Annotated in this window: 55 protein-coding genes and 1 tRNA gene (2 of these 56 running past the window's edge); 23 read left to right on the top strand and 33 right to left on the bottom strand. The window is 72.8% G+C overall.

The features are described 5' to 3' along the window. The 4 genes from cydD to ACH4SL_RS19615 all read left to right on the top strand — a co-directional run. Positions 1-3,082 carry the 3' portion of a thiol reductant ABC exporter subunit CydD gene (cydD, locus tag ACH4SL_RS19630; RefSeq protein ID WP_398447115.1) on the top strand. The gene continues 671 nt to the left of window position 1, outside the view, so the window shows 3,082 of its 3,753 coding nt (coding positions 672-3,753); its start codon lies beyond the left edge, outside the window; it ends in the stop codon at positions 3,080-3,082. A gap of 161 nt (positions 3,083-3,243) precedes the next feature. Continuing rightward, positions 3,244-3,534, top strand: coding sequence for a DUF3303 family protein (locus ACH4SL_RS19625; protein WP_398447113.1), 291 nt, complete (start codon positions 3,244-3,246; stop codon positions 3,532-3,534). Positions 3,535-3,723: 189 nt separating this feature from the next. After that, entirely contained in the window at positions 3,724-4,347 is a 624-nt protein-coding gene (locus tag ACH4SL_RS19620; protein ID WP_398447111.1) for a DUF6344 domain-containing protein, read from the top strand. 360 nt (positions 4,348-4,707) lie between these two features. Further along, positions 4,708-5,610, top strand: coding sequence for an HAD family hydrolase (locus ACH4SL_RS19615; protein ID WP_398447109.1), 903 nt, complete (start codon positions 4,708-4,710; stop codon positions 5,608-5,610). Positions 5,611-5,679: 69 nt separating this feature from the next. Here ACH4SL_RS19615 and ACH4SL_RS19610 read toward each other — a convergent pair whose 3' ends face one another. From ACH4SL_RS19610 to ACH4SL_RS19600, 3 genes are all read right to left on the bottom strand, one after another. Continuing rightward, positions 5,680-6,462: a VOC family protein gene (locus ACH4SL_RS19610; protein ID WP_398447107.1), complete on the bottom strand. Its 783-nt coding sequence runs from the start codon at positions 6,460-6,462 to the stop codon at positions 5,680-5,682. Between the two features lie 207 nt (positions 6,463-6,669). Further along, entirely contained in the window at positions 6,670-7,497 is an 828-nt protein-coding gene (locus ACH4SL_RS19605) for an NAD(P)H-binding protein (RefSeq protein WP_398447105.1), read from the bottom strand. 111 nt (positions 7,498-7,608) lie between these two features. Then, a complete protein-coding gene (locus ACH4SL_RS19600) occupies positions 7,609-8,514 on the bottom strand; it encodes an LLM class flavin-dependent oxidoreductase (protein WP_398447103.1) in 906 nt (301 codons plus the stop codon). Between the two features lie 309 nt (positions 8,515-8,823). Between ACH4SL_RS19600 and ACH4SL_RS19595 the strand changes: the two genes are divergently transcribed. From ACH4SL_RS19595 to ACH4SL_RS19585, 3 genes are all read left to right on the top strand, one after another. Next, the gene (locus tag ACH4SL_RS19595) at positions 8,824-9,072 is read left to right on the top strand and encodes a hypothetical protein (protein WP_398447101.1); all 249 of its coding nucleotides are present in this window, start codon (positions 8,824-8,826) and stop codon (positions 9,070-9,072) included. Next, positions 9,069-9,470, top strand: coding sequence for a PIN domain-containing protein (locus ACH4SL_RS19590; RefSeq protein ID WP_398447099.1), 402 nt, complete (start codon positions 9,069-9,071; stop codon positions 9,468-9,470). The genes ACH4SL_RS19595 and ACH4SL_RS19590 overlap by 4 nt, the downstream gene beginning before the upstream one ends. Before the next feature lie 412 nt (positions 9,471-9,882). Next, positions 9,883-10,527: an SIMPL domain-containing protein gene (locus ACH4SL_RS19585; RefSeq protein ID WP_398447097.1), complete on the top strand. Its 645-nt coding sequence runs from the start codon at positions 9,883-9,885 to the stop codon at positions 10,525-10,527. 46 nt (positions 10,528-10,573) lie between these two features. Here the strand turns inward: ACH4SL_RS19585 and ACH4SL_RS19580 are convergent, their stop codons facing one another. Further along, complete coding sequence (locus ACH4SL_RS19580) at positions 10,574-11,572, bottom strand: MerR family transcriptional regulator (RefSeq protein ID WP_398447095.1); 999 nt, start codon at positions 11,570-11,572, stop codon at positions 10,574-10,576. A gap of 128 nt (positions 11,573-11,700) precedes the next feature. Then, positions 11,701-13,581: an SDR family oxidoreductase gene (locus ACH4SL_RS19575; RefSeq protein ID WP_398447093.1), complete on the bottom strand. Its 1,881-nt coding sequence runs from the start codon at positions 13,579-13,581 to the stop codon at positions 11,701-11,703. Positions 13,582-13,808: 227 nt separating this feature from the next. Between ACH4SL_RS19575 and ACH4SL_RS19570 the strand changes: the two genes are divergently transcribed. From ACH4SL_RS19570 to ACH4SL_RS19550, 5 genes are all read left to right on the top strand, one after another. Continuing rightward, positions 13,809-14,765 carry an ABC transporter ATP-binding protein gene (locus ACH4SL_RS19570; protein ID WP_398447091.1) on the top strand — a complete coding sequence of 319 codons (957 nt, stop codon included), beginning with the start codon at positions 13,809-13,811 and terminating at the stop codon, positions 14,763-14,765. Further along, the gene (locus ACH4SL_RS19565) at positions 14,752-15,702 is read left to right on the top strand and encodes an ABC-2 transporter permease (protein ID WP_398447089.1); all 951 of its coding nucleotides are present in this window, start codon (positions 14,752-14,754) and stop codon (positions 15,700-15,702) included. The genes ACH4SL_RS19570 and ACH4SL_RS19565 overlap by 14 nt, the downstream gene beginning before the upstream one ends. Further along, entirely contained in the window at positions 15,699-16,616 is a 918-nt protein-coding gene (locus ACH4SL_RS19560; protein WP_398447087.1) for an ABC transporter ATP-binding protein, read from the top strand. Before ACH4SL_RS19565 ends, ACH4SL_RS19560 begins: the two co-directional genes overlap by 4 nt. Before the next feature lie 12 nt (positions 16,617-16,628). Continuing rightward, positions 16,629-17,408 carry an ABC transporter permease gene (locus ACH4SL_RS19555; protein WP_398447085.1) on the top strand — a complete coding sequence of 260 codons (780 nt, stop codon included), beginning with the start codon at positions 16,629-16,631 and terminating at the stop codon, positions 17,406-17,408. Between the two features lie 137 nt (positions 17,409-17,545). Further along, the gene (locus tag ACH4SL_RS19550) at positions 17,546-18,322 is read left to right on the top strand and encodes a rhomboid-like protein (RefSeq protein WP_398447083.1); all 777 of its coding nucleotides are present in this window, start codon (positions 17,546-17,548) and stop codon (positions 18,320-18,322) included. On the opposite strand, the gene ACH4SL_RS19545 is transcribed toward ACH4SL_RS19550, so the two are convergent. The 9 genes from ACH4SL_RS19545 to ACH4SL_RS19505 form a co-directional block, all read right to left on the bottom strand. Next, positions 18,258-19,085 carry an HAD family hydrolase gene (locus ACH4SL_RS19545; RefSeq protein WP_398447081.1) on the bottom strand — a complete coding sequence of 276 codons (828 nt, stop codon included), beginning with the start codon at positions 19,083-19,085 and terminating at the stop codon, positions 18,258-18,260. The two genes, ACH4SL_RS19550 and ACH4SL_RS19545, sit on opposite strands and share 65 nt — an antisense overlap. Further along, positions 19,082-20,383: a serine--tRNA ligase gene (serS, locus tag ACH4SL_RS19540; RefSeq protein WP_398447079.1), complete on the bottom strand. Its 1,302-nt coding sequence runs from the start codon at positions 20,381-20,383 to the stop codon at positions 19,082-19,084. Before serS ends, ACH4SL_RS19545 begins: the two co-directional genes overlap by 4 nt. Positions 20,384-21,015: 632 nt before the next feature. Then, positions 21,016-21,945, bottom strand: coding sequence for a prephenate dehydratase (gene pheA, locus ACH4SL_RS19535; RefSeq protein WP_398447077.1), 930 nt, complete (start codon positions 21,943-21,945; stop codon positions 21,016-21,018). An 80-nt stretch (positions 21,946-22,025) separates the two neighbouring features. After that, positions 22,026-23,513, bottom strand: coding sequence for an iron uptake transporter deferrochelatase/peroxidase subunit (gene efeB, locus ACH4SL_RS19530; RefSeq protein ID WP_398447075.1), 1,488 nt, complete (start codon positions 23,511-23,513; stop codon positions 22,026-22,028). A gap of 83 nt (positions 23,514-23,596) precedes the next feature. Further along, positions 23,597-25,807 carry a copper resistance CopC/CopD family protein gene (locus ACH4SL_RS19525; RefSeq protein ID WP_398447073.1) on the bottom strand — a complete coding sequence of 737 codons (2,211 nt, stop codon included), beginning with the start codon at positions 25,805-25,807 and terminating at the stop codon, positions 23,597-23,599. Positions 25,808-25,814: 7 nt separating this feature from the next. Then, the gene (locus ACH4SL_RS19520) at positions 25,815-26,285 is read right to left on the bottom strand and encodes a copper chaperone PCu(A)C (RefSeq protein WP_398447071.1); all 471 of its coding nucleotides are present in this window, start codon (positions 26,283-26,285) and stop codon (positions 25,815-25,817) included. A 38-nt stretch (positions 26,286-26,323) separates the two neighbouring features. Beyond that, on the bottom strand, positions 26,324-26,998 hold the full coding sequence (locus ACH4SL_RS19515; protein WP_398447069.1) for an SCO family protein: 675 nt from the start codon (positions 26,996-26,998) through the stop codon (positions 26,324-26,326). Positions 26,999-27,085: 87 nt separating this feature from the next. Continuing rightward, positions 27,086-27,886: a YcnI family protein gene (locus ACH4SL_RS19510; protein WP_398447067.1), complete on the bottom strand. Its 801-nt coding sequence runs from the start codon at positions 27,884-27,886 to the stop codon at positions 27,086-27,088. Between the two features lie 385 nt (positions 27,887-28,271). Beyond that, the gene (locus ACH4SL_RS19505) at positions 28,272-29,042 is read right to left on the bottom strand and encodes a hypothetical protein (protein WP_398447065.1); all 771 of its coding nucleotides are present in this window, start codon (positions 29,040-29,042) and stop codon (positions 28,272-28,274) included. A gap of 241 nt (positions 29,043-29,283) precedes the next feature. Here ACH4SL_RS19505 and ACH4SL_RS19500 point away from each other — a divergent pair, with 241 nt between their 5' ends. Next, positions 29,284-29,775, top strand: coding sequence for an ATP-binding protein (locus tag ACH4SL_RS19500; RefSeq protein ID WP_398447063.1), 492 nt, complete (start codon positions 29,284-29,286; stop codon positions 29,773-29,775). A gap of 66 nt (positions 29,776-29,841) precedes the next feature. Here the strand turns inward: ACH4SL_RS19500 and ACH4SL_RS19495 are convergent, their stop codons facing one another. Together ACH4SL_RS19495 and ACH4SL_RS19490 are read right to left on the bottom strand one after the other, a co-directional pair. Beyond that, positions 29,842-31,296: an aminopeptidase P family protein gene (locus ACH4SL_RS19495; RefSeq protein ID WP_398447795.1), complete on the bottom strand. Its 1,455-nt coding sequence runs from the start codon at positions 31,294-31,296 to the stop codon at positions 29,842-29,844. A 99-nt stretch (positions 31,297-31,395) separates the two neighbouring features. Continuing rightward, entirely contained in the window at positions 31,396-32,928 is a 1,533-nt protein-coding gene (locus ACH4SL_RS19490) for a PP2C family protein-serine/threonine phosphatase (RefSeq protein ID WP_398447060.1), read from the bottom strand. Positions 32,929-33,681: 753 nt separating this feature from the next. Here ACH4SL_RS19490 and ACH4SL_RS19485 point away from each other — a divergent pair. Together ACH4SL_RS19485 and ACH4SL_RS19480 are read left to right on the top strand one after the other, a co-directional pair. Next, positions 33,682-34,374 carry a bifunctional DNA primase/polymerase gene (locus ACH4SL_RS19485; RefSeq protein ID WP_398447058.1) on the top strand — a complete coding sequence of 231 codons (693 nt, stop codon included), beginning with the start codon at positions 33,682-33,684 and terminating at the stop codon, positions 34,372-34,374. A gap of 493 nt (positions 34,375-34,867) precedes the next feature. After that, positions 34,868-35,101 carry a hypothetical protein gene (locus ACH4SL_RS19480; protein WP_398447056.1) on the top strand — a complete coding sequence of 78 codons (234 nt, stop codon included), beginning with the start codon at positions 34,868-34,870 and terminating at the stop codon, positions 35,099-35,101. A gap of 426 nt (positions 35,102-35,527) precedes the next feature. Here ACH4SL_RS19480 and ACH4SL_RS19475 read toward each other — a convergent pair whose 3' ends face one another. The 3 genes from ACH4SL_RS19475 to ACH4SL_RS19465 form a co-directional block, all read right to left on the bottom strand. Beyond that, positions 35,528-36,511 carry a DUF5926 family protein gene (locus ACH4SL_RS19475; protein WP_398447054.1) on the bottom strand — a complete coding sequence of 328 codons (984 nt, stop codon included), beginning with the start codon at positions 36,509-36,511 and terminating at the stop codon, positions 35,528-35,530. A gap of 107 nt (positions 36,512-36,618) precedes the next feature. Next, positions 36,619-37,275 (bottom strand): ATP-binding protein, encoded by a 657-nt coding sequence (locus tag ACH4SL_RS19470; RefSeq protein WP_398447052.1) that lies wholly within the window; start codon positions 37,273-37,275, stop codon positions 36,619-36,621. Positions 37,276-37,703: 428 nt separating this feature from the next. Next, positions 37,704-38,621, bottom strand: a complete 918-nt coding sequence (locus ACH4SL_RS19465; protein ID WP_398447050.1) for a glycerophosphodiester phosphodiesterase — start codon at positions 38,619-38,621, stop codon at positions 37,704-37,706. 154 nt (positions 38,622-38,775) lie between these two features. Here ACH4SL_RS19465 and ACH4SL_RS19460 point away from each other — a divergent pair, with 154 nt between their 5' ends. Together ACH4SL_RS19460 and ACH4SL_RS19455 are read left to right on the top strand one after the other, a co-directional pair. Then, positions 38,776-40,542, top strand: coding sequence for a trypsin-like peptidase domain-containing protein (locus ACH4SL_RS19460; protein WP_398447048.1), 1,767 nt, complete (start codon positions 38,776-38,778; stop codon positions 40,540-40,542). 51 nt (positions 40,543-40,593) lie between these two features. Then, positions 40,594-40,680: transfer RNA gene (locus ACH4SL_RS19455), tRNA-Ser, on the top strand. A gap of 554 nt (positions 40,681-41,234) precedes the next feature. Here ACH4SL_RS19455 and ACH4SL_RS19450 read toward each other — a convergent pair. From ACH4SL_RS19450 to ACH4SL_RS19410, 9 genes are all read right to left on the bottom strand, one after another. Beyond that, a complete protein-coding gene (locus tag ACH4SL_RS19450) occupies positions 41,235-42,644 on the bottom strand; it encodes a tyrosine-type recombinase/integrase (RefSeq protein ID WP_398447046.1) in 1,410 nt (469 codons plus the stop codon). Between the two features lie 63 nt (positions 42,645-42,707). Then, a complete protein-coding gene (locus tag ACH4SL_RS19445; protein ID WP_398447044.1) occupies positions 42,708-42,932 on the bottom strand; it encodes a helix-turn-helix transcriptional regulator in 225 nt (74 codons plus the stop codon). Then, positions 42,929-43,261 carry a hypothetical protein gene (locus tag ACH4SL_RS19440; RefSeq protein ID WP_398447042.1) on the bottom strand — a complete coding sequence of 111 codons (333 nt, stop codon included), beginning with the start codon at positions 43,259-43,261 and terminating at the stop codon, positions 42,929-42,931. Before ACH4SL_RS19440 ends, ACH4SL_RS19445 begins: the two co-directional genes overlap by 4 nt. An 85-nt stretch (positions 43,262-43,346) precedes the next feature. Next, a complete protein-coding gene (locus ACH4SL_RS19435) occupies positions 43,347-43,637 on the bottom strand; it encodes a DUF6303 family protein (protein ID WP_398447040.1) in 291 nt (96 codons plus the stop codon). Between the two features lie 23 nt (positions 43,638-43,660). Continuing rightward, positions 43,661-44,224 (bottom strand): hypothetical protein, encoded by a 564-nt coding sequence (locus ACH4SL_RS19430; protein ID WP_398447038.1) that lies wholly within the window; start codon positions 44,222-44,224, stop codon positions 43,661-43,663. 23 nt (positions 44,225-44,247) lie between these two features. Next, positions 44,248-44,481: a hypothetical protein gene (locus tag ACH4SL_RS19425; RefSeq protein WP_398447036.1), complete on the bottom strand. Its 234-nt coding sequence runs from the start codon at positions 44,479-44,481 to the stop codon at positions 44,248-44,250. A gap of 20 nt (positions 44,482-44,501) precedes the next feature. Beyond that, positions 44,502-44,690, bottom strand: a complete 189-nt coding sequence (locus ACH4SL_RS19420) for a hypothetical protein (protein WP_398447034.1) — start codon at positions 44,688-44,690, stop codon at positions 44,502-44,504. Between the two features lie 30 nt (positions 44,691-44,720). Beyond that, positions 44,721-44,972, bottom strand: coding sequence for a hypothetical protein (locus tag ACH4SL_RS19415; RefSeq protein WP_398447032.1), 252 nt, complete (start codon positions 44,970-44,972; stop codon positions 44,721-44,723). 129 nt (positions 44,973-45,101) lie between these two features. After that, positions 45,102-47,198, bottom strand: coding sequence for a cell division protein FtsK (locus tag ACH4SL_RS19410; RefSeq protein ID WP_398447030.1), 2,097 nt, complete (start codon positions 47,196-47,198; stop codon positions 45,102-45,104). Positions 47,199-47,264: 66 nt separating this feature from the next. On the opposite strand from ACH4SL_RS19410, the gene ACH4SL_RS19405 reads away from it, so the two are divergent. Beyond that, positions 47,265-47,630, top strand: a complete 366-nt coding sequence (locus ACH4SL_RS19405; RefSeq protein WP_398447028.1) for a hypothetical protein — start codon at positions 47,265-47,267, stop codon at positions 47,628-47,630. Between the two features lie 26 nt (positions 47,631-47,656). Here ACH4SL_RS19405 and ACH4SL_RS19400 read toward each other — a convergent pair whose 3' ends face one another. Together ACH4SL_RS19400 and ACH4SL_RS19395 are read right to left on the bottom strand one after the other, a co-directional pair. Beyond that, positions 47,657-48,796 (bottom strand): hypothetical protein, encoded by a 1,140-nt coding sequence (locus tag ACH4SL_RS19400; protein ID WP_398447026.1) that lies wholly within the window; start codon positions 48,794-48,796, stop codon positions 47,657-47,659. Continuing rightward, entirely contained in the window at positions 48,793-49,074 is a 282-nt protein-coding gene (locus tag ACH4SL_RS19395; RefSeq protein WP_398447024.1) for a hypothetical protein, read from the bottom strand. The genes ACH4SL_RS19400 and ACH4SL_RS19395 overlap by 4 nt, the downstream gene beginning before the upstream one ends. 188 nt (positions 49,075-49,262) lie before the next feature. On the opposite strand from ACH4SL_RS19395, the gene ACH4SL_RS19390 reads away from it, so the two are divergent. Both ACH4SL_RS19390 and ACH4SL_RS19385 read left to right on the top strand, forming a co-directional pair. Then, positions 49,263-50,051 (top strand): GntR family transcriptional regulator, encoded by a 789-nt coding sequence (locus tag ACH4SL_RS19390; RefSeq protein WP_398447022.1) that lies wholly within the window; start codon positions 49,263-49,265, stop codon positions 50,049-50,051. A gap of 5 nt (positions 50,052-50,056) precedes the next feature. Further along, positions 50,057-50,803 carry a glycosyltransferase family 2 protein gene (locus ACH4SL_RS19385; RefSeq protein ID WP_398447020.1) on the top strand — a complete coding sequence of 249 codons (747 nt, stop codon included), beginning with the start codon at positions 50,057-50,059 and terminating at the stop codon, positions 50,801-50,803. 5 nt (positions 50,804-50,808) lie between these two features. On the opposite strand, the gene ACH4SL_RS19380 is transcribed toward ACH4SL_RS19385, so the two are convergent. After that, a complete protein-coding gene (locus tag ACH4SL_RS19380) occupies positions 50,809-52,044 on the bottom strand; it encodes an STAS-like domain-containing protein (protein WP_398447018.1) in 1,236 nt (411 codons plus the stop codon). A gap of 76 nt (positions 52,045-52,120) precedes the next feature. Then, positions 52,121-52,876, bottom strand: coding sequence for a GntR family transcriptional regulator (locus ACH4SL_RS19375; RefSeq protein WP_398447016.1), 756 nt, complete (start codon positions 52,874-52,876; stop codon positions 52,121-52,123). 79 nt (positions 52,877-52,955) lie between these two features. On the opposite strand from ACH4SL_RS19375, the gene ACH4SL_RS19370 reads away from it, so the two are divergent. From ACH4SL_RS19370 to ACH4SL_RS19360, 3 genes are all read left to right on the top strand, one after another. Next, positions 52,956-53,198 carry a hypothetical protein gene (locus tag ACH4SL_RS19370; RefSeq protein ID WP_398447014.1) on the top strand — a complete coding sequence of 81 codons (243 nt, stop codon included), beginning with the start codon at positions 52,956-52,958 and terminating at the stop codon, positions 53,196-53,198. A 246-nt stretch (positions 53,199-53,444) separates the two neighbouring features. After that, complete coding sequence (locus tag ACH4SL_RS19365) at positions 53,445-54,131, top strand: GntR family transcriptional regulator (protein ID WP_398447012.1); 687 nt, start codon at positions 53,445-53,447, stop codon at positions 54,129-54,131. Next, on the top strand, positions 54,128-54,868 hold the full coding sequence (locus ACH4SL_RS19360; RefSeq protein WP_398447010.1) for an ATP-binding protein: 741 nt from the start codon (positions 54,128-54,130) through the stop codon (positions 54,866-54,868). The genes ACH4SL_RS19365 and ACH4SL_RS19360 overlap by 4 nt, the downstream gene beginning before the upstream one ends. 219 nt (positions 54,869-55,087) lie before the next feature. Here ACH4SL_RS19360 and ACH4SL_RS19355 read toward each other — a convergent pair whose 3' ends face one another. Continuing rightward, positions 55,088-55,230 carry the 3' end of an FkbM family methyltransferase gene (locus ACH4SL_RS19355; RefSeq protein WP_398447008.1) on the bottom strand. The gene runs 781 nt beyond the window's last position, so 143 of the gene's 924 nt are visible here — the last part of the coding sequence; its start codon lies beyond the right edge, outside the window; its stop codon occupies positions 55,088-55,090.

The raw sequence follows: 55,230 nt of genomic DNA, 5'->3' as shown, positions 1-55,230 counted from the left end.
CGCCATCACCGGCGACTACCGCAAGGCCACGCTGCGGACACTGCGGATCGCCTTCCTGTCGTCCTTCGTGCTGGAGCTGCTGGCGACGATCTCGGTCGCGCTGGTCGCCGTCGACATCGGCATGCGCCTGGTGCACGGCGAGCTCTCGCTGCGTACCGGGCTGCTCGTGCTGATCCTCGCGCCCGAGGCGTATCTGCCGCTGCGGCAGGTCGGGGCGCAGTACCACGCCGCCGCGGAGGGGCTGGCCGCCGCCGAGCAGGTCTTCGAGGTGCTGGAGACCGAGCCCGCCGCCCGGCCCGGCACCGCCCCGGCGCCCGACCTGGGCACCGCGACCGTACGGGTTGAGGACCTGGCCGTCCGCAGCGAGGGGTCGCTCGCGCCGACGTCCTTCACCCTCGCGCCCGGCGAGACGCTGGCCGTCACCGGCCCCAGCGGCGTCGGCAAGACCACGCTGCTCGGCGCGCTGCTCGGCTTCGCCCCCGCGGCGCAGGGCCGTATCACCGTCGAGGCCGCGGACGGCACCGCGGCCGACCTGCGCACGATCGACCCCGCGTCCTGGTACCGGCAGATCGCCTGGGTGCCGCAGCGGCCGCACCTCTTCGCGGGCACGGTCGCGGAGAACGTGCGGCTCGTCCGGCCCGACGCCCGCGACGCGGAGGTGGACGCCGCGCTGGCGGCGGCCGGTGTGCTGGGCTTCGCCGCTCCCGACGACACCATCGGGGAGGACGGCGCCGGGCTGTCCGCGGGCCAGCGGCAGCGCCTCGCCCTGGCCCGCGCCTTCCTCGCCGACCGCCCGCTGCTGCTGCTCGACGAGCCGACCGCGAACCTGGACGGCGACACCGAGGCCGCGCTCGTCGCGACGCTGCGCGACCTGACCCGCGGCCGGACGACGGTGCTGGTCGCGCACCGCCCGGCACTGCTGCCGCTGGCCGACCGGGTCCTGATGCTGGAGCCCGTGGAGGGTGCTGTGGTGGGGGCGGGGAGCGGTGTCGCTGCCGCTGCCTCTGCCGAGAAGGTGACGGCTTCCGGTGCTGCGGTGGAAATGCGGGGGGCCGTAGCCGCCGAGGAGGCGCGCGGGCGCGTCGCGGTGGTGACGGCCGCGGGTGCCGAGACTGCTCGTGGTGCCGCGGTGACGGCTGCTGACGGTGCGGGGAACGAGGCTGCTGCCGCGGCGGTGGCGGCTGACGGTGCTTCCGGTGCCGCAGCCGTCCGCGCCGCCGCGGATGCCTCGGGCGGTGGAGCCCGCGCCGTCGAGGGGGCGCGCGACGCTGCCGGTGACGAGGGGGCGGCCTTGCTGCCGCGGGGGCGCGGGTTGCTGCCGATGGCGCGGGCGCGCGGATTCCGCGGGCGGTTCGCCGCCGCGTGCGGGCTGGGCGCGCTCGCGCTGCTCTCGTCGGTGGGGCTGATGGCGACGTCGGGGTGGCTGATCAGCCGGGCCTCGCAGCAGCCGCCGGTGCTGTACCTGATGGTGGCCGTGACCGCGACCCGCGCCTTCGGCATCGGACGGGCCGCCTTCCGCTACGGGGAGCGGCTGGTCGCGCACGACGCCGTCTTCCGTGCGCTGGCGGGTGTGCGGGTCGCCGTCTACCGGCGGCTGGAACGGCTGGCGCCCGCGGGTCTGCGCGAGCGCCAGCGCGGCGATCTGCTGTCGCGGCTGGTCGCGGACGTGGACGCGGTCCAGGACCACTATCTGCGCTGGCTCCAGCCCGCCGTCACCGCCGGGCTCGTGGTGCTGACCTCCGCGGCCTTCGCAGGCTGGCTGCTGCCCGCCGCCGGAGTCGCCGTCGGCGCCGGGCTGCTGGCCGCCGGTGTCGCGGTGCCCGCGCTGGCCGCGGCCGCCGCCCGCCGGACCGAGACCCGGCTCGCTCCGGCCCGCGGGGAGCTGTCGGCCCGGGTGCTGGCCCTCTTCACCGGGACCGCGGAACTGACGGTGGCTGGTGCGCTCGACCGGCGCCGCGCGCAGGCCGCCGACGCCGACCGCACCCTCACCGCGGTCGCCGCCCGCTCCGCCGCCGTGACCGCGCTGGGCGCCGGGCTGACCACGCTGGCCTGCGGCCTGACCGTGACGGCCTGCGGCTGGCTCGGGGTCCGCGCGGTGGCGGCGCACCAGATGTCCGGGCTGGCCCTCGCGGCCCTGCTGCTCGCGCCGCTCGCCGCCTTCGAGGCCGTCAACGGCATGCCGCTCGCCGCACAGCAGCGGCAGCGCAGCCGCCGGGCGGCCGAGCGGGTGAACGACGTGCTCGACGCCCCGCTGCCGGTCCGCGAGCCCGAGCACTCCGCGGCCCCGCCCGCCTCGCCCTTCCCGCTGGTGGTCGCGGGTCTGACCGCCCGCCACCCCGGCCGTGAGCACGCGGCGCTGGACGGCGTCGACCTCACCCTGACCGCGGGGCGCCGGGTGGCGGTCGTCGGCCCGTCCGGTGCGGGCAAGACCACGCTGGCCCATGTGCTGCTGCGCTTCCTGGACGCGGAGTCCGGCACGTACACCCTGGGCGGTGTGCCCGCGGCCGACTGCGACGGCGACGACGTACGGCGGCTGGTCGGGCTGTGCGCGCAGGACGCACATGTGTTCGACAGTACGGTCCGGGAGAACCTTCGGCTGGCCAGGCCCGGCGCCGGGGACGACGAGCTGCGGGCCGCGCTGGCCGCCGCCCGACTGGACCTCGGCCTGGACACGGCAGTCGGCGAGCACGGCGCCCGGCTGTCCGGCGGCATGCGCCAGCGCCTCGCGCTGGCCCGCGCCCTGCTCGCGGGCTTCCCCGTGCTGGTGCTGGACGAGCCCGCCGAACACCTGGACACCGCCACCGCCGACGCGCTGACCGCCGATCTGCTGGACGCGACCCGGGTGCACGACCGTACGACGCTGATCGTCACGCACCGGCTCGCCGGGCTCGCGGGCGACGCCGTCGACGAGATCGTGGTGCTGGACGCGGGCCGGGTCGTGCAGCGCGGCTCCTACCGCGAGCTGGCTGCGGCGGACGGCCCCTTCCGCCGCACCCTGGAGCGCGAGCGGCTCGCCGACGAGGCCGCGGTGGCCGGAGCCGGGGCGGCGGGGGCCGGGGCGCTGCTGTCCACCGCGGCCTGACACCCGGCGGACAGTGGCTCCCGGACGGGCGCTGCCGGCCCTCCGGCCCGGTTGCCGCGGCAACCGGGCCGGAGGAGGCTGAAGAAGGAGGCGCGACCGCGGTTTTCCGCGCGCGCAGGGCGCCGACCGCCGGCCGTGCGCTGCCGGAAGGGTGAATCCCCATGCGGATGCTGCTCACCGCGAGGATGGACACCGAGGCCGCGAACCAGGCGGTGGACGACGGCACGATGTCCAAGACGGTGCAGGAAATGACCGAGGAGCTGCGCCCGGAGTCCGCCTATTTCACGGCGACCGAAGGCGACCGCTGCTGCTACATGGTCTTCGACATGAAGGACAGCGCGCAGATGCCGTCGATGCTCGAACCGTTCTTCCACGCCGGGGCGAAGGTCGACGTGCGGCCCGTGATGACCATGGACGACCTGCAGACCGGACTGGCGAGCCTCGGCCGCTGAATCCGGGTCCCGAATCGTCCCGCGCGGACCCCGGAATCCCCTCGCCACCTGCCGTGGCAGGCGCATATTGCGCCAGGCAGGTGGCGTTGGTCTGAATATCGGCGAACTCGACGTGCGGATCCGGCGAAACCGTGCTCGTTTCCCCATCATCGGATTAGTCAGCTCGATGGATAAGAAACGAGAGAGGTCATGGCTGCCACCATTTCCCGGATCAGCGCCTTCTGGGCCGCTTTCCTGAACCTCCTGATCACCTGCATCGGCGCCCTGGGCTTCACCGTCCCGGCCCGCCTCCGCGCCGCCGCCTCGGCCACGCCGGCCGTCCCGGCCGCCCCCACCACTCCCGCGGCCCCCGCCGTTCCGCCCGTGCCGACCGTCGCGCCGGTCGTACCGGCCGGCCGTACCGCCGCCGGGCCCCCGCCGCAGGCGCCCGCACGGGCCGCGCTGCCCGCCGTACCGCCGCAAGCGGCGGCCGGGCGCGGGCGGACGGCTGCCGTACCGGCGCAGGCCACCGCGTCGCCGGAACCCCGGGCCGGTGCGCCCGCCCGCCGGAGGAGCGCTCCGGCGGACCGCGCCGCCGCCCCGTCCGGCCGGACCTTCGTGCCCGCCCCGCGCCCGTACGCGCGGGAACGGTCGCTGCCGCCGACGATGAAGCAGCGCATCGGGGCGGAAGCGCACGGCGCCTCCCCCAGCGCGCGCAGCGTGGCCGAGCCGTTCGACCTCGCGTTCGGCCCGCTCGTCTCCGCGGCCGCCGCCGGTCAGAGCGAGGCCCGGATCCCCGCCGCCCGCCGTCGCGACCGCGCGCTGTGCGGCTGACCGCGGTCGCCGCGCGCTGCGCGCTGCGCCACCGCGGCCGGGTGTCCGACGCCGCTCACCGCACGCACTGCTCGCACCGCCTGCCTCCGCTCCACCCCGCGGCCCCGGCCGACGTACGCCACCGCGTCACCACGGCGCCTTTCCGTGGCGACGGCGACCGGCCCGTACGGACGAGCGGTGATCCCGGCAGCCTCTGCGCATATGTGCAGTCCTGAGAACGCCAGTAGTCCTGGAAGCACCAGCAGTACCGCAAACACCAGCAATACCGCACCGCGCAGGACCCGTATCACCCGGACCCACCGGCTCCGCTGAGCACGTAACCGCACTTTTGTGCGGGACAAGCGCGGCGGATACGGGAGTATGGGATACGTGACCCAAGCCATCGGTGCCCCCGGAGGGCATTCCCGCTCCACGGGCGCGCACCAGCAGCCCCACGCACACGACGACATCGCCATGGCCTCGCCGCGGCTGATCGCCACCGACCTGGACGGAACGTTGCTGCGCAACGACCGGACCGTGTCGCCGCGTACGGTCGCCGCTCTTGCCGCCGCGGAAGCAGCCGGCATAGAGGTCTTCTTCGTCACCGGGCGGCCCGCCCGGTGGATGGGTGTCGTCGCCGAACACCTCGCAGGCCACGGGATGGCGATCCTGGCCAACGGCGCAGCGGTCTTCGACCTGCGCGCCGGCCGGCTGATCGAGGCATTCCCGCTGCCCGAGGACGACGCCCTGGCCGTCGCGCGCGATCTGCGCGCCGCGCTGCCCGGCACCGCCTTCGCGGTCGAGCGCGCCTTCCTCTTCCGGCGCGAACCCGCGTACGCCCCCGTCGAGCCCGATGGTGCTCCGGCGGCGTCGATCGAGGTGCTGCTCGCCGAGGACCGCGCGCACCCGCTGCTGAAACTGCTGGTCAAGCACCCCTCGATGGACCCCGACGCCTTCCTCGCGGCGGCGCTCGACGTCGTCGGCGGGCGGGCCGAGGTCACCCGTTCCAGTGACTACGCGCTGCTGGAGGTCAGCGGCGCGGGCGTCAGCAAGGCGACCACGCTCGCCCGCTGCTGCGCCGAGCGCGGGGTCACCGCGGCGGAAGTCGTGGCCTTCGGTGACATGCCCAACGACCTGGCGATGCTCGACTGGGCCGGCACCTCCTACGCCGTCGCCAACGCCCACCCCGCCGTCCTGGCCGCCACCACCCGCAGGACGGCGGCGAACGAGGACGACGGGGTGGCGCGGGTGATCGAGCGGATCGTCGCGGCCCGCCGCAACTGACGCGACGTCGCGGCGGCGGTTACGACGGCGGCCGTTACGACGGCAGCGGTTACGACGGGACGGCGGCCGTTACGACGGCAGCGGGGAGACGACGGAGAAGACCGCGCCCTGCGGATCCTGGACGACGGCCATCCGGCCGACCTTGTCCATGTCGAAGGGCGGTGAGAGCACATTGCCGCCCGCGTGCACGACCGCGTCGACGATGCTGTCGGTGTTGTCGACCGCGAAGCTGATCAGCCAGTGCGGCGGGGTGTTCGGGGGCAGGTTCTCCATGCCCTGGATGCCGCCGACGGTGCGGCCGTTGACCTGGAAGCCGGTGAATTCCGGCATCTCGGGCATCGGGCCCGCGGTCACGCCGAGCACGGCCGAGTAGAACGCGCCCGAGGCCTTGGCGTCGGGGCTGTGCAGCTGGTTCCACACCAGCGCGCCGTGCTCGTTGACGATCTCGGCGCCCTTGAAGTCGCGCGGCTCCCACACGCCGAAGACCGCGCCCTGCGGATCCGCGGCCACGAACATCCGCCCGAGCCTCATAACGTCCATGGCGGGCATGATCACGGTGCCGCCGTTCGCGGCGACCTTCGCCGCCGTGTCGTCCGCGTCGAGGACCGAGAAGTACGTGGTCCAGGCGGTGGGCGGGGTCGGCTGGCCCTCCTGGGTCTGGGTCTTCATCAGACCGGCGACCGGCTTGCCCTTCTGCAGGCAGACCGAGTAGCCGCCGTATTCGTCCGGCCCGATCTCGGCCTGCCAGCCGAAGAGGTCGCGATAGAAGTCGAGGCCGGCCTGCTGGTCGGGCACCATCAGGTCGATCCAGCACGGCGTGCCGGGGTCGTAGGGGCCGGTGACTTCGGGCATCTGGCGTCTCCTTGCCTGGTGCGGGCGCCGGGCAGGCGCCCGGCGGACGTCTCCCCGGTCCGGCCGGACGACCGGGCCGCCCCCGCGGGTGGACCACCCCCGGCTTCCACCCTCCCCGCCGCCCGCCGCTCCCGCTACCCGAGCACACCCGAGGGGTGCCCCTCCCCGCCGCGGGGAGGCGAGCGGGGTGACGGGCCGATCGGCCCGTCAGCGGAAGGCGGGGGCGTGGGCCGCGGCCCAGTCGGCGTAGGAGCCCGCGGGGCGGCCCAGCAGCCGCTCGACGTCGCCGGACACCGCCTGCTCGGCGGGCAGCGGGCTGCCGAGGATGCCGAGAGTGGCGTCCACGACCGGCTCGGGCATGAAGGTGAGCATCCGCGCCCGCGCCTCGTCCCGGCTCTGCTCGGCGAAGCGCACGTCCTCGCCGAGAGCGGCGCCGATCGCCCGCGCCTGCTCGCGCGGGGTGACGGCGGCGGGCCCGGTCAGCACGTACGTCCGCCCGGCATGGCCCTCGCCGCCGCCCGCCAGCACGGCCGCCGCGGCCGCGGCGATGTCCGCGGGGTCGATGACGGGCAGGGCCACGTCGCCGAAGGGCGCGACGACCGTGCGCTCGGCGCGCACGGACTCCGCCCAGCCCAGGGAGTTGGTCGCGAAACCGCTCGGGCGCAGCACCGTCCACTCCAGGCCCGAGCCGCGGACCGCCGCCTCGAAGGCCGCCGGGTGGGCGTAGGCCTCGGGGCGGGTGCCGGCGCCCTGCGAGGAAAGCAGGACGACACGGCGGACGCCCGCGGTCTTCGCCGCGTCCAGCACGGCGTGCGGGGCGTCCCCGGCAACGAGCAGGAAGAGCGCGTCCGCCCCGTCGAACGCCTCCCGCAGGCCGCCGGGCTCGGCGAGGTCGCCGGGTACGCGGCGGACCCCCGCGGGCGCGTCGCCCGGCTGCGGCCGCCGGGACATCGCCGTCACCTGCTCGCCGGACGCGGCCAGCGCCTCCACCACTCGGCTGCCGACGTTTCCGGAGGCTCCGGTCACCACGATCATGATTGCTCCCCAGGTCTGCGCAGGCCCGTTCACCTGCTGACCCGACGAAGCTAACATCGTGCGGATAGTAGGTACCTAGGGGAAAGTATTGGCCGAACTCAGGGCTCGGGCTCAGGAGGCGGCGGCGAGCTGGGCCAGGCCCTCGGTCGCGATGCGGGTGAAGACGTCGTGGTCGGCGGCGAATTCGGAGTCCGGGATCGGGCGGTGCAGCACGATCTCGGTGATGCCGAGCTCCGCGTGCCGGCCGGCGAAGTCCACGAAGGCGTCGACGGAGTCCAGCATGGCGTTGCGGTCCGGGGTGAAGCCGGTGAGCATGATGCGCTCCAGCTCCCCCGGGTCCCGCCCGGCGGCCGCGCACGCCTCGCCGAGCCGTTCGACCTGGCCGCGGATCGCCGCCCGCGACTGCTCCGGGGTGCCCTCGTCGAAGAGCGCCGGGTCGCCCGTGGTCACCCACGCCTGGCCGTACCGGGCGGCGAGAGCGAGGCCGCGCGGACCGGTCGCCGCGACCGCGAAGGGCAGCCGGGGCTGCTGCACGCAACCGGGGATGTTGCGCGCCTCGTCAGCGGTGTAATACGTGCCGCGCTCGGTGACCGCGCGTTGCGTGAGCAGCGTGTCGAGCAGCCCGACGAACTCCCCGAACCGCGCCGCCCGCTCCCTCGGCGACCACGGCTCCTGCCCCAGCGCGGTGGCGTCGAACCCGGTGCCCCCCGACCCGATGCCGAGCACGACCCGCCCGCCGGAGATGTCGTCGAGCGACATCAACTCCTTCGCGAGAGTGACCGGATGCCGGAAGTTCGGCGACGTCACGAGGGTCCCCAGCCGGATCCGCCCAGTGACGCCCGCGGCGGCGGTCAGCGTCGGCAGCGCCCCGAACCACGGCTTGTCCCGGAAGGTCCGCCACGACAGGTGGTCATAGGTGTATGCGGCATGGAACCCCAGCTCCTCGGCCTCCCGCCACACCTCCCGTCCCTGCTCGTGCCAGCGGTAGATGGGCAGGATCACGGTGCTCAGTCGCATGGGGACGACCTTACGGGCGACGGGCGCCGCACTGGCGAAAGGCCACCACTGGGGGAGGGGGAAGCGGGCCACCGCGCGTGCCGCCTGCCGGGTGGCAAGACGGTCGCCGACCGCTGGTCTCCCTGGCGACGCGCTCCTGCGCCGACGCAAGCCCTGGTACCACGAGAGCGAGCCGCGCCCCGGAGTCTCCGTGATCGGTGACCGGCTCAGTGAACTGCTCCGCGTTCGGTCGCCCTCAGCGCGTGCCCGGCGCACCGCCGGCGACCGAGAAGGAAGGCCCTAGTGTGCATACCGCGGTATGCTCGCTGTATGGCTGACACGACCCGGATCACGGTCACGCTGCCGACCGAGCAGGTGGCAGAGCTGAAGAAGCTCACGGACAACGTCTCCGGCTACGTGGCCGAAGCCGTCGCCCGTCAGATCAGGCACCAGCTCCTCGGGGCCGATCTGCAGAGTTACGAGGACGAGCACGGCTCCTTCAGCGAAGAGGAGCTGGCCGAGGCCCGAGCGCGTATCACCGGAGCGACGCGGACCACGGGTGGCGCGAGCGCCGCGTGAGTCAGCACATCGAATCCGTGGTTCTGGACAGCGAAGGCCTGTCCGCCTGGGTCGCCCAGGACCGGAAGATCCTCGGCCTGTTGAAGGTGTTCTACGAGATAGGCGCGGATCTGATCGTCAGCGCGAACACCATCGTGGAGGTCAGCCACTCCCGCGTGAACATGCCGCGGCTCCAGTGGACCTTGTCGCGGGTCAAGGTGGAGCCGGTCACCGAGCAGACTGCCAAGGAAGCGGCGCGCCTGCTCAAGGCGGCCGGCCTGCACGGTCACAAGCACGCCATCGACGCGACCGTCGCGGAGGCGGCCCTACGGCAGGCCGGACCCGTGGTCCTCCTGACTTCGAACATCGACGACATGGCCCGCCTGTGCGGCAAGCAGATCGGGTTCATCAGCCTCTGAGCCGCAGGTCAGCCCGTGATGGGTGAACGAGGCTTGACCGACGTCGACGAGGGTCCCCAGCCGGATCCGCGCCGCTCGGCTTGTCCGCGACCATCGCCAATGGCCGTGGGCCAACGGTGCGGATGCCCCTTCCAGAAGGCGATGCCAACGAGATCGCGGCGCTGCGGACGGTTGGTGGGAGCCGGGGCAACCGGGTCATCCCCTTCGCGGACATCGCGTCCGCCAACCTTCGGCGCGGTGGGTCCACCGACCGTTTGACCGTCAACCACCATGACGGAACCAGCAGCAAGCTCCTGTGGCTCCACCGGGACCCTGCGGCGTCAGTTCTGGCGCAGGTACTGGCCGCGTGGCTGACGGTCCCTGGCGGGAGCTGACGGGGGGCGCTGGTGGTTCATGTGATGGACTTCCGGCCATGCAGACAACGATCAAGTCTCCTTGGGGAATCACCAGTTACGGCGCGGCGAGTGTGCACGGCGCACCCGACCTCGCGCGGGTCAGGCTCGGTATCAACCGGACCGAGGCGTCGCCGCAGGAGGCGTTCACCGCCGCGCGTGCCGCGATAGCCGCGCTGCGCGAAGCAATACGGGCCCACGGTTTGCGGGACGCGCAGGTGTCGGCGTCGAGGCTCGACCTGCAGACCTCGTGGAGCGGGTACGGGCAGGACCGTAAATTCCTGGGCTATCGCTGCCATGCGGCATTCGCCGTGGAGTGCCATGACCTCGACGCCCTTGAGTCGTTTCTTGTCGCCGCGGTCGATGCGGGGGCGAACGAGGTGGAGGGCGTCGACTTCGACGTGCGCAACAAGCCGGAGCTGAGGGCGCAGGCCCGGGAGAAGGCCGTCCGCACCGCGAGGTCGAAGGCCGAGCTGTACGCGGCAGCCGCCGGGGTCCGGCTGGGCCAGGTCATCCACATCGAGGACGTCGATCCCGAGAGCATCGGGGCAGGCCGCTACCGGGGCCACAGCGACCCCGGCAGCGTCTCCGAGGCGGATCTCGCTCCTGGTGCCGTGGTGGTCTCGGCCGCGGTGGTGCTGGGATTCGCGATCGCGGCCTCGTAGGGCCGTCGCGCCGCTACGGCGTACCGCCCCGCCGGGGAGGCCGCGGTCAGGCCGGGGAACTCCGGCCGGGCAGGTGGGTCTTCGGGGTGAGGGCGTCCATGCGGCGGGCGGCGGCCTCGCGGTCGGCGGCCGCCGCGACGAACGCCGCGACGTGCTCCGCGCCGACCAGCTCGCGGACGGCCCGCACGGTGGCGGCGGGGAGGGCCACCTGCACACCGTCCCCCGGGCCGGGCGCGAGCTGCGGCGCGGGCAGAGGTACGGGCTCGGGCTCACGGTCCGGGGCGGCAGGCGGCAGCGCGTCGCCGAGGTGGCGCCGTACGTGCGCGGTGGCGCGCAGCCGCATCGCGCGGGCCAGCTCCGCGTCGACCGTCTGCTGGGCCAGCGGGCGCAGCCGCCGCACCAGCTCGGCGGCCTCGGCCGCCTCGGTGTCGCTCGGCGGGTGCTGGAGGAAGCGCTGGAAGACATACTCGGTGGTGAACTCCAGGAACCGCTCCGAGATGTGCTCCACCTGCCCGCGCAGCTCCCGCAGATGCACGGTGATCGCCCCCAGCGGCACCCCGGCGGCATGCAGCTCCACCGCCACGGCCAGCTCCTGCGGGCTGGGCACGGTGAATTCGTCCGCACTGCCCGGAACCGGCTCCAGCACCCCCAGCCGCACCGCTTCCCGTACCGCGGACGGATCGGGTGCCCCGCCGAACGCCTCGGTGAGCTCCGCCAGCCCCATACGCACCGGCCGCTCGTCCGACCAGGGCCGGTCCACCTCGCCGACCAGCCCGAGCACCCCGCCGAGCCCGGTGCCCGCGTCCCACGCGGCCAGCAGCTCCTTGATGCTGGCCAGCGTGTAGCCGCGCTCCAGCAGATCCGCGATCTGCCGCAGCCGCTCCAGATGGGTGTCGTCGTAGACGTTGGCCCGCCCCCGGCGCTCGGGCTTGGGCAGCAGCCCGCGGTCGGTGTACGCGCGGATGGTGCGGACCGTCGTCCCGGTGATCCGGGACAGGTCCTCGATCCGGTAGGCGCTCCTCCCGGTGTCGGTGTCGCTGCTCACCCGCTGGCCCTCATGTGCTTCCGCTCGGCTGCTCGTTCCCGTCCTGCGGGCCTCCGCGGCCCCCGGGCCGCCCGGCGCGACCGCCGCGCCCGGCCCGTCCCGCTCCCGCCTGCACCGTACGCCACCGGTCACAGCGGGGGGTCGACCCGGGCGAGGGTCCGTATCGCGCCGGGCGACAACCGGCCCAGCAACCGCGCGCCGCGGGCTTCGGCCATCACGGGCACCACCGCGGTGTCCCGCAGCACCGCACGGACCACCGCGCGGGCGACCTTCTCCGGCGGGTAGTTGCGCAGCCGGTACAGCCGCGCGGACCTGACCCGGCGGCGCTGCTGCTCCTCGTCGCTCACGCCGGTGTGCCGGGCGCTGCCGGTGATCGGGGTGTTCACCGGGCCGGGGCAGATGGCGCTCACTCCGATGCCCAGCGGTGCCAGCTCGGCTCTGAGGCATTCGCTCAGCATCAGCACGGCCGCCTTGGACGTGCTGTACGCGGGCAGTGTGCGCGAGGGCAGGAAGGCCGCCGCCGACGCGGTGTTGACGATGTGCCCGCCTTCGCCGCGCTCGGCCATCTGGCGGCCGAAGAGCCGGCAGCCGTGGATGACACCCCACAGATTGACGTCCAGCACCTGCTTCCAGTCCTCGGCGGTCGTGTCGAGGAAGCGGCCGGCCAGCCCGATGCCCGCGTTGTTGACCACCACGTCGGGCACACCGTGGCGCTCGCGGGTGCGCGCGGCCAGCTCCTCCATCGCCGGTCCGTCGGAGACGTCGACGGTCTCGGCCCAGGCACCCGGCGCCCCCGCGGCGCTGGCCAGCTCCGCCGTACGCGCGGCGCCCGCGCCGTCCCGGTCGACGGCCACGACGCGCGCACCCGCTTCGGCGAACGCCACCGCGGTGGCCCGCCCGATCCCGCTTCCCGCACCCGTGACCAGCACCAGCTGCCCGGCGAACCGCTCACCGGCCGCCCGCAGCTCCCGGGCCGGTACGCCCCCCGACCTCTTGCCACGCCGCTCCGCCCGGCCGCCCGCCGCGCCGCCCTCCGCCGGGGCACCCTCCTGCGTCGCCGTGGCGAATTCCGCGATCCAGCGGGCCATCTGCTGCGGGCGGGAGCGCGGGACCCAGTGCTTGGCGGGCAGTGTGCGCCGGGTCAGCCGGGGCGCCCAGCGCTCCAGGTCGTCGTACAGCCGCTCGGACAGGAAGGCGTCGCCGGTCGGGGTGACGAGCTGCACGGGCACCTGCGCGTAGGCGTCCGTACGGGGGTGGCCGAGGCGCCGGCGCACGTTGTCCCGGTAGAGCCAGGTGCCGTTGGCGGCGTCCCGCGGCAGCGAGGCCGTGGGGTAGTCGCCGGCCGGCAGCTTCTCCGCGCGCGCGAGCATCCGGGGCCACTGCTTGCCGAGCGGGCCGCGCCAGGCCATTTCGGGCAGGACGGGGGTGTGCAGCGCGTAGATGTACCAGGACTTCAGGCCCTGGCCGAGCACCTGGGCGGCGCGGCGCGGGGTGGGGCGGCGCACCCGGCGTCTGATCCAGTGGCCGAAGTGGTCCAGGCACGGGCCCGAGACGGAGGTGAAGGACGCGATGCGGCCCGCGGTCTCCGGCACGGTGACGAACTCCCAGCCCTGCACCGAGCCCCAGTCGTGGCCGACCAGATGCACGGGCCGCTCCGGGCTCACCGCGTCGGCGACGGCGAGGAAATCCCGCGTCAGCTTCTCCAGCGTGAATCCGCCGCGGAGCGGGGCAGGCGCCTGCGAGCGCCCGTGCCCGCGGACGTCGTAGCGGACCACATGGAAGCGGTCGGCCAGCAGCTCGGCCACTTCCGACCACACCTCCTTGCTGTCCGGATAGCCGTGCACCAGCACGACGGTCGGTCGCGCGGGGTCACCGGACTCGGCCACGCACAGCCGGACCCCGTCCGCGCCGGTCACGAACCGCTCGGACGCCGGCCGGCCACCGGCCGCCTCCTCCCGCCCCTCGCCCGCGCCTCCGACCGCTTTCCGCTTCCCGCCCGTTCCGCTCATCCCGCTCACCCGCCCCTTCGTCCGCACATCCGAAGCTGACATCACTCACTGTGACATCGCTCGATGGGACGGTCAAGGCCCGGTCACTCCCTGTGGATAACCGCCCCGACCGTTCGGCGGCAGCCCCGGGTCGTACCGACCCCTACGGGTGGTCAGACCGGAGGAGTACACGAATCCGGGACCCCGGGGGGACGCCAGGGCGTGCGGCCGACCACTACGGTCGTCCCGTGACTGTGATCTCCACCGAAAGCCTGAGCAAGCGGTACCCGGGCGTGACCGCTCTCGACGGGCTGTCCGTGGCCGTCACCCCCGGCGTGACCGGGCTGGTGGGGGCCAACGGGGCCGGCAAGTCGACGCTGATCAAAATCCTGCTGGGGTTGTCCCCGGCGACCGAGGGCAGGGCCGCCGTGCTCGGGCTCGACGTCGCGACCGACGGACCGCAGATCCGCAGCCTGGTCGGCTACATGCCGGAGCACGACTGCCTGCCGCCCGACGTGTCGGCGACCGAGTTCGTCGTGCACATGGCCCGGATGTCGGGGCTGCCGCCGTCCGCCGCGCGCGAGCGCACCGCGGACACGCTGCGCCACGTCGGCCTGTACGAGGAGCGGTACCGCCCGATGGGCGGCTACTCGACGGGCATGAAGCAGCGGGTCAAGCTCGCGCAGGCGCTCGTGCACGACCCGAAGCTGGTGCTGCTCGACGAGCCGACCAACGGCCTGGATCCGTCGGGGCGGGACGAGATGCTCGGCCTGATCCGCCGGGTGCACACCGACTTCGGCATCTCGGTGCTGGTCACCTCCCATCTGCTCGGCGAGCTGGAGCGCACCAGCGACCACATCGTCGTCATCGACGGCGGCAAGCTGCTGCGCGCCTCCTCCACCAGCGACTTCACGCAGACCACCGCGTCCCTCGCGGTCGAGGTCACCGACCGCGAGGAGGAGCTGCTCGCGCTGCTGACCGGCGCGGGCCTGACCACCCAGGCGCAGGGCCATCTGCTGCTGGTCGACATCGCGGACGACGGGACGTACGACATCGTGCGCGACGCGGTGGCCGGTCTCGGCGTCGGCCTGGTGCGCATGGAGCAGCGCCGGCACCGGATAGCCGAACTGTTCGTCGACGACGACACCGCCCCGGCAGGGGACGACGCCCACAGCAAGGAAGGAGACGGCCGTGAAGCAGCCTGACGTCACCGCACCCGGCGGTACGGCGGCCGCCACCGCGGGCGCCCGCGCCACCGGTTCACCACCCGACGTCATCCACGACATCGGCTACCGCAGCTACACCGGGCCGCGCCTCGGCCGCGGCTACGCACGCACCTCGCTCTTCGCGCAGAGTCTGCGCGGCGCCTACGGCCTCGGCCGCAGCGGCAAGTCCAAGGTGCTGCCGATGATCCTGCTCGGCGTGATGTGCCTGCCCGCGCTGATCATGGTCGCGGTCGCGATCTTCGCCGACCGCAACGATCTGCCGATCGCGTACACCCGCTACGCCGTGGTGCTCCAGGCGGTGATCACGCTCTTCGTCGCCTCCCAGGCCCCGCAGTCGGTCAGCCGCGACCTGCGCTTCAAGACCACCCCGCTGTACTTCTCCCGCCCCATCGAGCGGGTCGACTACGTGGCGGCCAAGTACGCGGCGCTGGCCGCGGCGCTCTTCCTGCTCACCGCGATCCCGCTCCTCATCCTCTACATCGGCGCGCTGCTGGCGAAGCTGGGCTTCGCGCACCAGACCGCCGGGTTTGCGAAGGGCCTGGTGTCCGTCATATTGCTCTCCCTGCTCTTCGCGGGGATCGGCCTGGTCATCGCGGCGGTCACGCCGCGCCGCGGCTTCGGCGTGGCGGCGGTGATCGCCCTGTTCGTGATCACCTACGCGGCTGTCTCCAGCGTGCAGGGCGTGGCCGGGACGCAGGAGCACTACGACGTCATCGGCTGGATCGGCCTCTTCTCCCCGGTCACCCTGATCGACGGCTTCCAGACCTGGTTCCTCGGCGCCCACTCCGCCTTCCCGCAGTCCGCGGGACCGCCGAACGCGGCGGCGGGAGTCGTGTACCTGCTGGTTCTCGTCGGCGTCATCACGGGCACGTTCGGGCTGCTGATGCGGCGCTACCGGAAGGTGGGCCTGTCGTGACCACGATCACCATCGACAACGTCTCGCGCTGGTTCGGCAACGTGGTGGCGGTCAACGACGTCACGATGAGCATCGGACCGGGCGTGACGGGGCTGCTGGGCCCCAACGGCGCGGGCAAGTCCACCCTCATCAACATGATGGCCGGCTTCCTCGCCCCCTCCAACGGCACGGTCACGCTCGACGGCAGCGTCATCTGGCGCAACGAGCAGGTCTACCGGGAGATCGGCATCGTGCCCGAGCGCGAGTCGATGTACGACTTCCTCACCGCCCGTGAGTTCGTCGTGGCCAACGCCGAGCTGCACGGCCTGCCGGATCCGGGGGCCGCCGCCCAGCGCGCGCTGGCCACCGTCGGGATGGAGTACGCGCAGCACCGCCGGATCGAGACGTACAGCAAGGGCATGCGGCAGCGCGCCAAGATGGCGTCCGCGCTCGTCCACGAGCCGTCCGTGCTGCTGCTCGACGAGCCGTTCAACGGTATGGACCCGCGGCAGCGGCTGCACCTCATGGAGCTGCTGCGGCGGATGGGCGCCGAGGGGCGCACCGTGCTGTTCTCCTCGCACATCCTGGAGGAGGTCGAGCAGCTCGCCCACCACATCGAGGTCGTGGTGGCCGGCCGCCACGCCGCCTCCGGCGACTTCCGCAAGATCCGCCGGCTGATGACCGACCGCCCGCACCGCTACCTCGTGCGGTCCAGCGACGACCGGCGGCTGGCGTCCGCGCTGATCGCGCACGCGTCGACCGCCGCGATCGAACTGGATCTGCGGGAGAAAGCCCTGCTCGTCCAGGCGGTCGACTTCGCCGGTTTCACCGAGTTCCTGCCCCGGATCGCCCGCGACCACGGCATCCGGCTCTTCACGGTCTCGCCGTCCGACGAGTCCCTGGAGAGCGTCTTCTCCTACCTGGTCACGGCGTAAGGAGCGACCGACATGTCCGCCACCACCGCCCCGACCGGCCGCGCCACCGCGCCGCCGTCACCGGGCCCCCGGGTCTACCACCCGACCGTCGCCCGCCTCACGTACGGCGCGCTGCTCGGCCGCCGCCGCGCCCTGCTGCTCTTCGGCCTGCCGCTGCTCACACTGATCATCGCGGGCGCGGTCCGCCTGCTCGGCGGCGCCGACGACTCCACGGCGAACGACGTGCTCCAGGGCTTCGGGCTCAGCGCGATGGTCCCGCTCGTCGGCGTCATCGCCGGCACCGGCGCGATCGGTCCGGAGATCGACGACGGCGCGATCGTCTACCTGCTGGCCAAGCCGGTCAAACGCGGCACGATCATCCTGACCAAGCTGATCGTGGCCATAGGCGTCAGCCTCGCCTTCACCGCGATCCCGGTGTTGCTCGCGGGGTACATACTCAACGCCAACGGGCAGAACGTGGCTGTCGCGTATGCCGTCGGCTCCGCCGTGGCCTGCGTCGCCTACTCCGCGGTCTTCCTGCTGCTGGGTGTCGTGACGCGGCACGCGGTGGTGGTCGGCCTGGTCTACGCGCTGGTGTGGGAAGGCGCGGTCGGCAACGTGGTGCCGGGCGCCCGCAAGCTCAGCGTCCAGCAGTGGGCGCTGGCGGTCGCGCAGAAGTTCGCGGACGGCGACGTGGTCAGCTCCGACGTGGGGCTCACCGCGAGCGTGGTGCTGCTGGCCGTCGTGACGGTGGCGGCCACCTGGTTCGCCGCGCGCAGACTGCGCAGCCTGAAGCTCGCCGCCGAGGAGTGACCCGGCGCCCCGTACGCACCGCGGCGCGTCGCCGTAACCCGGCGGCGGCCGCGGGCTGCGGGGGAGACGGCGCGGAAGAGCCGCCGCGGATCCGCCTCGCCGGGCGGGGGAGCGTACGGCGGTGAAGACTGAGGGCGATGCCCCCGCAGACACCGCAGGCGGCGCGGCCGGCGGCGGACCGGGTTCGCGCCGCGGCGCTCCGCCTCCGCCGCGTCACCCCGCGCGACGCGCGCCGCTTCGCCGCGCGGTGGGTGCGGTCCTCGCCCGGCACCCACATCTGGCTGGCCACGCTCGCCGTCACCAGCGTGGTCGTGGCGGTCGCCGCCCCGCACACCCGCTCGGCGCTGCTGCACCACTACAGCACCAACCTCGTCGAGCTGCACCGTCACCCGGTCCGCGTACTGATCGGCAGCGCGTTCTGGATCCAGACGCCCTCGGCGCTCGCCTTCTACGGTGTGCTCTTCGAGCTGGTGCACGCCCCCGCCGAGCGCTGGCTCGGCACCTGGCGCTGGCTGTTCACCGCGGCCACCGCGCACATCGGCGCCACGCTCGTCAGCCAGAAGGCGGTCTTCTTCGGCATAAGGGACGACCGGCTGCCGCACTCCCTCGCGCACACCGTGGACATCGGGGTGAGCTACGGCCTGGCCGGGATCGTCGGGGTGCTCGCCTACCGGGTGCCGCGGCCGTGGCGCTGGGGGTATCTCGCGGTGCTGCTCGGCTTCTTCGCCCGCCCGGTGCTGGCCGGCGGCACGTACACCAGCCTGGGGCACCTCACGGCGTTCCTGCTCGGGCTGTGCTGCCATGCGGCGACACCGCTGCCTGCACCCCGCGCCGGCGGGGGCGGCCCGGTCAGAGCGGGCCGAAGAACCGCTCCAGCACCGGCACGATCCCGTCCTCGTCGTGGGACGCGGTGACCTCGTCGGCGACGGCCTTCAGATCCGGGTGCGCGTTGGCCATGGCCACGCCGTACCCGGCCCACGCGAACATCGGGATGTCGTTGGGCATGTCCCCGAAGGCGATCGTCTCGGCGGACGTCACACCCAGCCGCCGCGCGGCCAGCGACAGCCCGGTCGCCTTGGTCAGGCCCAGTGGCAGCAGCTCCACGATGCCCGCGCCCGCCATGGTCGCGCTGACCATGGTGCCCGCCACCTCGTTGGCCACCTGCGTCAGCTCGTCGTCGGTCAGCTGCGGGTGCTGTATGTAGAGCTTGTTGAGCGGCTCCGCCCACAGCTCCTCGGGGCCGGAGATGTGCAGGACCGGCAGCTCGGGGTTGTGCACGTACCCCGGGCCGACCAGCACCTCGCCGGTGAGCCCGTCGCGGCTCGCGGCCACCGCCAGCGGTCCGGTCTCCGCTTCGATCTTGGCCAGTGCCAGCGCGCCGAGCTGCCGGTCCAGCGTGACCGAGGTCAGCAGCCGGCCGGACCCGGCGTCGTAGACCTGCGCGCCCTGCGCGCAGACGGCGAGCCCCTGGTAGTCGAGGTAGTCCAGCACGTGCCGCACCCACGGGACGGCGCGGCCGGTCACCACGATGTGCGCGGCGCCCTTGGCGGCGACCGCCGCGAGCGCGTCCCGCGAGCGGGGCGAGACAGTCGCGTCACTGCGCAGCAGTGTGCCGTCCAGGTCGGTCGCGACCAGCCGGAAGGGCAGCTCCCCGGCGGCCCGGTCCGGCGCGCTCACTTGGCGGCGGCCGATGCGGCGGGCGAGCCGGTCGGCTCCAGCACTTCGCGCCCGCCCAGATACGGCCGCAGCACCTGCGGAACGCGCACCGAGCCGTCGGCCTGCTGGTGGTTCTCCAGGAGGGCGACGATCGTGCGCGTCACGGCGCACAGCGTGCCGTTGAGCGTGGCGAGCGGGCGGGTGCCGTTCTCGTCGCGCAGGCGCACGCTCAGCCGCCGGGCCTGGAATTCGTTCGTGTTCGAGGTGGACGTCAGCTCGCGGTACTTGCCCTGGGTCGGGACCCACGCCTCGCAGTCGAACTTCCGCGACGCCGACAGGCCGAGATCGCCCGAGGCCAGCTCGATCACCTGGAAGGGCAGCTCCAGCGACGTCAGCCACTGCTTCTCCCAGGCCAGCAGCCGCTGGTGCTCGGCCTCCGCCTCCTCGGGAGTGGTGAAGACGAACATCTCGACCTTGTCGAACTGGTGCACCCGGAAGATGCCGCGGGTGTCCTTGCCGTACGAGCCGGCCTCGCGGCGGTAGCAGGACGAGAAGCCCGCGTAGCGCAGCGGCAGCCGGCCCGCCTCGATGATCTCGTCCATGTGGTAGGCCGCGAGCGGGACCTCGGAGGTGCCGACCAGGTACAGGTCGTCCTTGTCGAGGTGGTAGACGTCGTCCTCGGCCTGGCCGAGGTAGCCGGTGCCCGCCATGGCGGCGGGCTTGACCAGGTTCGGCGTCAGCATCGGGGTGAAGCCGGCGGCGGTCGCCTGCGCGATGGCCGCGTTGACCAGGGCCAGCTCCAGCAGCGCGCCGATGCCGGTCAGGTAGTAGAAGCGCGAGCCGGACACCTTGGCGCCGCGTTCGGTGTCGATGGCGCCGAGCAGTTCGCCCAGCTCCAGGTGGTCGCGCGGGGTGAAGCCCTCGGCGGCGAAGTCGCGCGGGGTGCCGTACTGCTCGACGACGGTGAAGTCCTCCTCGCCGCCGATCGGGGCGTCGGGGTGGACGACGTTGCCGATCCGGAGCAGCAGTTGCTGGGCCTCCTCGGCGGCTTCGTGCTGTTCGGCGTCGGCGGCCTTGACCGCGGCCGACAGCTCGCCGGCGCGGCGCAGCAGCTCGGCCTTCTCGTCGCCCTGCGCCTTGGGGATCAGCTTGCCCAGCTGCTTCTGCTCGGCGCGCAGCTCGTCGAAGCGGGTGCCGGAGGACCGGCGGCGCTCGTCGGCGGACAGCAGGGAGTCGACGAGCGCGACATCCTCTCCACGGGCGCGCTGCGAGGCACGCACACGGTCGGGGTCGTCACGGAGCAGGCGAAGGTCGATCACGGCTACAGGCTACCGGGGCGGGGCCCGCGGACGCGACAACTTAGCGGCTTTATGCCCGATATGAGAGCTTCACGACATAAGCGCGGGAAATCCACGGTGCGGGCGAAAAAAGGGCCCGTCAACCATATTGTGGGAGTCCCGCGGGCAGGTGCATCCGGCTTGTGGAGAACCGGAGTTGATCATCCCTCCCCGAGGGGAGTTATCCACAGGCCTGCGGAAGATCTCCACCACTTGTCCACAGGGTGTGGGGAAGATCTGTGGAGGAAGGCGAGATCATTCCCGGGGCCGGGTGATCGGCTATGGATTCCCCGTCGAAACTCGCTCCACACTCACTTTCGAGTGAGAAATCCTCCCTCGGAGGAGTGGGTCGCGCGAAATGGGCTGACGAGGTGCGTCCTGCGCCGCTCTGCGGCGAGCTGGTGTCTGTGTACCGATTTGTCGATGTCGTCCGCTTCGCCTGTCGACTTGTCCCCACGTTACCCACAGGCTCGCGACGCCCCCTGTGGATAACTCGCGGGTAGCTGTGCAGAACAGTGCAGAACAGCTGGGCAGAGCCGGTTCGGACCGCCGCACGGACCCGGCGCACGCACCCGCGGCAGGGCAGGCCGCGCCCGCCCGCCGTACGGATCCGCTCAGCCGCGGCCGTCGAGCGCGCGGTTCAGCCAGTCCGAGGCCTCGGCGAATTCCGTGTCGCCCGTGCCGCGCGCGATGGCCCCCGCCACCTCGTCCGCCCGCGGGTACGACCCGAGGAAGCGCACGTTCAGGCAGCGCCGCCGCAGCCCCATCAGCGTCTCGCCGACCCGCCGGTCGGTCAGGTGGCCCTCGGCGTCCACGGAGAAGCAGTAGCGGCCGAGGCCCTCGCCCGTGGGCCGGGATTCGATCCGCATCAGGTTCACCCCGCGGATCGAGAACTCCTGCAGCAGCTCCAGCAGCGCGCCCGGGTGGTCGTCGCGCAGCCAGAAGACCGCCGACGTCTTGTCCGCCCCGGTCGGCGCCGCCAGCCGCGCGGGGCGGCCGACCAGCACGAAGCGCGTCGTCGCGTTGGCCGCGTCGGCGATGTCCGTCGCCAGCGGCTCGAGACCGTACGTCGGCGCGGCGAATTCCCCCGCGAAGGCGCCGTCGAAACGGCCCTCCTGCACCAGCCGCGCGCCGTCCGCGTTGGACGCCGCCGACTCCCACACCGCGTCCGGCAGGTGCTCCGACAGCCACTGCCGCACCTGCGCCTGCGCCGCCGGGTGGCCGGTGACCGTCTTCACCGAGGACAGGTCCGTGCCGGGGCGCACCAGCAGCGCGAAGGCGATCGGCAGCAGCACCTCGCGGTAGATCATCAGCGGCTCGCCGAAGGCCAGCTCGTCGAGGGTCGCGGTGATGCCGCCCTCGACGGAATTCTCGATCGGCACCAGCGCGCCGCCCGCCTCGCCCGCCCGCACCGCGTCCAGCGCGGCCGGCACGGACACCATGGGCACGAGCTCGCGCGTCGCCGCCTCGGGCAGCGACCGCAGCGCGGCCTCCGTGAAGGTGCCCTCGGGGCCCAGGTACGTGTAGCGGCTCGCTGACGACATGCAAGCAGCCTAACGGCCCGCGCACACTGCTCCGTACGGGTAACGCACCGTCACCCCTTCCGCGGTATCCTCCGGCGCGCTCACCCCTCCAGCAGCCGCTGGCCCACGTATTCCCCCGGCCCCGCCCCGCCGGGCACTGCGAACAGGCCGCTCGCCTCGTGCCGCAGGAAGCGCGACAGCCCGTCCGCGCCGTCGAGCTTGCGCTGCACGGGCACGAAGCCCCGCATCGGATCGGCCTGCCAAGCCACGAAGAGCAGCCCCGCGTCCGGCGTCCCGTCCGCGCCGATGCCGTCGTGGTACGTGAACGAGCGCCGCAGCATGGCCGCGCCGCCGTTGGAGGCCGGGGCCGCGACGCGGATGTGGGCGTCCCCCGGTATCGCGAGGGTGCCGTCCGCGCCGAACGCGGCGAGGTCGGCGGGTGTGGTCTCGGTGCCGCCGGACAGCGGCGCCCCGTCCGACTTGCGCCGCCCGATCACCTTCTCCTGGCGTGCGACCGGGAGGTGGTCCCAGTCGTCGAGCAGCATCCTGATCCGCCGCACCACCGCGTACGACCCGTCCGCCATCCACGCCGGGGAGCCGTGCGGCGGCACGAAGACACGGGCGGCGAAGTCCGCGTCCGAGGGCTTGGGGTTGTTGGTGCCGTCGATCTGGCCCATCAGGTTGCGGCCGGTCAGGGGGCGGGAGGTCGCCCCCGGGCTGCGGGTGAAGCCGTTCATCTGCCAGCGCACCGCGGCCCACTGCCGCGCCGCCTTCTGGAGCACCCGCAGCGCGTGGAAGGCCACCAGCGCGTCGTCCGCGCCGATCTGCACCCACAGGTCGCCGTCGCTGCGTCCGGCGTCCAGCCGGTCGCCGGGGAAGTGCGGCAGCGGCGCCAGCGCCTCGGGCAGCGCCGAGCCGAGGCCGGTGCGCGCGAAGAAGCCGCGGCCGAAGCCAAAGGTGACGGTGAGCGAGGCCGGACCGGCGTCGTACGCGATCTGGTCGTCGTACGCCTCGGGGGCCTCGGGCCGGTCCTGCCGGGTCATCGTGCGCACCGCGGCCGACCAGCGGCGCATCAGCTCCGCCGCGCCCCGCCGCCCGGCGTCCGGCAGCAGGTCGAAGGCCACCAGATGGCCGCGGGACTGCGCGGGCTGCACGATCCCCGCCTGACGGGCGCCCTCGAAGGGGATGTGCGCGGAGCCGACCGTGCCGAGCGCGACGGGCTCCGTGCGCGCGGCAGCTGTGCCCGCGACCCCGGCCGCGCCCCCCGCGACCAGGCCTGCCGCGCCCGCGGCGCCCGCGGTGCCGAGGAGGCGGCGCCGGGTGAACGGCGCGGCATATTGCCGGTCCGTACGGTCGCCGCCGCCTGTTGCCGGGGCGCCGGCGGGCGGGGCCGCCGTACGCCGGGTGTCCGGCCCGGCCGTGCCGGGGGCGTCCGCCCGCCCGCATATTGCGGGGTCGCCGGCAGACGGCCGGGCCTCGGCCCCCGGACCTCCGGCGGATCCGCGGCTCTCCGCCACGGATCCGCCGTCGGCCTTGCGGCCTGCTGTGCCGGTCCTGCCCGTCCTGCCGGTTTTGCGTGCCGTACTCATGTGCGCTCGCTCTTGCCGTGAGGTGCTGTGAGGTGCCGTGAGGCGACCCGGGATGTGCCCTGACCCGGGACGTGCTCTGCCGCTCAGGAGGTGATCTGTACGTTCCGCGTCACCGTCACCTCGTCGATGTCGGAGGTGCGCACGGTGAGCGCGAGCTGCCAGGTGCCCGCGAGCGGCAGCCGTACGCCGGTCGCGATCCAGTGCCCGGCCGTGAAGGCGCTGACCTTCGCCGGGAGCGGGCCCAGGTGCTGTGCGGGCAGGGTGAAGGCGAGCCGCACCTCGGGAGCCTTGATCGGCTTCCCCGCGGGGTCGGCCAGCTCCATGTGAATCTCCGCGTCCTGGCCGGCGCGCGGCGGGGCGAGGGTGAGGGACGCGGTGCCCTTGCCGCCCGCGCCGCCGGTGTCGAAGGGGATGCTCAGGCTGACCTGCTGCGGCGCGGTGGCCGCCGGGGCGCTCGCGCCGGGGGCGGCGGGCGCCTTGGCCAGGTTCTTCTGCTCCTCCGCGGCCCGTCCGGGCTGACTGCCGGTGAGGATCGTGGTGACGGTCAGCAGGACGACGGCGATGCCCGCCTCGATCAGCACCGAGCGGCGCAGCGCCACCCGCGCGGGGTCGGCGTCGCGCGCCTTCCGCTCCCTGGCCGCGGCCCGTACCGCCTGCTGCCTGCGCAGTTGTGCCGCCCGCCGCGGGTCGCCCCCGGCGGCGCGCTCGATGGTGCCGTCCGGGCCCGATTCCGCAGCCGGGGAGTCGCCCGTCCCGGCCGCTCCCCCGGCCGGCGCCGTGTCCGCGGTGTCGTCCGTGCCGCTCTGCGCGCCCTGGCCGGGCTCCTGGGCGCCTTCCACGCCCGCCGCGGCCTCCGGGCCGCCCGCGGCCGCGACGACGGCCTGACGGGGCGTCCGGCGCGCTTCCGCCCGCGCGTCCCGACCGGCTTCGCGCGCCTTCTGCCGGCCGACCTTCGCGGCCTTGTCCGCCTTGCCCACCTTGCCGGCCCTGCCCGCCGCCACCGCCGCGGGCACCGCCTCGCCGAGGGACCGCGTCCAGCGGCGGGAGAACCACGCCGTGCCCACGAGGCAGCACACCAGCCCGATCTTGACGAGCAGCAGTTGCCCGTAGGTGTTGTCGACGAAGGCGCGCCAGGTACCGATCTGCCGCCAGGCCTGGTAGGTGCCGGTGCCGACCAGCGCGGTGATCGCGGTCAGCGCGATCGTGGAGAAGCGGCGTACGGCGGCGCGTTCGAGTGTGGCCGCCGCGGAGGGCAGGCTGAGCGCGGTGAGCAGGGTGATCAGGCCGCCCAGCCACACCGCCATCGATACCAGGTGGACGACGTCGACCGGCATCGCCAGCTTGCGCTGGATGCCGACCGAGGCGTGCTCGGCCATCGCCCAGGTGGCGGCGATGCCCACCGCCACGACGCTGCCGCCGATGCCCAGGCCCCAGGCCAGGTCGGCGCGCTCCTCCGGGTCCTCGCGCTCGGTGAAACTGCCGAAGAGCACAGCGAGGAAGACCGCGGCGGCGGCGAGCAGCAGCAGCCGGGAGACCAGCGCGGCGCCCGGCCGGGTCTCCAGCTGGGTGCGGATCACGTCCAGGTCGAAGGCGTCGCCGAGCCCGGTGCCGTTGGCGTACGGGCCGCGCAGCATGATCAGCGCGATGGTCGCGGCGACCAGGGCGACCCAGCCGCCGGCCGCGAGCCGCTTCATCGGCCGCAGCCGGGCTCCCTGCGGCCAGCACACCGACAGGAAGACGCAGCCGCCGACCAGCAGCGCGAAGCCGCCGTACGCGACGTAGCGCGCGACACCGTAGAGCGTGCCCGCGGCGCCGCCGCCCACCGCGGCCTCCGCCGACACGTCGACGGTGGTCTTCGAGGGCGCGCCCACCGAGAAGGTGAAGGCGCCCGCGACCGGGTGGCTGTCCTGCGAGACGGCCTTCCACGCCACGGTGTACGTGCCGTTGCCGAGCCCCGTGCGCAGCCCGACGGTCGCGGTGGATCCGGAGTCCTTGCCGTCGGCGTGCGCAGGGGTGCCGACGGCGACGTTCACGCCCTGCGGGTCCAGGACGCGCAGCGAGTCGGCGGAAAGGAGGACGCCCTCGGAGAAGGTGAGCACCACCCGCTGCGGCGCGCTCTGCACGACCGAGCCGTCTGCGGGGTCGGTACGCAGCAGCGCCGCGTGCGCGGACGCGGGGGTGGCGGTGCCGAGCAGTACCGCGACGAGTGCGCCCAGCGTGGCGAGCACCGCCGCCGCGGCACGGCGCGGCATGAAGCGCCGTTCGTGCCGCCGTGCGGAAAGCCGTCTGTTCATGCGTGGATCAGCCCCTCGGGTCGTACGTCGTCGGCCGTACGGGCACGGTGACCGTGACCGTGGCGGGCGAGGCGTGGATGAAGTGGAGTCGCAGGGTGATCTGCTCGCCCACCGAGGGTTTGTGGGTGAGGCCTTCGAGCATCATGTGGGCACCGCCGGTGCCCAGGGCGAGTGTGCCGCCCGCGGGCACGGTGAGTGCGCTCACCTGGCGCATGGTGGTGCCGCTCGTGGTGTGCAGGGTGACGTGCGCGGCCAGCGGCGTGGTCACCGAGGTCAGCTCGGCGTCCGTGCCGCCGGTGTTGGCCACCGTCACGTACGCGGCGGCCTCGTCGGTGAGCAGCGGCTGGGGAATGTACCCGCCGCTCACCACGAGCCGCGCGCTGCCGCCCGGGTGCGAGCCGCTGCCGGAAGCCGATCCCGACCCCGAGCCGTGCCCGGCCAGGCCCGCCGCCGCGCCGGTCGCCGCGGCCACTGCCACGACCCCGCCTATTGCGCCCAGAAGTGCCCGCCGCCGCTTCACGGCGCCTCACTCCTGATGAGCTTGGGCAGGTCGTGGGCGTACTGCTGGGCGGTGGTGCCGGACATGTACAGCACGTGGGCCTTGTCGTCCTTGGGCCAGAAGGCCAGCACCTCGGCGCCGTGGGTGACGGTGATGCTGCCGTCCTTCTCCTTCACCGGCGGTGCGATGCCGACGCCGACCGACCGGGCGGCGTTCTGGATCGTGGTGAAGTCGCCGGTCAGACCGATGAAGCTCTTGTCCATCGCGCCCAGCCACTCGGTCAGCCGGGCCGGGGTGTCGCGGTCCGGGTCGGTGGTGACGAACACGACCTGCAGCTTTGCCTGGTCCGCCGCGGGCAGCTTGGACTTCGCCAGGGCGATGTCGCTCATGGTGGTCGGGCAGACGTCGGGGCAGTGCGTGTAGCCGAAGAACAGCAGCACGGGATGCCCGGCGGTCTGCTTGACCAGGTCGAACGGCTTGCCCTGGTTGTCGGTCAGGTGCAGTTGCGGCTTGTTGAAGGGCGTGTCGAGCAGCGTGCCGGGCTGGCTCGGCGCCGTGGACACGTCGGCCGCGGGTCCGGAGCCGGAGCCCGGGCCGGAGGCGTCGGAGCCCCCCGAGCCTCCGCAGCCGCTGAGCAGGAGGGCGCAGGCGGCGGCGAGGGTGACGGCGGCGGTCTTGACGGTGGTGCGCATAGGTGGTCCCCAGGGTGCGATGGCGAAGGCCGGGCGGCCGCGGGGCCGCGCTACGGGAACGCGGCCGCCCGGCGTATTGCGTGTGCGTCAGTCGGTGGCCGCGGAACTGCCGGACGCCTCCGCCGCAGCGGTACGGCGCCGTCCGGCGAGGATGCCGAAGCCGACGCCCGCGGCGCCGACGACGATCCCGGCGATGCCGAGGGCCCGCGCGGTGCCGTCGCTGCTGCTGCCGGACGACGCGGCCTTCGGCGCGGTCTTGTCATTGGCCGGAGCGGGCGCCGGCGTGCCGGTCGCGGGCGCCGCGCCGCTGTCGGTGGCTGCCGTCAGCTTCAGCGTGGGCGCCGGGTTCTGCGGCTCGGCCTGGCCGGCCTGCGGGATCTCGATCCAGCGGACGACGTCGCCGTTGTCGTAGGTCTGCAGCGTCTTGAACGACAGCGAGTCGGTGTCGGAGGGCAGCGGGCCGAAGGAGACCGGGAACTGCTGGAACTGCCCGGGCGCGATCTTCCCGCCGCTCCAGGTGATCTTGGTGACGGCCTGGTCGATCGTGCCGTCGTCGGTCTTGATCGGCGTCGTCAGCTTCGACTTGGTCACCTGCGCGGTCCAGCCCGGTACCGGCTGCAGGGACACCGACGCGATCGGGTGGTCGGTGGGCAGGTTGACCTCGATCTTCACGGTCGAGGCGCCGTCCTGCTCGTTGGGCACCTTGAAGGCGACCGTGGTGTAGCCGCCCTTGGCGGCGGCGGTCGGCTGCACGGTGACATGGGCGAAGGCCGGCACCGCGGCCAGCAGGACCGTCGCGCCGGCGAGGGCGGCGACGGTCGCGGCGCGGCCGCGCAGGCGGGACATGCCGGACGTGCGGGCCACGCGGGACGTGCGGGAAGTGCTCATGACAGGGCTTCTCCACGGTGAGGGATGCTGCGGACGGAAAGGCTGTGCAGGCGCGGCCGACGCCGTCGCAAAGGCGTGCACCGGGCGGGCGCACGGGCGTACGGAGCCGGTCGCCGCGGCAATGTGCGACGGGTTCGGGGCGTACGCGGGCGCGCCGCCGGGGTGCTGCTGCGGCGGCTACGGCACGGCGGACCCGCGCGCCGTCCGCCCGCCACCCGAGCCGTACCTGCCGCGGGCGCCGGGGCCGTCCGCGTCGTCACCGCCGGGCACGGCAGCTGAGGCACCGGAAGGTCCGGTGGCATCAGGAATGCCGGTAAAACCGGAGGAACGCGGATGAGCCCGGACAAACCGGGGTGAGGAAGAGGTGGGTGGAGCCGACGCCGCGTCAGGCCGCCAGTGCCACCGGGGGGCCGCGCCGGGCCAGCGAATGCCGCAGCAGCACCGTGCGCAGGGAGGCGCGCGGTGCCCTCTCGGTGCGTGGCGGGCCGTGCCGCGGGGCCCCGGCCAGGCCGGCGGTGAGCGCGGCCAGCAGCGCGTGCGCGCGGCGTACGGCGGTGGGGCTGAAGCCGGTGAGTTCCGCCGCGCCGCGGACCGACAGCCTGACCAGCCGCCAGAGCGCGGCCTCGCCGCGCCGCAGCAGCCAGCCCGCCACCACGGCGGCCAGCAGGTGCGCGAGCAGCATCGGCAGCGAGCACAGCGGCAGCGAGGCCAGCACCGAGCGCGCGGTGAGGCCGGCGGGCGGCGCCATTCCCGGCATGCCCGCGGTGTGCGCCGCGTGCGGGCCGAGGCCCGCGGCGGACACGATCTGCTGCGCGGACTGCGGGGTCAGCGCCGCCGCGTGGGTGCCGCACACCAGCCGGGCGGCCACGGTCAGCAGCCCGCCGTCACCGCCACTCGAAGGAGTGAGCCCCGGCGTGGCGCACATCTGGCCCGCGCCGAAGACCATGTGCAAGGTGAGCTGCCCGGCGGCCAGGCTCGCGGTGATGCCCGGCAGCGTGCGCTCCCGGCCCGCCAGCGGCGCCACGACGGCGACGACCCCCAGCCATCCCAGCGCCAGCGACCAGCCCGGCACCGGGGTGCCCGAGGCCAGTGTGTGCCCGGCGGCGGCCAGCACGACGCAGACCGCGGCAAAGAGCGCGGCCCTCAGCAGTCGCATGCCGGCGCCTGCGCGCACAGCGAGGGCGGGGGTAGCCATGACGGCCGACATCTTCTCACCACGCGCCTCATCCGTGAACAAGGGGGTGTCCGGCTCGCGGTGGTGTGTCCGGCCGCTTTTACACCCGTATGCCGGGCGCGGGCATCCGCCGAATGAGCGGTATCACGTCAACACCGCGCTTACGGGGTGGCCTTCGCGGCAATACGTAGTCGTATGTCGAGCCGCAGCCAGGAGGCTGAGCATGAGCATCTGGTGGTCACTCCATTTGCGGCGCGAGGCTGCGAGCGTTCCGCTCGCCCGGAAGCTCCTGCTGGGCACGATGGAGACCGCCGGGGTGGACCCCGACATCTCCTTCGACCTTTCGGTGGCACTGTCCGAGGCGTGCGCGAACGCCGTTGAGCACGCCGGAACGGCGACCGGCTACTGCGTCACCGCCCACATCGACGGTGACTGCTGCCGGATCGAGGTCGCCGATTCCGCGCCTACGACCTCCCGCGACCGCACGACCGTCTTCGAGCACGCACCCGACCTCGACCGCAAACCCGACTGGGTCCTGCACCCCGCCCGCCCACTGCCGCACCGCGCGCAGTATGCCGAGCACGGGCGAGGGCTCATCCTGATCGAAGCGCTGGTGGACCATGTGCGCTTCCACGACCGCCCCGGCGTCGGGACGGCCGTGTCCTTCGACAAGGTCCTCAAATGGCGCGACGACGCCCTCCTCAAGGCGTCGTGACACCGTGAGGAGGGCGTCGGGGGGACGTACCCCGCGAGGCCTCGCGGGGCAGCTTCTCCGGGCCTGCTAGCCGCGCAGCCCGGCCATCCAGGACTCGACCTCGGCCGAGGCGCGGGGCAGGGCCGCGGACAGATTGCGGTTGCCCCCCGCCGTGACGAGGATGTCGTCCTCGATGCGGACACCGATGCCGCGGTATTCCTCCGGCACGGTCATGTCGTCCGCCTGGAAGTACAGGCCGGGCTCCACGGTGAGCACCATGCCCGGCTCCAGCGTGCAGTCGACGTACGCCTCGGTGCGCGCGTGCGCGCAGTCGTGGACGTCGATGCCGAGCATGTGGCCGGTGCCGTGCAGCGTCCAGCGGCGCTGCAGGCCCAGTTCGAGCACCCGCTCGACCGTGCCCTCCAGCAGGCCCCACGCGACCAGGTGCTCGGCGAGCACGCGCTGGGCGGCGTCGTGGAAGTCGCGGTAGGCGGCACCCGGCTTGACGGCCGCGATGCCCGCCTCCTGCGCGGCGTACACCGCGTCGTAGATCTTCCGCTGGAGCGGCGTGAAGCTGCCGTTGACCGGCAGCGTACGGGTCACGTCGGCGGTGTAGAGGTGGCGCGTCTCGACGCCCGCGTCCAGCAGCAGCAGATCGCCGGAGCGCACCGGGCCGTCGTTGCGCACCCAGTGCAGCGTGGTGGCGTGCGGGCCGGAGGCGCAGATGGAGCCGTAGCCCACGTCGTTGCCCTCGACGCGGGCGCGCAGGAAGAAGGTGCCCTCGATCCAGCGCTCCGAGGTGGCCTCGGCCTTGTCGAGCACCTTGACGACGTCCTCGAAGCCGCGGGCGGTCGAGGCGCAGGCCTGCTCCAGCTCGGCGATCTCGAAGTCGTCCTTGACCAGGCGCAGCTCGGACAGGAAGACGGTCAGCTCCTGGTCCCGCTCGGCGGTGACCTTGTCGGTCAGCGCCGCCTCCACGCCCGCGTCGTGGCCGCGCACGACCCGGACCGGCCCGGTGGCCTCGCGCAGCACCTCGGCGACCGTGCGCACGTCGCGGCAGGGCAGGCCGAGCAGTTGCTCGCCCTCGGCCAGGCTGTTGCGGCGGCCGACCCACAGCTCGCCCTGGCCGTGCAGCCAGAACTCGCCGTTCTCCCGGTCGGAGCGCGGCAGCAGGTAGGCGGTCGCCTCGTGGCCGCCCTCGGCGAGCGGCTCCAGCACCAGGACGGCGTCCTCCGTCTGGTCGCCGGTGAGGTGGGCGTATTCGGTCGCGGCGCGGAAGGGGTAGTCCGTGTCGTTGGAACGGCGGCGCAGATTGCCGGCCGGAACCACGATGCGCTCACCGGGGAAGCGCGCCGACACCGCGGCGCGCCGCGCGGCGGTCTGCCGCGCCTGCGGGATCGGCTCCAGGCCGCGCCGCTCGGTGTCCGCCCAGCCGGACTTCATGACGGCCGCCAGCTCGTCCGACACCGCCGGATACAGCCCGTTCTTGCGCTGCTTGACCGGCTTGTCCGCAGCGGCCTCGGGCTCCTGCGCCCCCGCGATCTCCTGCTCTTCCCCGTTCGTGCCCCGCTGCCCGTCGGCCTCCGTCACGTCCCTGCCTCCTCAAGATGAACCTTTCGTCCATCGTAGGCGGGGGGTGTGTCAGTCGAAACGGGCCACCAGCAGCACCAGGTCCTCGGCGCCCGCGGTGCTGTCCAGGCCGCCGGGCAGCACGGCCCGCAGCAGGTGGTCGGCCAGCAGCCCGGGATCCTCGCGTACGGCGCCGGTCGCGCTCTGGGCGGCCGCGTGGACGCGCGCGACGGCCCGGTCGGCGCAGTCGCCGGTGCGGTGCAGCAGCCCGTCCGTGAAGAGCACCAGGCTCTCGCCGGGCCGCACCCGCAGCTCGACGCCGGGCGCCTCCCAGCAGCTGAGCATGTTCAGCGGCGCCGACAGCGAGGTCTCGACGAATTCGCAGCGGTGGTCGCCGACCAGCAGCGGCGGGCAGTGTCCGGCGCCCGCGAGCGTCACCCGGCGGCTCCCGGCGGACTGCGGGGCGCTCACATGGCCGAACAGCGCGGTCGCGGAGCGGGCCGGTTCGGTCAGCCGCAGCAGCAGCTCCAGGTCGGAGAGCACCGCGACCGGGTCCTCGCCCTCCATGACCGCGTACGCCCGCAGCGACGCCCGCAGCCGGTCCCGCGCGGCCACCGCGCCGGGACCCGCGCCCGTGACGCCGCCCACGGCCAGCCCGAGCGCGCCCTCGGGCAGCGGCAGGGCGTCGTACCAGTCGCCGCCGCCGCGTGGCCCGCTCTGGTGCCGTACGGCCATGCGCACGCCGGGGACGCGCGGCAGCCGGGCCGGCAGCATCTCGGCGGACAGGGCGGCGGCGTCCCGCCGGGCCCGGGCCAGGTCCAGACCGCGGGCGAGGTGCTCGGCGGCGTACCGCACGTACATTCCGGCCAGCCGGCGCTGCCGGGGGGTGGGCTCGGCGGGCTCGTCGTAGAACCACACGACCGCGCCGAGGCGGCGGCGGGCCGGTCCGGCGGCGCGGAGGGCCGGGGCGCCCGCGGACGGAGCGGCGGCGGTTGCGGATGCGGCGGGGCCGGTTGTGGAGAAGTCGCGGAAGTCTTCGGCGGCGCCGTCGCCCGGGAAGGTCGCGGGGCCGGCGGGCTCGCGGTCGGCTGCGGAATATGCCGCGCCGTTTGCAGAGGAAGCGGCTGAATCCGGTGAGGGTACGGTGTCGCCTTCCGGCCTCGCGGCGGGACGGTCGACGGCGAGCGCGAGCCCGTAGGCGGCTGCCAGGCCGAGCTGCGCCGCCACCTCGTGGTGCCGCTCGCGGGCGCCGGGGCCCTGCCGCAGGTCGGGGTGCGCGGCCTCGTCGGCGCCGGTCGGCACCGCGCCGAAGCCGACGGTCTCCAGGGCGCCCAGGTCGCAGTGCCCGAGGCCGTGGCCGACGGTGGTGTCGGGGCCCAGGTCGTCGGCGGGCGCGAGTGTGGCGAGGCCGCGCCGGGCGCCGACCAGGGCGCACCCGGCCAGCGCGACTTCGCGCAGCGCGTCGTCCAGCAGGGCCGTTCGGGCCAGCCGTTCGGTCAGCTCATGAAGCAGCGACAGGTCGCAGGACCAGGACACCAGCCCGTCCTGAAGCGCGGGAGCCAGTCCGGGCGGGGTGCTTTCCGGCAGGCCGGGGGCGGTTTCCACGGCGGGCGCGGTCGCCGCGGCGGGGACCGCGGGCACGGAAGAGGGCGCCGCGGCAGGCGCGGCCGCCGCGAGGGCGGACGAAGGCGCGGTAGTGGCAGGCGCGTTGGGAGTATGCGCCGCGGTGGGTCGCCGTGGCTCGCTTCCGGCCACTTTTCTGACCCGGGAGGGGTTCACCGCCCGCGACTTCCGGGCAGAGAACGAAGGGTGGGGCAATCCGAGCTTTTCGCCCGCGCAGGGCGGAGCACTCGCATGATTAGCATCGCAAACCCCCATGTGTGCTGCGCCGCTGTCAAGGACCCCACTTCTACACGGGCGATCGTGGGCATGTCCAGGATTGTCCCGATACCAGGAATGGTGTCGGGTCCCTTGCGTCCGCCGTGCCCGACGGCATACGTTGGCCGAAAAGAACCACCCCCGCCGTATGCGCGCTGTCGACTGATCCAAGCCAACAGCGCGTCATATTGCGGGCGATGGGTAGGAACCCGATGTCTGGCTCAAGCGTCGTAAGTACGTAATCAGTTGACGGCCGACCCAACCCGAGTGGCAGGGGTGCTGGGCCCGAAGTGAGCCACGAACGAGTGGGTCACGATCAGGGCACCGCGAAGTGCCAAGCGCCCTATTCGCGCTAACCTCCGCCACGTTCCACGCTCGGCTGGCGGCGGCGTGTTGCGCTGCCTCGCAAGCGGTGTGCTCGACAAGTTACGTTGTGTAATGGGCAGATCCCTGGGCGTTAACGGAAAGGAACGAGCGCTGATGCGCGAGATCCTCGGAAGGCGACGCAAGCTCTCACTACAGCGAAAGGAGCGGACCGCGTTGCTCAACGCGGCGCTCACTTACGCCGAGCAGTGGCGATGGCGTGTCGTGCCCGGCGTCGGGTACGACGGGCGCGGAAGCTGGCGCGCGGCAGGAGCGCAGCCGTGCGCCTGCGCACGCCCCAACTGCCCCGTACCCGGGGCGCACCCGCTCGACCCCGGACTCCTGGCCGCGACCCGTGATCCGCGCATGGTGCGCTACTGGTGGACCAGCCGGCCCGACGCGCCCGTCGTGGTCGCCACCGGCGACCGCGTCTCGGCGGCGAGCCTGCCCGCCGTGGCCGGTGCGCGCGCCGTGGAGGCGCTGGACGCCATGGGCGTACGGCTGGGGCCGATCGTCGCCACTCCGACGCGGTATCAGCTACTGGTCGCTCCCTACTCGCTCGCCGACCTCGGCGAGATCCTCGACAGCCACGACTGGGTCCCCGCGTCCCTGCGCTACCACGGTGACGGTGGCTACGTGGGCCTTCCGCCGTCCAGCAGCAGTGCCGGCCAACTGCGCTGGGTACGCCCGCCGCAGCCCGACGAGCGCACCGGCGGCCCGCAGCCGTGGCTGCCGCAGATCGGCACCCTGATCGACGCCCTGGTGCGGGCGGGCCGCAGCATGCCGGGCAGTGACCGGCTGACGTACTGACGCCCCGGCATTCCGCGGGGCAGGGCTGACGGGGACTCAGCCCGCTCGGGTTCGCGGAGGCGTGCCGGACGGAGCCGTTCGAGCCGTATGCCTCGGCACATTGCCGCGGCGTACGGCTCCGCGCGCCGGGGAATGTGACGGCGCGGCAATGTGCCGGGTGATCCGGCGTTCTTTACGTGCTCCGCACGCGGGGAGCGTCCTTACGCGCTCCGCACGCGGGGCGGCGTACGGTCCGCTGTACGGCCACGGTGTGTGTGCGTCGGCGTGCAGGGGACGGCGTACGGCCGAGGTCCCGCGGACCCCGCCGGAATCCCTCGTACGGGTGAACGCGGTTCCCGCCGTCACTCGTTCGGGCAGCGACCGGCCGCGGGAGACCTGGCCCGTGGCACCGGACAGGCGGGAGGCTCCGCACATGGCCGCTATGTTCTCTTTCGTGGCACATTGCGTCGTGGGCAGGCGCGGCGACCGGGCACGAGGAGGAGGGGAGCGGCGGATGGCAGCGCACCGCCAGGCGGCACAGGACCCCGGCGACCGGCTGCGGCTGATCGCGGCCGCGAGCGTCGCCGCACTCGCCGTCGTCCTGCCGCTGGCCGCGGTGACCGCCGACCACCACGACGCCGCCCCGCGCCGCCAGGCCGGCCACAGCACTCCCCGCGACGCGCCGGACGCGAGCCGGACCGGGGGCTCAGCGGACGGTTCGGCGGGCGGCTCGGCGCGCGGCGACTGACGGGCGCGCAGCCCCGCGTGCGGCCCGATCCGGAGGATTCCGCGGCGGTGCGGAAGGTGGGCTCCGGCGCCGCTCGGGTGCCGCTCCGGATGCCGTCCGCGGCATCGCCCGCGGGCTGCTGACCTGGGGCAGGACATGGAAAACCCGGTCGCTGACGACGGGGGATGCATCAGCGACCGGGCTGACTAAACGGTAACAAGACTTCGTCCGATCGCAAATTCCCCCCAAGCGGAGGCGCCGCCGAATCCTGGGGATTCTGCGGGAGTTGTGACCGGAATCACTGACCAACCGCTCAGTCGGATGCGGTGCGCCACCGTCCGGCGGCGCCGCCGACGTGGGGGCCGGTGTCCGGCTGGACCCCGGCCCAGTCGCGGCGGGCCGCGTCGCGGCTCAGGCGCAGCCGCAGGCTCAGGCTCAGGCTCAGGCTCAGCTCAGCGTGATCTGGCGGTTCATGAAGCCGCTGCGGGCCCGCCGCTCCTCGGCGGTCAGGGGCTCGGTGCGGGCCAGGGTCTCCAGCAGGCGCTCGCCGAAGGCGGCCGCGGGCTTCTCGACCTCCTCCGCGCCCATGCCCAGCGGCAGGTCCCACACCGGCACGGTCAGGCCGTGCGCGCGGAAGGAACCGACGAGCCGGGTGCCCTCGCCGAGCGAGGACGCGCCCGCGACGTGCAGCCGGGCCATCGCGTCGAGGAGCGCCTCCTCCGGGTGCGGCATGACCCACCGCAGGTGGTTCTTCTCCGGCGTCTCGCACCAGTACGCCGCGTCGACGCCGTTCAGCCGCACGGTCGGGATCACGGCCTCGTTCGCGCGCTCCAGCGACGCGGCCACCTCGCCGGTCGCCGTCTCCGCGTCCTCCAGCCAGAACTCGAAGCCCGAGTGCACCTCCGGCACGAAGGGCGCGTCCGGGTCCAGCAGATCCTGCAGCCGCGGCCCGTCGGGGGCGGTCCTGCGGCCCTCCACCGGGTTGCCGGGTTCGGCGGTGAGCGCGCGGGACAGGGTGTCGGCGAGGTCGCGGCTGATGTCGCCGGAAGCGGTGTCGCTCTGCAGGCCGAGCAGCACGGCGCCGGTGTCGCGGCGCAGCCCCGGCCAGGCCATCGGCAGCACGGTGCCGAGCGTGACGGAGGGCACGCCGTCGGGCAGCGGCGCCTTGAGGGTGAGCGGGGCGGTGGCCGCGGGCACGAGTTCGCGCAGCGCCACCCAGTCGCATTCGCCGGACAGGCCCTCGAAGGGGCGCTTGACCAGCTCGGTCACCGCGTGCGCCGCCTCCCGGCCGTGGCAGGCCTTGTAGCGGCGGCCCGATCCGCACGGGCAGGGCTCGCGCGCGCCGACCACCGGCACTGCCGCGCCCTTCGCGGTCCCGGCCGCCGGTGCGGCCCCCTTGCTCCTGGTGGCGGTCGCGCGCTTCTTGGCCATGGCTCGGTCTCTCCCGGTGCGGCGTTGTTCCCGGCCGCGAGCCTAGCGCCCGGCGGCCCTCCGCCCGACCACGACGGGCGGTGCGGCAGCGGCCGGGTCGGGCGCGGTCAGCTCAGGTCGTCCAGGGACTCCGCCAGGTCCAGCGGGAGGCCGAGGGGGACTCCGCGCGGCAGGCCGATGCCCGTACCGCCCAGGGCGAGGTCGTCGCGGCGGGCGTGCCTGCCCCGGACGGGCAGGAGGGCCCACACGGTGACCTCGCCGGGCGCGTAGTCGCCCACACCCCAGCGGAGCGCGAGGCTGCCGACGATGCCCAGGCCGCGGCCGCCGTGAGCCGTCAGGGAGGGGCTGGAAGGGCGCGGCCTGGTGGGTCCGCCGCCGTCCGTGACCTCGATCTTGAGCAGCCCGTCGTCCCCGACCGCCCACCCGGCCCTTATGCCGCCGTCCGCATCCTCCGGACCGGCCTCACCGGTGGCTGCACCCGAGCTTCTGCCGGGAATCCCGGGACCTGCGGCCGTACCCGGGCCCCTGCCGGGGATCACGGGCATCGCGCTCTCCGCCGTATCGCCCAGCGGGCGGGCGTGCCGGCACGAATTGCTGAGCAGTTCGGAAAGGATGAGCACCGCGTCGTCCACGACCGGCTCCGGCACGCTCTGCGCGTACAGATCCCGGCGCATGCACCTGCGTGCCTCCGCGACGCCGCCAGGACCATGGGGCAGGGCCATGGTCGTGGACGTCGGCACCTCCTGTGCGACCATCAACGACACCCCCGTGACCTCCTTCACCCCACGCCACGGGATGGATGCCCTCTGGGGCTGGACCGGAAACAGGCCAACCGCGATCTATTGACGCACTCCTTACGTCCCGGCAAAAGCCCCTGCGCCACATGTAGGGAAAACCCTGCGTCCGCGCGCGCCGCGCGCCCGCCCCGCGTCCGGCGCCCGCCCGCGTACGCCCCCCAGCTCACGCGATGTCCCGCCCCCGCTCCGCGTATTGCCGCGTCCCGCGTATCCGGCCCCCGCCCGGCCGTGATCCCGTGGCGTATTGCCGTGCCGTCGCAATATGCGGGGTGGATATCCCGCCACCCGGCCCCCGCCCCAGGGCTCCGCGCCCGGTCCGGTCGCCGGTCCGCCGCCCGACCCGTACGGCTCGGGCACCGGTCATGGGCGTGGCGGTGTGCCCTCTCCACGCCGGTTCAGCGCCGGAGCCCGCCGGTGCCGCCCGGGCCGCCGGCCCCGTCGATCGCCGCGAGCTGGGCGCGTACCTGCCGGGGCCGGTTGGTGATGACGGCGTCGACGCCGAGCCGGGCGCAGAGCTCCACGTCGGCGGGCTCGTCGACCGTCCAGACGTGGACGCGGTTCCCGGCGCGGTGCAGCCGCGCCACATACCCCGGGTTCGCCCGGAGGATGCGCATGCTCGGTCCGGCGATCCGCACTCCCGCCGGGATCCGCCCGTCGCGGTGCCGCGGCGACACGTACTGCATGAGGTAGACGGTCGGCAGCGCGGGCGCCGCGAGCCGCACCCGGCGCAGCGACCGGGACGAGAAGCTCATCACCCGCACCTGTGAGGGCGCCCCGGCCGGGGAGGGACGGTCCAGGCCGAAGGCGCGCAGCAGCTCGATCAGCCGCTCCTCCACCTGTCCGGCCCAGCGCGTCGGGTGCTTGGTCTCGATGGCCAGCTCCACCCGGCGGTCGGTGTCCGCGACGAGCTCCAGCAGCCGCCGCAAGGTCAGCACACGGCTGCGCTCCTCGGCGTCGCCGGGGGCCGCGGGAGAGTCGGGATCGCCCAGCGGCTCCCGCTCCGGCGCCTCCGGATCGGCATGCCGACCCTTCCAGGAGCCGAAGTCCAGCGCGGCGAGGTCGGCCAGCTCCAGCGAGGAGACCGCCCCGCGGCCGTTCGACGTACGGTTGACGCGCCAGTCGTGCACGCACACCAGCTCGCCGTCGGCCGTCAGGCGGATGTCGCACTCCAGGGCATCGGCGCCGTCCTCGATGGCTTTCCGGTACGCGGCCAGCGTATGTTCTGGTACATCTTCGGAAGCACCCCGATGGGCGACGACCTGGACAGGTCGCCCCTGCGGGTACGCCTCCGGGACCGCGCGCACATGTGTCACCGGTTCATGGTGCCACCGCCTCGGCGGCGCCACGCGAACCGGCTCCCGGCGCACGCGTCTCTGACATGCACAGCTCCCGCTTACGGTGGTCCGACACGCGGTGGGAAATGCTGTGTTCGGCCCACCACCCTGTCCTGAACCGAGGAGAAACGCTGTGAGCACCGAAAACGAAGCCGGTTCCGTCCCGGCTGCGGAGTCGGCGTCGGCCGCACCCGGCGGTGCGGCGTACGACGGTGCCCCGGCGGCACAGGCTCCCGCTCCTCCGGCGACCCCGCCGGCGCCCACGGACGACGCCGCGCGCACCGAGGTCCTGCCGGCGCAGGCGCCTCCGCCGGTGGGGCCGCCGTCGCCGTACGGCCCGCCGCCGGCCGCGCTCGCCCACCAGCAGCCGCAGGCCGCCCCGGCACCTTCCGCCCCGGCGTACGAGCCCACGGCGCCCGCCGCCCCGGCGTACGACGCCAAGCCGCCCGCCGCCCCCGTGTACGACGCCCCCGCGGCCGCGCCCGTACCGGCGCAGCCGCAGCCGCCCGTCACCGGCGCCCAGCCGCCCGTGGTGCCGGCCCAGCCGCAGGGCTACGGGCAGCACGCCGCGTTCGGCGCGGAGCCGCCGCACCAGGCTCCGCAGCCCGCGCAGCCGCCGCACGGCCCGCAGGCGCCGCAGGACCCGTACGCCGTGCCCGTCACGCCCTCCTACGCCACCGGGGGCCAGCCCCCGCAGACCCAGCCCGGCTACGGCGCCCCCGGCGGCCCCGAGGGACCGGTGTGGGGCCAGCCCGCGCCCGTACCCCCGGAGGGCGGCCGCAAGCGCCGCGGCATCGGCGGCCTGGTCGCCGCGGTCCTGGTGGCGGCCCTCGTCGCCGGCGGCGTCGGCGGCGGCATCGGCTACTGGGCCGCGGAGCACAACGACAAGAACGACACGTCCGCCTCCACGACCGTCGCCGACGGCGGCAGCCAGAAGGCCCTCAACCGCGCCCCCACCTCCGTCGCCGGCATCGCCAACACCGCGCTCCCCCGCGTCGTGACGATCAAGGCGAGCGGCAGCCAGGAGAGCGGCACGGGCACCGGCTTCGTCTACGACACCCAGGGCCACATCCTCACCAACAACCACGTCGTCGCCCCCGCGGCGGACGGTGGCAAGCTGACCGTCACCTTCTCCAACGGCAAGACGTACGACGCGGAGGTCATCGGCCGCGCCCAGGGCTACGACGTGGCCGTCATCAAGCTCAAGAACGCCTCGGGCGTCAAGCTCTCGCCGCTGCCGCTCGGCAATTCCGACAACGCGGCAGTGGGCGACGCCACCATCGCGATCGGCGCTCCCTTCGGCCTGTCCGGCACGGTGACCACCGGCATCGTCAGCGCCGTCCACCGCCCGGTCGCCTCCAGCGACGGCCAGGGCTCGCAGGCGTCCTACATGAGCGCGATCCAGACGGACGCGTCTATCAACCCCGGCAACTCCGGCGGCCCCCTGCTCAACGCCAACGGCGCCGTCATCGGCATCAACTCCGCGATCCAGCCCGGCGGCAACACGCAGCCCGGCAGCCAGGGCGGCAGCGTCGGCCTCGGCTTCGCCATCCCGATCAACCAGGCCAAGCGCGTCGCCGACGAGCTGATCAAGACCGGCAAGCCCGTCTACCCGGTCATGGAGGTCCAGGTCGACAGCCAGTACCAGGGCGACGGCGCGAAGATCGCCAGCGGCTCGGAGGGTGTCACCGCGGGCGGCCCCGGCGACAAGGCCGGCCTCAGGCCCGGCGACGTCATCACCGAGTTCGACCACACGATCGTCGACAGCGACGAGACCCTGATCGGCGAGATCTGGCAGCACCAGCCCGACGAGAAGGTCACCGTCACCTACACCCGCGACGGCTCCACCCACACCACCACCGTCACCCTCGGCTCCCGCGTCGGCGACTCCCCGCAGTAGGCTGACCCCCGCGACGCCCCACCCCCCCCACCGGGGGCCAGGACGCCGCGGGGAGGCTTGCCCGAGCGGCCGAAGGGAACGGTCTTGAAAACCGTCGTGGCAGCGATGTCACCGTGGGTTCAAATCCCACAGCCTCCGCACAGCTAGCTGTACGCGCAGGCCAGAGCGGGTGCCCCGGACTCCGGGGCACCCGCTTTGTGCGTCCACCGTCCCACCGTGGCCCGCTGCGGACCGCCATGAACCACTGCGTGTGGACCAGGCGTGGACCGAACTCGGCGGCTTTGAAGGGGCCTGGGACCTCAGCCCCTGCGTCGGCTGGTGATGTGAAGGACCACTTCGCAGCACTGCCCGACGACGCCTAAGACGACCAGGGCCCAGACCGCGGTGTGGTCTCGCACGTGTCCCGACGCGATGGCCGCGGCGATGCCTCCCCCGCTGAGGACGCCCCACCGGATCTTCGCCAGCGAGAGCCTCACGTTGAGGTCGTGAGTCCTGTTCATCGGGGAGGCACCTCGCACATGGCAGATCAGCCGATTGCTCGTCCGCACCAGCGGCGGCCGCACGTTCAGCATACGACTTGCGTCTCAGAATGCAAGGTCTAGTAGGTCATATTCCTTCGAATCGCAGGGAAGATGCGCTATGATTATTTTGGTCAGCCCGGGTGGGTCCCATTGGCGCATACCTGCTCCGCGCTACTGGGCCAGCGCGCGGGCGATGCGGTCGTTGTCCTGGGACTGGCGCCCCTTGATGACCTTCGCGTAGAAGCGGAAGAGGACGGCCACACTGTGCCCGGCGCGGCGGGCGACCTCGGTCGGGTCCACGCCGGAGCTGAGCCACAGGGACACGCCGGCGTGGCGGAGGGCGTAGGGGACGTCCGCGAGGGGCGTGGTGACGTCGTGGGGCGGGAGTGCCTTCTCCCGCGCCGATTTCCAGAGGTCCGTGTACTCCGTCGAGCGGACGCGCCCGCCGCCCGCGGCGCGGAAGAGCCGCCCGTCGGGCGCGGTGCCGTACCTCTTCCGGTGCCGGCGGAGCATGCCGACAAGGACCGGAGGGATAGGGACCGAACGGGTTGCCTTGCGGGCACGGCGCTTCAGGCCGCGCTTGTCGAAGGGGCGGCCGTCGTCCGTCCAGCCCGAGCCGACTTCGGGGCGGCTCTCGGAGAGGAGCAGTTCGCCCCACTCGGTTTCCGCCTCGTCCCCCTTCGGCGCCGGAGGTAGATGGCATGCAGCGGCGTCGAGTGCTGCCGCTTCGCCGGGACGCATCGCGGCGTAATACAGGCAGCCGAAGAACGCCGCCAGGTGTTCGCCGCGCGGCCCCTGCTCACCTACGGCGGCGATGAGCAAGCGTGCCTGGGCAGGGCTCGGCACGTACCGGAAGTCGATCTCGTCATCGGTTTCCGGCGGCTGCCAGTCCACCTTTCCCAGCGGGAACGTGGTGAGGACTTCCCGCTCGACGGCGTAGCGCAGCGCGTTGCTGAACACCGTGTACTTGCGGTGGATGGTCGTCTCCGCCGCCTTCGTCCCGTCCATCTTCAGCGAGAGGGCATCGAGGGCGGGGCGCAGGCGCACGGCCTTGTCGAGTTCGTTCGCGTCTACGGACTTGCGCGCGATCCAGTCCAGGGCGGCGGCGATGTCCGCCGGGGGCTCCTCCGTCTCGGAGCGCGCCCTCAAGCTGCCGGTCGCCGTGTCGCGCTGGAAGCGGAAGGCCCAGGAGTAGAGGGCTGCGCGGAGGACCCTCGGGGCGGGCGCGCCCCGGGTGTCCTTGACGAGAACGGGCGTGATGGTGGCGAGCGCGTCGGCGATCCCGGCGCGGTGCTTGGCCGAGACGTTCGGCCACTTCATGAGGGCGTAGGCGCAGGCGTGCTGATACCACGTCGGCGTCTGGAGCCGCCGGAACTCCGACGCAGGCAGGCCCGTGGCCTCGTCGAACTGCTCGTGGTTCCGCAGGGCGGTCAGCAGCTCGGAACGGCGTCCGTCCGCCTGCTCCTTGATCTTGTAGCTCTTCGAGTGCGGGGTGATCCCTACGCGCCAGCGCAGTTGGAAGGCGTTCGCGCGATTGGCGCGTTGCCGAATCCCCCAGATCTTCACGTCATATGTGAGCACGGTGTCTCCCTCGGCGGGGGCGCGCGGTGATGCCGCGCGCCCCCGCCAAGCCGTAGGTGGGATTCAGGCGGTGTGTACTTCGTGCGCTTCGAGCCACGTGTCGAGGTCGGTGCGGCGGACGCGGATCTGTCCGTTGGGGAGGCGGATGCAGCGGGGGGCCTTGCCGCGGGCGCGCATGCGGTAGAAGGCCGAGCGGGACATGCCGATCTCGTCGAGGACGTCGGGGAGTTTGAGGTTGGGGTGGCGGGGCGCGCTGCTACGGGCGGGGGGTCGCCTGGAGCTGGTCACGGCTGGCTCCCCTCGGGCGTGGTGCTGGTGTCGGGGAAGACCGTGTACACGCGCAGCAGCGTCGTGCCGATGGGGGTGGTGAATTCGAGGTGGCGCCTGGCGTCGTAGTGCTTGAGGGTGAGTGCGTTGGTGGCGATGTCGAGGGCGTCGCGCCAGGTCTCCAGGTCGGCGGGACCGTCGAGCAGGACATCGACCTGCTTGGGGAAGGCGGAGTGGGAGACGACGTAGGCGCCCGGGAGGTCGGGGTGGGCGTCGGCGAAGTGGGACAGGGATTGGAGGGCGGTGGCCTGTGCGGTGATCGTCGGCGGGGGGTTGGCGTCGTAGGGCATGCTGGTGGCACCTCCTGTGCCTTGCGGGGTTGGGAGGCACGGGGCGGCGGGTTTCCTGGCGGGAGGCCGCCGCCCCGGACCGGGGCTACTTCGGGTCTGCCGGGGCCACGGTGGTCGTGGCGACGAGGGCGATGGTTCCGGTGGGTTCGCCTTCGAGCGGGGTTTCCATCCAGTCCCAGGCGGCGTCGCCGGTGAGCGGGGCGTAGCCGAGGGTGGCGAGGGCCTTGCGGCGGGCAGTGAGCGTGGGGATGCCGTCGCCGGTGGGGAAGGGGACGGTGGGCCAGCGGGCGGTGTCGGGGAGGGCGACGAAGACCTGCCATTCGGTGCCGTCCCAGGACTGGATCATGTGGGCGCGGAGCGGGTGGGTGTACGGCAATGCGGTCCCTTCGGTGGTGCGGGTCAGTGCGCGTGCAGGAAGCCGTGGGCGGCGGCGTGGCGGATGAGGTGGTGGAGGGAGCGCTCGGCCTGCTCGCCGTACGCGGTGGCGGCGTCCGGGAGGTCGGCGGCCGTGGCGGTGAGCACGCGGGTGTGGAGGGCGGCGAGTTCGCGGGCTCCGGCGGCGGTGGTGAGGGAGGCGGCGAGGTCGGGGAGGGCCGCGAGGACGTAGTGGCCGGCCGGGTCGCGGGAGAGGGTGACGTGGTGCGGGCGCTCGGCGCGGAGGACGGCGGCGAGGGCGTGGGCGGCGCCGTGCGCGTAGCCGAGGGCGGCGTTGACGTAGAGGTCGCGGGTGCGCTGCTCGGTGGCGGCGTAGAGGTCGGTGAGCTGGCGCAGGGCCTCGTCGTACGGTCGTACCGACTCGGCGCCGGGGACGGTGAGCAGGCCGGGCAGCGGGACGAGGCGGGCCGGGTCGACGGTACGGGCGGCGTGGCAGGCGCTGGCGTGCGCGGCGCGCAGTTCGCGGGCGGCGGCGCCGAGGGCGTGCACGCTCGCGGTGAGGTCGGTGTGCCAGGTGGTGTCGGTCATGGGTCCTCCGTTCGGAACGGCCGTCAGGCCAGCGGGTTGAAGCCGTTGCCGGCGCGGCCGAGGAGGGTGCGGAGGTCGCCGCCGACGGTGGCGAGCCGCTGCTCCACCGCCCGCCATGACTCGTCGTCGATGGCCATGAGCGCGGTGATGGCGGTGGGGGCCTGGCCGAGTTCGAGGGCGGTGAGCGCGTCGCGCAGGTCGGCGAGGGCCATGAGGGAGATACGGGGCGGGGTGGCGGTGGTGGGCTGAAGGGTCATGGGCGGGACCTCCCTGCGGGTCATTTGGACGGGATGGCGTCGCGGAGCGCGGACATGAACTGGTCGACGGTCGGGGCGGCGCTGCTGCGCGCGAGGTAGAAGCCGAAGAGCAGCGCGACGACGGCGGCCCCGGCGGTGAGCGCGCGGTAGCGGAGCAGCAGGCCGAGCAGGGCGCCGAAGACGACGAGGGCGGAGATGCTGAAGACCATGGCGGTGCCTTCCTGATCGGGCGGGTGCGGTCAGCGGGTGCCCTCGCGGTGCAGGCGGGTGGCGGCGTTGTAGACGTGCCGGCCGATCCGGATCCGCTGCCCGTATCCGCGGCAGCGGCGGCACTCCCGGCCGCGGACGATGCGCCCGCGCCGGTTCTGCCGGATCTTGAAGCCGAAGCCGCCGCAGCGGCGGCACGCGCCGTACGGGCTGAGCGCGCAGAGTGCGGCGTAGCCGAGCGTGGCGAGGAGGGCGAGGGCTATAGCGGCGCCGAGGGAGGACATGACGGCCCCTTTCCGGGTGGTGGAGCACGTGCGGAAGGTCGGCCGCTAGCGACTAGAGGCCAGGTGGGAGGCCCTGTGTGGCGCTAGCGGGGGTGCTAGACCTAGCGGGGTGCGGTGCTAGTGCGCGGGCTACGCGGCGGCGCTGCCGTCGTCACGGTGCGCGATTGCGGCGGAGATGTCGGTACGGCGTACGCCGCGGCGGTTGGCGCCCTTGCCGTCCTCGGTGGTGCCCCAGACCTGGACGGTGCGGACGCCGTACGGCTTGAGCGCAGCGGCCAGTTGCTCGGGGCTCCACGTGCCGTAGACGTCGGGGCGGAGTTCGGTGAGGCGGGCGATGACGTCCTCGCTCCACGCCTTCGCCTTGCCGGGCGGGAGGGCGGCGGCGACGTCGGCGAGGAGGTCGTACGAGGCCGCGGCGGGCTCGGGCGTCTCGCCGAGGGCGTGGCCGCTCAACCGGCCCGCGAGCTTGCGCAGTTCGTAGACCCTCGCGGCGAGGGCCTCGGCGGCGGGCGCATCGACGTACACGGAGCGGACGACGCGGGCGTCCGCGCCTTCGCCGACGAACCAGCACACGCCCTTGTCCGCCCAGGCCAGCGCGGTGGCGCGGATGCCGCGCTTGTACGAGCCGGTGCCGAGCACCATGTCGTTCTCGATCTGGCCCATGACCTTCAGGCACCACCGCAGCGTGGCGTTCGCGGAGATGCCGGTCGGCAGCGACTTCGAGTCGGGCCGCTGCGTGGCGAGGAGCACCGTGATGCTGAGTGCGGGGCCGCGCTTGACCAGGTCGGTGCAGTGCTCCTCGAATTCCGCGCCGTGCTTGGGATGTTCGAACCACACCTGGCACTCGTCCACGCCGATGACGATGGGGTGCAGACCGAGCGTCCGGCGCTCGGCGAGCGCCGAGGTGACCTTGGACTCCGGGCAGAGGTCCTTGGGCAGCTCGCGGATGACCTTGGCCCGGCGGCGCAGCTCGACGCGTAGATCACGCAGATCTTGGAGGGCGTATGCGATGTCGTCCTCCTCGTCGCCTGCCCGGTAGCGGTGGGCGACGCGTCCGGGCGCGGCGAGGTCGCCCGTGCCCTTGAGGTCGTAGGCGTGGACCTCGGCGCGTGGGTCGAGGCAGGCGATGAGCAGGAGCAGCCGGAGCAGGAACGTCTTGCCCATACGCGGCACCGCGCCGACGATCCCGGACACGTACGTCAGCGACTGCGCCACCCACCGGCCGCGCTGGTCGGTCGCGAACGGCTGCGGCGTGAAGAGGTCGACGGAGTCGACGTTCAGCAGCGGCCACTTCGGCTGCCGGGTCTGCGACATGTCCTGGTCACCGACCCACAGCCGAAGCCGCCCGGTGTGCTCGTCCGGCACGGCCTCCGGCCATACGCAGCCGAGCGGCCGTCGCAGCCCGGACGCCAGCTTCTCGCGCCGATCGACCACGTCCGTGACCGTCACGCCGTACGGGAGGTCGCCGACGGCGAGCCAGCCGGGCCCGTCGCGGGTGATGGGCGCGGTGAAGGCGAAGCCGGGGGAGCCTTTGGCCTGGGCCTGGTTGACGGCGGGGATACCGAGGGAGCCGAGTGCTCGAACCACGATATCGCTGGTGAGTTTCGTCGCCCGGGGGATTTCCACAGCCCTGTGGATAACCGGATCGTCGGCCGGTTGCCCCACGCGGCCGAGCCCCAGCACGGTGACCGGTACGGCCAATGCCAGCAGCCACCCGGGCGCGAGGACGTACGCCACCAGCGCCGCGACCGGCCCGAGCACCGCAGCGGCGACGCCGACGACCGTCCGCCACCGCACCCGGCGGTCCCGCTGCCGCGAGAGCTTCAGGTACTCCTCGATGTCCTCCCGGCTCGCCGCCGCCTGCCGCAGCGGCTCCCCCTCGGCGTCGACCAGCCACCGCAGCGCCCCACCGACGAAGCGCGCGGCACCGCGGGGCGCGCGCAGGGTGAGCCGGAGCGCGTACCAGGGCGTCCGCACGGCGTGATACGCGGCGACGTGCCAGGCGTACGCGACCACGCCCCGCCCGGCGTCCCAGAACTGCCGCCGCGAGCGCAGCCACGCCGGCACAACGGCCCGCCGCTTGGCGCCACGGGCGCGGGCGAGGAGCCCGGGACCGGACGGTCCGGCGGCCGGGCTGTCGACCAGCGCGTGGACGTCCGGGCCTTCGGCCCTGTCTTCGGCTTGGGGTAACAGCCTGCCTTCGGGGTGCGGTTTGCTCTGGTTCATTCGCAAGTTTCCCTCAGACGAGATGGAGTGTCGGGCGGGAGATACGAGCTGTCTAAGCTGCGGCTTATGAAGGTGGTGGCCACGCGGGAGAGCGTCGCGATGGGGGACGACGTCCTCGCTCCGCATGAAGCGACATGGGAGCTGCCAGGACAGCTCGGGATCCTGGGTGTGCTCGCCGCGCTTGAGCGGGATCGGTATCTGCCAGTGGTCGGGCTCTCCACCTGGGTGGCGCGCAGTCCCGACGGCGCTGCCCTCGCTGTGCTGGCACGGCGTTGGCGGACGCCCCGGTTGCTGCCCGGAACGCGGGACGACGTGGTCGGCCTGATGGACGCGGACGGCATCGCCCGCTTGCACTTCGAGTACCGCGCCCAGGACGACCCCGACGCTGTTTACGACGACCTTTGCGAGGCCCAGAGCCAACCGCGGAGGTGACTGGCCCGCTTGAACCGCGGCGGCCGTCATCGGGAACCGTTCACCGGACGCGGCCCGCGTTCGGCGTCGAGCCGGGTGAACACGCTGTGCACGTAACTCGGCGCGCGCGTCGCCCGCCGGGCCGTTTCGCGGACGGTGAGGCCAGCGGCCCAGCCCGCTTCGATCGCGGCGAGAGCGTCGGCGGTGTCGAGCTTGTCGGCGGCTTGTTCAGGCGAACGGGGCTCGGCGTCCACCTCGTTCACCGGCAGGAGGTCGGTGAACAGAGCTGGCCGGTACCGCCGGATGGTCGCCGTCGCGCGTGACATCTCCTCCCGCACCTGGCTGGCCAGCGCGGACGCGGCCGGGTCGGGTGCGAAGCCGACCCACGGCGACGGCAGTGCGACGGTGGCGAGAGCGGCGGCGTTGCGCCGGGCGGCGAGTTGGGCGAGGAGGCTGCGGCGCTGCTCGGAGTCGTCGCCTACCGACGCTCGCCCGACGGCTATCGATAGGCGGCGCGCGATGCGCCGCCCACGACGCCGGGCGCGGCGCTCCGGGCTGATCTCCGCCAGCCGCGCGGCGAGCGCGACCGCCCGCGCGGTGGCCCGGTCGCGGGTGATCTGCGCGGCATCCCGCCGCCGTTCGGCGACGCCCAGCCGCGAGAGCAGCCGCTCGCGCATCTCGCGGGCGACGAGCGCGCCGAAGCCGCTGGACGGCGCCTCGGGACGCCGGTGCCGCAGCTCGATGCCCATGGCCAGGTGCCAGAGAACGGCGGCCATGACCGGCCCGATCACCGCCCGCACCGTGCCGCCGACCGGCCCCGACTCGGCATACGCGGGGATGACCTGCACTCCCGCAATCGCCCAGGTCAGCACACCGGGAGCGCCAGGTGCGCCGTTCGGGCCGTTGAGGTTCTGCCGCGCCATGAGCGCGGTCGCGAAGAGCGCCAGCTCGGCGGCGGCGAACATTGCGGCGCGCTCCGCCGCCCCGGCGACGTCGAGGTAATCGGCGGCGAACCGCCACGACGTGTCCGCGCTGTACGCCGTGCAGACGGCTGCGGCGAGCGCGGCCACCCGCACGGCGGGCGTCCCCCGCCGCAGACCCCGGGCCAGCGCCCACACCAGCCCGAGACCGACGAGCGCAGCGGCACCGTACGCGGCCCGTACGTCGAAGCGTTCGGCGGGGATCACGCCGCCTCCCCCACCTGGCGCCGCTCAAGGACCACGGCCACCGGCCCGGCGGCCGTCAGCAGCGCGAAACGGGCGTGCTCCCGGGCGACGGCATCGTGCACTCCCTCCCGAAGCAGCTCGGCGAGGATGTCGCGCGCCGCGGCGAGCCGTGCGGCCCGCTCGTCGGCGGACTCGTCACGGTCGGCCGGACCGCGGAAGAGGTCGAGGTAGAGGTCGTCGCCGTCGCGTAACGCGGGGTCGACGCCACCGCCGGAGCGGCGGTCTCGGGTCGTACACACGGAATCTCCCAGGTCGGGCGGGCGAGGGACGTGCTCGGGGACGTGCAACTCATCAAGTCCTCAAGAGATCATGTCCTCAAGTCCTCTTGATGAGTAGTCAGCACTATGAACCCGCACTCCTCAACTCGTCAAGACCTCTTAAGGACTTGCTATGCTGAGGCCCGCCCGACGATCAGGACGGTGAGCCGGTGGCCAAGGCGTACGAACGGATCGCAGACGATCTCCGAGACCGCATCCGCGCAGGTGAGCTGGCCCCCGGGGACCGCCTTCCGTCCGAGACGACGATGGCGGACCACTACGGCAACTCTCTGCCGACCCTTCGCCAAGCCCTTGGGCTGCTCCAGGCCGAGGGCCTGATCGAGAAGCAACACGGCCGCGGCAACTTCGTCCGCAAGCTCCGCACCCCCGTGCTGCGCACCAACCTTCGCCACCAGTGGGAGAAGGACCGAGCCCTCGAACCCGAAGACCAGCGCAAGCAAACCGGCGCGACAGAGCACGACACCGGCCTCGGCATAGACGATCTGGTCTTCCACGCCGAATACGACGAGGTCGAGGCGGGCGAGGAACTGGCCGGCATCTTCGGCGTCCCGGTCGGCACGGTCATGGTCGAGCGCACCTACCGCACCCGCTACCGGGCCGAGGACCACCCCTTCAGCCTGGTCGAGTCCTACCTCGTCCGGGACGTGGTCGCCGCCAACCCCGCCCTCCTCGACGCGGCGAACGAGCCCTGGCCCGGCGGCACGCAGAACCAGCTGCACACCATCGGCGTCGAGCTGGACCGGATAGAGGAGCGCGTCCTCGCCCGCCCGCCGTCCCTCGACGAGGCGTTCGAGCTGGGCCTCCCCCCAGGCGCGGCCCTGCTCGTCCTCGGCAAGACGTCGTACGACACGACCGGCCGCGTGGTGGAGCACTCCTTCGTGCGCATGCCGGCCGACCGCACGGAACTGACCTTCGTCACCCCGCTGGAAAGGTGGTGACCGCCGTGGCGGATCGCCGGGAACGCCGCATAGACGTCATCACGGCCGTGCACGCCCCGTCGGCGCCGTACCTCGCGGACGCGTACAAGTCGCTATGCGCGCAGGAGTTGCCCGAGGGCTGGGAGTGGCACTGGATCGTCCAGGAGGACGGCTTCAGCGACGCCGTACGCCCCCACGTCCCGGCCGATGACCCGCGCGTCACCTTTCACCAGGGCCGTCCCGGCGGACCGGGCGTGGCCCGCACGATGGCGCTGGCCTACACGTCCGGCCCGTACGTCAAAGTCCTCGACGCCGACGACCAGCTGACCCCCGGCGCCCTCGCCCGCGACCTGGCCCTCCTCGAAGCCGACCCCGCTCTCGGCTGGACGACCTCCCGCGTCCTCGACCTACTCCCCGATGGCTCGACGGCCGGCTTCGACGGCGACCCCGACGACGGCCCCCTCGCCCGCGGCGTGGTCTTCGACTACTGGAAGGCCAACGGCTACCGCGCCCAGGTCCACCCGGCGACCCTCTGCACCCGCCGCGACCTCCTCCTCGCCCTGGGCGGCTGGATGGCCCTCCCCGCCTCTGAGGACACCGGCCTCCTCCTGGCCCTCAACGCAGTAGCCCCGGGCCACTTCACCCGCGAATACGGCCTCCTCTACCGCAAGTGGGAGGGCCAGGCCACGGCCCAACCTGGCCACTACGATGATCGAGAACGTGAAGCGCGTATGTCTGTTATTGAATCCCGGACCAAAGCGCTTCGAAATTAGATTTATCACCGCTCATATGAATCTCCCCGGGTAGAGGACCCGGGGATTCTGTCATCGCCCTCGGCGAGCCTTTGCGAGATTGCCCTATTGACGATGGTCATGACCGTATTGGTCATTCCTTCGAGGTTGAATCTATTTACGAAGGATGTAATCCCCATTTCGAGGGCAAGCTTTCCGAGTACTTCGTCGGCGAAACTTGAGGATACGACATTCACTCCAGAGAAATCCAGAATCAGGCGAGGTATGCCAGCATTTAGAAGGTTCACAAGCTTGATACGAACCTGCTCGGCTGACCGCCTGGTTCCCAGACCGTCTTCGAAGTCGAGCACGCTGATTCTATGTTCGCCCGACTCGTCTTCGATTGCCTCAAGTCGCAGATTCGGTTCGGGGAAACTTAGCGCTTCGGCGAGGCTGACTTCCTTGCTAAGGTCGAGTTGCCAGTCCACCGTGGTGCCGTGGTGATCGTTTAGATCGAGTAGGGGCACCGAGTACGAGTGGTCGCCGGATATTTTCCCGTCCCTGTATTCCAGCCAGCCGCGCCCTGACCGGATTCTCAGCTCACCCTTATTCAGCCCAATCACGCGCATCAGGCCATAAAGGCCATTCCCCATGTTTTTTGATTTGCTTGTCACCTTTTCTTGCACTGCAAGCATAATTGCCTCATATGCCGTCTGGGCATGGTAAACCTGATTTTCTGCGAAAGATCTGTGGATTCCAATCCCGCAGTCTGAAACTGCGACAGTACACCATCGATTCTTCCTGTGAATCTGGATCATGGCGTATCCATGTTCAGCTCTGCTGTGTTGGAATACGTTGTCTAGAACCTCGAATAGGCACCAGTTTAGTGAGTCAATAACGCCGGTTTCACAGCGAGCATTTTCTTCCAACATGTCAATGAAAGCATTGCAAAGCTGGGAGGCCTCCCCTTCGTTGTATCGCCAGATCGTATTTCCGATTGTATTGCGTGCGATATTTCTCTGAGTAGCCTGTAGTGGATGCAAAAATTTCGTGCGAGTGACTTCTTCGTTGACTCCAACGAAAGAAATATTCAACCCTGAACCCCTGAAATACTCCAATGCTGCTGCCATTGGCACCGCGCCGTTGGGGTAAATCGCACGCGTGTTGGCAATGTTAACGGCCAGGCTTCCTGTTTTCAGCGCCTGGTTGCATGCCGCGACTAGCCCGTTTGTGTCTGGGGCCCCTGACATGCTCCTCATCGTGAAATTGATCACAGATGTCATGTGTCGAGAGTACAGGCGTTGCAGGCGATGGCACTCGCGCTCGATGGGTTGTGGTAGAGAGGGAATAGAATGAGGTCTATGGGGTGACTGGGACCTCGTAGACGATCTCGCAGACTGTCGCCGGCACCACGACGTCCGCGGTCTCCACCGCCCGACCATCCTCGGCGTAGTACGTCCGCTGGATGTGCGTCGCCAGCGTGCCGCGCTGGACGCCCAGGAGCGTGGCCTCCTCCGGCGTCACCGCCCGCGGCTCCGGCCGCTCCACCGCCCGGGTCACGGTGAGGCCGATCTCCGCCATGCGGCGGACGACGCCGATGCCCGCGTGCGGGCCGGCCTCCGGGAGGACGACGAGGGTACCCGCCGTCAGGGCGTACGGCTCCCAGCTCGTCGAGAGCTGTACCGGCTTGCCGTCTGCCAGGAACTCGTACGCCGTGCGCACGCACAACTCGCCCTCGGCGATGCCGAGTCGGGCGGCGATGTCGGCCGGAGCAGGCGCCTTCGCATCGGTCCGGCTCTCCCACGTCCCCCGGCGCCCGAGCGCCGCCATGTCCGCGGCGAAGGGCGAGCCGCCCGCCTGCTCGCGGTAGAGGGAGCGCACGATGCGCAGCCGCTCGCGCGGCTCGGCCACGTACGTCCCGGACCCGGCGCGGCCCTCCAGGACGCCCACCGAGATCAGCATCTCCTGCGCGCGCCGTATGACGTTCTCGCCGACCCCGTACTCCTGGCCCAGTTCGGCGCGCGAGGGCAGGCGGTCGCCCGGCGTCCACTCGTTGCTCGCGATCCGGGCGCGTAGCAGGTCGGCGACGCGGAGATACGGCGGCTGGTCAGGCATGTGGACAATCTAGTCCACTAGCTCTAATCTAGTTAACTAGCTTCACTGAGAGTGCTTGCCCGGCAACGGAGGACGCCTTGTGCCGCCACGCGACGCCCGTACCGCGGACCTCATCGCGCGCCTCGTCGCCGCAGGTCTGGCGCCCGACGTGAAGGAGTACGCCGACCGCACGCGCGTCGAGGCCCACCTCTCCGGGCCGCTCTCCGAGGAGGCCTGGCCGGACGTGTTCGCAGCGCTGGAGGACGCCGACGAGTTCGGCTCGTCCGACGGCGGGACCGGTCGGCGCATCTGGGCCGTCATCCGACGCACACAACTGCCGTAGGAGACAACCGTTGTTCCAGCTCATTCGCATAGCTGCCGACTGGCTCGCCCGGCAGCTCCTCCCCGCACGGGGCGTTCACCGGATCACCGCCGAACCCATCGGCGCCCAGCGTCCGTTACGCGTCCGCAGGCCGTCCCCGTACGCCTGGGACGACGACGGGCCACTGCTCCGCCCGTACGTCCTGAACGCCGAGGAATGGTCCCGTCGCCGCGGCGAGTTGATGCCCGGCACAGTAGGCGCGGCCCCATGACCACCCGCTACGAGCAAGTGGCCGACGACCTCCGCCGTCTCATCGCGAACGGCACCTACCAGGTCGGCACCCGACTCCCGCCAGAGAGTCGGCTCTCCGCCCACTACGGGGTCAGCACGCCGACCCTGCGCGACGCACTCGAAGTCCTGCGCACGGAAGGCCTGGTGGCCAAGTTCCAGGGCCGCGGCAACTTCGTCAGCGCGCCGCCTGAGCGGATCACGTACCTCGCAGTCCTCAACGGCGCCCACACGAGGCTCAGCTCCGCCGCCACCGTCGCAACGCCGCACCTGGCCAGTCGACTTGGCACGTCGCCGGGCGCCCCGCTGACCGAGTACGTCTGTCTCGCCCACCGCGACGACGACCTGTACGTCCTCGCCCACGTCTACGTCCCCCGCGCGCACGAGTTGGCGAGCGCGGCCGCCACCCCCTGGGGCGACGACCTCCTCACCGCCGCCGGCGTACCCGTCACGACCAGCACCGACCAGGCCACCGCCAGGTTCCCCACCTCGGCGGAAGCGCAGTCGCTGCGCATCGGGACCCGCACGCCCGTGCTCGCGATCGAGCGCACCTTTGCCGACGGCCATGGCCACGTCCTCGGCTATGCGCTCCTCGTACTTCCCGGCGACAGGGCGACGGTCGCCCTCACCACCCCCATCACCCCTGATCAGAAGGCACACCCATGACCGAGGTCCCCCTGTCCCCCTTCTTCGAGCCGCCCGAGCCCCCGCCGGACCGCGTCCTCCGCCGACTGCCCTGGCAGGGCCCCGAGGGACGCCCCGCGCACCTCGTCTCCGGCGACGGTTACCTCTCCCGCCTGGCCGATGACATCGAACGCCAGCAGCTCGACTCGGCCCGCTCCGTCTGGGACGTCGCCACGTCCGTCCTCGACGACCCGCGCGCCGAACGCGACGCCCTCCGCTTCGCCGCCGTGCGGCTGCGTGAATCGCTCGGCGACGTTCTCCAACTGACCCTCAACCGCGGTCTGTACACGGACTTCGGCTCGGCGACATCCCCGTACGTGAAGCGCTGGCTGTACGACCTCCGGTGCGTCGGTACGGCACGCCACGACCTCCGCCGGGTGCTGGCAGCCTGGGAGTTGGACGACCTCGCCGACCGTGCCGAACTCGTCCTCTCCGAGCTGCTGTCGAACGCCTTCCAGCACGCCGACGTCCCGCCGGACAGCGAGGTCGAGACGCGGTACGAGCGGTTGCCGAAGGCCATCCGCATCGAGGTCCATGACGCGGACGACGCGAAGCCGCGCGTGCAGCTCCTCTCGACGGAGACCGAGTCGGGACGGGGCCTCGCCCTCGTCCACGCGCTGACCGGCGGTGAGTGGGGCGTCGGGCCGCGCGAGGGCGTGGGCAAGCGGGTGTGGGCCGTCGTGAAGCTGGACGACCCGGCGTGGCAGGCCACCGCATAAGGCCGCAGGCCACGTCGGACGTGCAGGCGTCCCGTCCTCCGTACGCCTCGGAACCCGCCAGGCCCGCGGTCACCACCCTGACCCGCAGCACCCGCGCTGACCTGGCTATACGCCCGAGGCCCTGCACCCGGCAGCACGTCTGAACGTACCGCTCCCTCCGCCAGCCGCAGGCCCGTCGCGGCGACGGAGGGTGCAGTGCGTTCAGCCCCCGCCTACGGCCTACGGCAGCGTCTCGGCGTCCACCCGCGAGAAGATCAGGTCGCTCTCGTCCGTGACCGGGCGGCGCCAGCGGACGGGTACGGCGGCCGGCCCGTGGAGGGCGGTCGGGTACGAAGCGGCGGCGTACTCGTTGGCCAGCCGGT

The organism is Streptomyces sp. NPDC021020, from assembly GCF_044333285.1.
In the GTDB taxonomy this organism is placed as follows: Bacteria; Actinomycetota; Actinomycetes; order Streptomycetales; family Streptomycetaceae; genus Actinacidiphila.
The sequence above is the reverse complement of the archived record's forward strand: the minus strand, read 5'-3'. Positions and strand labels throughout refer to the sequence as shown.

Excerpts from the sequence above, each read along its gene's own strand:
- ACH4SL_RS19625 (WP_398447113.1), top strand. The coding sequence starts at position 3,244 with ATGCGGATGCTGCTCACCGCGAGGATGGACACCGAGGCCGCGAACCAG.
- ACH4SL_RS19620 (WP_398447111.1), top strand. The coding sequence starts at position 3,724 with ATGGCTGCCACCATTTCCCGGATCAGCGCCTTCTGGGCCGCTTTCCTG.
- ACH4SL_RS19615 (WP_398447109.1), top strand. The coding sequence starts at position 4,708 with ATGGGATACGTGACCCAAGCCATCGGTGCCCCCGGAGGGCATTCCCGC.
- ACH4SL_RS19610 (WP_398447107.1), bottom strand. The coding sequence starts at position 6,462 with ATGCCCGAAGTCACCGGCCCCTACGACCCCGGCACGCCGTGCTGGATC.
- ACH4SL_RS19605 (WP_398447105.1), bottom strand. The coding sequence starts at position 7,497 with ATGATCGTGGTGACCGGAGCCTCCGGAAACGTCGGCAGCCGAGTGGTG.
- ACH4SL_RS19600 (WP_398447103.1), bottom strand. The coding sequence starts at position 8,514 with ATGCGACTGAGCACCGTGATCCTGCCCATCTACCGCTGGCACGAGCAG.
- ACH4SL_RS19595 (WP_398447101.1), top strand. The coding sequence starts at position 8,824 with ATGGCTGACACGACCCGGATCACGGTCACGCTGCCGACCGAGCAGGTG.
- ACH4SL_RS19585 (WP_398447097.1), top strand. The coding sequence starts at position 9,883 with ATGCAGACAACGATCAAGTCTCCTTGGGGAATCACCAGTTACGGCGCG.
- ACH4SL_RS19575 (WP_398447093.1), bottom strand. The coding sequence starts at position 13,581 with ATGAGCGGAACGGGCGGGAAGCGGAAAGCGGTCGGAGGCGCGGGCGAG.
- ACH4SL_RS19555 (WP_398447085.1), top strand. The coding sequence starts at position 16,629 with ATGTCCGCCACCACCGCCCCGACCGGCCGCGCCACCGCGCCGCCGTCA.
- ACH4SL_RS19550 (WP_398447083.1), top strand. The coding sequence starts at position 17,546 with ATGCCCCCGCAGACACCGCAGGCGGCGCGGCCGGCGGCGGACCGGGTT.
- pheA (WP_398447077.1), bottom strand. The coding sequence starts at position 21,945 with ATGTCGTCAGCGAGCCGCTACACGTACCTGGGCCCCGAGGGCACCTTC.
- efeB (WP_398447075.1), bottom strand. The coding sequence starts at position 23,513 with ATGAGTACGGCACGCAAAACCGGCAGGACGGGCAGGACCGGCACAGCA.
- ACH4SL_RS19525 (WP_398447073.1), bottom strand. The coding sequence starts at position 25,807 with ATGAACAGACGGCTTTCCGCACGGCGGCACGAACGGCGCTTCATGCCG.
- ACH4SL_RS19515 (WP_398447069.1), bottom strand. The coding sequence starts at position 26,998 with ATGCGCACCACCGTCAAGACCGCCGCCGTCACCCTCGCCGCCGCCTGC.
- ACH4SL_RS19510 (WP_398447067.1), bottom strand. The coding sequence starts at position 27,886 with ATGAGCACTTCCCGCACGTCCCGCGTGGCCCGCACGTCCGGCATGTCC.
- ACH4SL_RS19505 (WP_398447065.1), bottom strand. The coding sequence starts at position 29,042 with ATGCGACTGCTGAGGGCCGCGCTCTTTGCCGCGGTCTGCGTCGTGCTG.
- ACH4SL_RS19500 (WP_398447063.1), top strand. The coding sequence starts at position 29,284 with ATGAGCATCTGGTGGTCACTCCATTTGCGGCGCGAGGCTGCGAGCGTT.
- ACH4SL_RS19485 (WP_398447058.1), top strand. The coding sequence starts at position 33,682 with ATGCGCGAGATCCTCGGAAGGCGACGCAAGCTCTCACTACAGCGAAAG.
- ACH4SL_RS19480 (WP_398447056.1), top strand. The coding sequence starts at position 34,868 with ATGGCAGCGCACCGCCAGGCGGCACAGGACCCCGGCGACCGGCTGCGG.
- ACH4SL_RS19475 (WP_398447054.1), bottom strand. The coding sequence starts at position 36,511 with ATGGCCAAGAAGCGCGCGACCGCCACCAGGAGCAAGGGGGCCGCACCG.
- ACH4SL_RS19440 (WP_398447042.1), bottom strand. The coding sequence starts at position 43,261 with ATGCCCTACGACGCCAACCCCCCGCCGACGATCACCGCACAGGCCACC.
- ACH4SL_RS19430 (WP_398447038.1), bottom strand. The coding sequence starts at position 44,224 with ATGACCGACACCACCTGGCACACCGACCTCACCGCGAGCGTGCACGCC.
- ACH4SL_RS19425 (WP_398447036.1), bottom strand. The coding sequence starts at position 44,481 with ATGACCCTTCAGCCCACCACCGCCACCCCGCCCCGTATCTCCCTCATG.
- ACH4SL_RS19420 (WP_398447034.1), bottom strand. The coding sequence starts at position 44,690 with ATGGTCTTCAGCATCTCCGCCCTCGTCGTCTTCGGCGCCCTGCTCGGC.
- ACH4SL_RS19415 (WP_398447032.1), bottom strand. The coding sequence starts at position 44,972 with ATGTCCTCCCTCGGCGCCGCTATAGCCCTCGCCCTCCTCGCCACGCTC.
- ACH4SL_RS19410 (WP_398447030.1), bottom strand. The coding sequence starts at position 47,198 with ATGAACCAGAGCAAACCGCACCCCGAAGGCAGGCTGTTACCCCAAGCC.
- ACH4SL_RS19405 (WP_398447028.1), top strand. The coding sequence starts at position 47,265 with ATGAAGGTGGTGGCCACGCGGGAGAGCGTCGCGATGGGGGACGACGTC.
- ACH4SL_RS19380 (WP_398447018.1), bottom strand. The coding sequence starts at position 52,044 with ATGACATCTGTGATCAATTTCACGATGAGGAGCATGTCAGGGGCCCCA.
- ACH4SL_RS19375 (WP_398447016.1), bottom strand. The coding sequence starts at position 52,876 with ATGCCTGACCAGCCGCCGTATCTCCGCGTCGCCGACCTGCTACGCGCC.
- ACH4SL_RS19365 (WP_398447012.1), top strand. The coding sequence starts at position 53,445 with ATGACCACCCGCTACGAGCAAGTGGCCGACGACCTCCGCCGTCTCATC.
- ACH4SL_RS19360 (WP_398447010.1), top strand. The coding sequence starts at position 54,128 with ATGACCGAGGTCCCCCTGTCCCCCTTCTTCGAGCCGCCCGAGCCCCCG.